Raw genomic sequence first — 57,671 nt, 5'->3', positions numbered from 1 at the left:
TTGCAGCTGCAGACGACCCACAAATTTTAGCTGTTAAATCATTGTTACTGAATCCCAAAAACTCCGGTCGGGGTATGCAGAGTATTTACGCGTTGGTGACGCTGCTTGACAGTGATACCGGCATGCCTTTGTCTGTATTAAATGGTGGCTGGGTTACTGCAGTTCGAACAGCCGGGTTAAGTGCGGTAGCTGCGAAACGTCTGGCGAGGATTGATTCATCGGTAGCAGCCTTTATTGGTTGCGGTGTTCAGGCACACAGTCATTTGGAAACATTTGCTGAATTGTTTCCGCTCACCGAAATACGTGTGTATGGCCGTGGCGCTGAAAGCCGAAACAGATTTTGTTTGCATGCAGAGAAACTGGGATTAAAAGTGATTGCATGCGATACAGCTCGGGAAGCGGTGTCGGTAGCTGACATCATTGTAACATCGGTCACTATTTCACCTGAGTTGAAGCCGTTTATTGAGGCACATTGGTTAAAGACAGGTGCTTTTGTTACCATGACTGATTTGGCAGCGCCTTGGCATGCCGAGAGCATGTCTGCTTTCGATTGTATTGTTATTGATGACCTTGAACAGGAAGCAAATATGCCGAATCCTTTGGTGAATCCGGCGCTGGTTGCGGGAGATCTGACAGCTCTGGTCAATGGAAAAATAACCGGTCGGGCGTGTAGCAAGTCACGGACTGCGTTCGTTTTTCGTGGTCTGGCATTGGGCGATTTGGCAGTTTCAGCACTGGCTTACCAATGTGCGTGCGACAATTCAAAAGGACTGCTGGTTGAAATTTGATATTTGGTTTATTTTCGGAAGTTGTTGTAAATGTGTGTCAATTTTTTAATTTAATCCAGTAATCTATTACGTGAAGAGTAAATTCATTTATAATCCCGTGTTCAGTTTCAAAAAAGTAAAGAAAAAATTTCCAAAAGTATTGTTCAAAAAAGTTAAATAAATAAATTCGAAGAAAGTTAAAAAATTTTGCTGACATGCTGGCAAAATTAGGGAGATAGGGGAGATCGGCAATGCATATAGGCATACCCGCAGAGATTCGCGGGGAAGAGACGCGTGTAGCAGCTACACCGGAAACCATTAAAAAATATACCGCAAAAGGAGTTCATGTCGTGTCTGTTCAAACAGGTGCAGGTGCGCGTGCGAGTATACCTGATTCAGAGTTTGAGGCGGCAGGCGCGAAAATTGTGGCAGATGCTGCAACCTTGTACAGTCAGTCGGACATAGTACTCAAGGTACGTGGTCCAGAAGCAGAAGAACTGGCAATGATGCGCAAGGATGCTGTGCTGATTGGTTTGCTGGCGCCAAGTAAATCCGAAAACATAGATATACTCGCCCGGCATGGCATTACAGCATTTGCAATGGAAAAACTGCCGCGAATTACACGCGCACAGAATATGGACGTATTGTCCTCCCAAGCAAATATTGCTGGTTACAAGGCGGTATTAATGGCCGCCAATGTTTATCAGCGTTTTTTTCCGATGTTGATGACAGCTGCTGGAACGGTAAAGGCAGCCCGCGTGCTGATTCTGGGTGCAGGAGTGGCAGGGTTGCAGGCAATTGCCACCGCAAAAAGGCTTGGTGCAGTAGTGGAGGCCTTTGATGTAAGGCCGGCAGCGAAAGAACAAGTTGAGAGCCTCGGCGCCAAATTTATTGAAGTCCCACTCAATGAAGAAGAAAAGGCAAATGCTGAAACTGCCGGTGGTTATGCGACTGAAATGTCAGAGGATTACAAACGCCGTCAGAGTGAATTGGTTCATGAAAGAGCCGTTGCCGCTGATATAGTGATTACTACGGCCTTGATTCCAGGTCGACCGGCCCCGGTTTTAATAAAAGAGGAAACAGTAAGAGCAATGAAACCAGGTTCAGTCATCGTTGATATGGCAGTCGAAGCAGGTGGAAATTGTGTTTTGTCCGAGTTGGACCAAACCGTTGTTAAACATGACGTACACCTGATAGGCATCGCAAATATACCTGGACTGGTTGCAGCCGATTCAAGCACATTGTATGCGCGGAATCTGATGAACTTTTTGAATCTGATAGTAGATGCTGAAAGCGGCCAGCTTCGCATTGATCGTGATGATGAGATTGTCGCAGGAACCCTGGTTTGCAGTGATGGCAATGTTGTTCAGGCATCTTAATAAAACAGCATAGGCATACAATTAACGATTTTAAAAGGAGTGAATATGATAGGTGATATTGATCCACTTATTATTAATTTAACAATCTTTGTGCTGGCGATATTTGTTGGCTATCATGTGGTATGGAATGTTACGCCGGCCTTACACACACCGTTGATGTCTGTAACCAATGCAATTTCAAGTATTATCATAGTCGGTGCCATGCTTGCGGCAGGACCTGCTGATACAGACTGGGGGGTATGGCTTGGTGCGGTTGCCGTGACACTTGCAGCCGTGAATGTATTTGGCGGGTTTCTGGTCAGCCAGCGCATGCTGGAAATGTTCAAGAAAAAAGATAAAAAAGGAAGCGCATAAATGTCAGCAAATATGGTAGCACTCGCATACCTGGTAGCTTCGGTATTTTTTATACTGGCGCTGAAAGGCCTAAGCTCACCGGAATCTGCGCGTCGTGGGAACGTATTCGGTATGCTCGGCATGCTTATTGCCGTTGCAACGACGATGACATTGACAGAAAACTGGTTGTTAATCATCGGTTGTATCGCTATCGGTGCCGTTATCGGTACTATTATAGCAAAACGTGTACAAATGACAGCAATGCCTGAGCTGGTTGCATTCATGCATTCACTCGTGGGCCTTGCGGCTGTTTTTATTGCGATTGCAGCAGTCAACAACCCTGTTTCTTTTGGACTTCCGGCAGTGTTGCCCGCTGGTAGTAAGCTGGAACTGTTTCTTGGTACATTTATCGGCGCGATGACGTGGTCTGGTTCGGTTATTGCTTTTTTGAAGTTATCAGGCCGTATGAGTGGAACGCCTGTGGTTTTTACCGGTCAGCATCTGTTGAATTTACTGCTGGCGATCGTAATGATTGGTTTTGGTTTGTGGTTCTTTTTCAGTGACACAACCAATTGGACGGCGTTTATCGCAATGACGGCAATTGCCTTCCTGCTGGGTTTCCTGATCATCATTCCGATTGGTGGCGCCGACATGCCCGTTGTTATATCAATGCTCAATTCATATTCCGGTTGGGCTGCTGCAGGTATCGGTTTTTCTCTCGGGAATCCGATGCTCATTATAGCTGGTTCGCTGGTTGGCAGTTCCGGTGCGATTCTGTCGTATATTATGTGTAAAGCAATGAACCGGCCATTTTTGTCGGTAATTTTAGGCGGATTTGGTAGTGACGGCGGTGCTTCGATTGCTGATGATGGAACGCAGAAAACCTACCGCAGCGGTAGTGCTGAAGATGCGGCATTCCTGATGGGAAATGCGGATAGCGTTGTTATTATTCCAGGCTACGGATTGGCTGTCGCGAGAGCGCAACATGCTGTTAAGGAATTGGCCGAAATGCTGCACGAGAAAGGTGTTAATGTGCGTTTTGCCATTCATCCTGTTGCCGGGCGTATGCCAGGTCATATGAATGTGCTTTTGGCGGAAGCGGAAATACCCTATGAGCAGGTTCTTGAAATGGAAGAAATCAACAGCGATTTCTCTAATACAGACGTGGTGCTGGTGCTTGGTGCAAACGATGTGGTAAATCCAGCGGCTAATGTGCCCGGAAGTCCGATTTATGGTATGCCCATTCTGGAGGCGCACAAAGCGCGTACAGTCATGGTAGTTAAACGGAGTATGGGGGTCGGTTATGCGGGGTTAGATAATGACCTGTTCTATATGGATAAAACAATGATGATTTTTGGGGATGCGAAGAAGGTTGTAGAACATATGGTCAAAGCTATCTGATTTGCACGCAGTGCATCGCGTCAATTGATTCAAGCGACAGTAATTCGGTAATTTCTGAATACTGTCGCTTTTGTTTCTTTAAGTTTATTTGTTTCGAGTTAAGGGAGTTGTGGCAACGGTTTTTTGTTTTACCGTTATCAGGTTATTCAACGGACAAGGTTTCTCGATCCCCAGTCCTTGAGCATAATGTATGCCGATGTCTCGCAATCTGGATATCGTTTCCTCGTTCTCCACCAGCTCTGCGATCGTTCTTATGTTGAATTGATGCGCGATTTGTTTGATGTTTTTCACCTGTATCAGGTCATCGTGTTCGTAAATCATATTGCAAACAATGATACCGTCAATTTTCAGGAAGTCTATCTTTATTTTTTTCAATAAATCCACAGATTGAGTGTCTTGACTAAACCCGCACAGGGTAATCAGGCAACCTAGTTCGCGAATTTTCTCCGTAAAGAGCATGGCGTCAATCAAATTAGCCTGTGCGTCTGTTTCCTCGATTTCAAAACACAATAGATTCGCCGGTATTTTCGATTTTTGTATTTTGTCTTGTATGAACTCGATAAACGTTTTGTCGCATAGCGTGTCTCTGGCAACATTCAGACTGAATATTGATTTAAATTCTTTTGCATTTGTTGATAACCATTTGACAACATAATTTGCAACCCATCGATCTAGCTGGGGCATCAGTTTTAGCTGATCAACAAGTGGTAAAAAAGAGCCTGGCGGCATCAGATTATTTTCCTCTTCGGCCATGCGAATCAGGATTTCATATTGTGCTGGAGACAGAGAGGCTGAATCGAGAGGTATGATTTTCTGACAATAAAGATAAAACTCTCCGCTTTTTATTGCTTGAATAATACGTTCTGCTGAAATTTCGGCTCGTTTTGGATTTTTGTCTGCATGTTGTTCAGTTTTTTTATTGCTGATTTCTGTCGTTGATTTTTCGGTCTGATCATTCTTTCTGACAGATGTGCGTTTTTTATCTTGAGCGCATGGTGTGTGCAGGGTGTAAAAACCAATCGTATTGCCTTTGCTGTCCATATGAGGAACGTATTGTTCTGTAAAAATATACGGAAATCCTTTTATTGATTTTAAAACGCGTTCTTCATGGATTGTCTTGCCGGACAGAATAGTATTGAAATGTCTCTTGATAGAGGAGGAAAAATCTTCATCAGCAAATTCTTCAAGTAATTTGCCATCGATTTGATCAGCTTTCAACCCGAACCATTTACGAAAAATACGATTATGGTATTTGCAGCGTTGATCAATATTGAAGTAAGCGAGGAGTACAGGAATATTTTCATCAACAATTTGCGATTTTATCTTTGCCTCTGCAGTTGTTTTTTCTGCCCATAGCCGATGTTTGATTTCATTGGCCAGTCTTTCTTTATTGGCAGATAACTGAAAAGAGTAGTTATGAATTTCTTTTTCCGCATGAATGAATTGGCCGAGCATGATTAAAATAGCAGAAAACAGCAGAATCCATAAAATTGCAAACCAGGTTATTCCGATATCATCGAAATACAGATCGCAGATGACCAGTAGTGTCGCTATAAATAAAGCGATACCGGCTGATGCAAATGATTTGAATGTATTTAGCATAGAGTTTAGTAATTATCGTGTTATATACAAAATGCGGTTTAACCGAGCACATCATCATGATTGTTTAACGGCATAAAACGACAATGGTTTTATAGTTATCCAGAATTTCCAAAGATTATTGCGAGTAACCACAAAATCAAAGGAAGTGTTTTCATTTGTCGTTGAAATCGTTAGTGTACTGATCTGATTATTTTTGAGTGCTGTATATAACGGCGTGAACCAGATTTTCTCCAGCTTTTTTAAGTTTTCGCGCCAGGCCAGGGCATTGTTGTACTTGTCGTGATTTAACAAGGAATTCAGGATAATAATTGGTTGATTTTCTGATTTATTTTGTTGCAGCCAGTGTGGAACATTTTCGGGTAATCGCGCAAAAGGTGTATCACAGAATTCAGCAAGGGCGTGCGAGAATGGGTCATTACTCCATACACCTGAGTAAGGGGAACAAACAGACTGCGGCACGTGACCTCCACCCCAAAACCAGATACTGTTAATCGCAACTTGATTGCGTGCTGTACGTTTTTGATTTAAGGGATGATCATGTAACAGCATTTGTATTTCGTTAAATATCCTGTGCCATTTAACACTGTCTTTTCCTGTTGGTAAAAGGTTGTTTATATTGCGACAGGTAACTTCGTCCAGTGTGCGTGTCTGCATTTCAGGCTTATCAGCTAGCCGGACGTACCACCGGTGCGGGTGAACCGGTATTAGAGAAAATGTTTCATCATTCAGATTCTGATTGATAAAAGATGTGTATTGTTTGGCCTCATCAGGAGAAAGCTCAAAAATATGACTGTTGGCCAGCATAATATGATTTTGTTCGATACGTAAATGAACCGGATCGGCACGTAACCAATAATTGTTATTAGTATAGGGCTGATTCGGGTAATCGGCTCTGAGTGTGATGGGTGCAACAGGCCAGTCAAGTTGTTTTTTTACATTGAATGATTGACACAGCCATGCACAAAAATCCGTCTCCTGTGCTTGAACAATGCTGCTTTTTGATAAAAGTTTTTCAAGTGAGGGAAGTTGAAGATCCTGGTAGATTTCGGGAGTGTTCATATCTGACCAGAACAGCGATGGAATATAAAGGTGTAAATTCATAACATATTCAAAAAGGAAATGAAAAGATTGTCGCTACAGTAATGTTTTATAATTGTATAAGATGCGATGATTTATAAGACCATCAAATATTTTATGAGTGTTTTAAAATACTTCAAAAAAAGTAATGATCTTTGTATATGGTGAAAGGATTTATCAGTGTACTGGTAATTTGGATAATTATTTTCTCGGCGGCTTATCTGTACTTTGATACAAGACTCGAGCCCAGAGTTTCAGCGGCTAGGGAATATCTGGAAAATGGATCGGTTATTATTCCCAGATCATGGGATGGTCATTATTATGTGCAGGGTTCAGTTAATGGTTTCCCAGTTAAATTCATGATTGATACCGGTGCGAGTGTTGTTTCTGTCGGTAAACAGTTTGCCCGATCGGCTAACCTGCCAGCTGGCAGACCGGCCAGTTTTGCGACGGCAGGTGGTGTGGTGCAGGGTGAGATGGTGTTTAATCAAACTATTGAAGCTGGTGGTATAGTAATGAGCGGGCTGCAGGTTTCTGTTGGGTTGCACGGTGACGTGGCTTTGCTTGGGCAAAATTTTTTGCGCAATATAGATGTGATTCAGTCTAACGACACTATGATATTGAAGTTCAGGACACGGTAAATGCAGGATATGTGTCGTATCAAAAAATAAAGATATATATTGAAGTGTGTTTTTGTTCCAAGAGGATAAAGCAGGAAAGCGAGCATAAGATATTGATAACAATTGTGAAAAAAACTGTTAGAGATAACTGTATGATTGTTTGAGAAAATTGGTTGATAATTATTAATAAATGGCTATATCGGAGATAGGATGTATCAGCATATCAAAATGCCTGAAAAAGGCGATAAAATTCAAGTAAATAATGATCTTACCCTGAGTGTTCCCGATAATCCCATTATCCCCTTCATTGAGGGCGATGGAATTGGAGCGGACATAACACCTGTGATGCAAAAGGTGGTCGATGCAGCCGTCGCAAAAGCATACAACAATCGGCGCAAAATAGCCTGGATGGAAATTTACGCTGGAGAAAAATCAACGCGGATATATGGTCAGGATGTCTGGTTACCGGATGAAACACTGACTGCTGCTAAAGAATTTGTCGTCTCAATCAAGGGTCCGTTAACTACACCGGTCGGAGGCGGTATTCGTTCAATAAATGTTGCATTGCGGCAGGAACTGGACTTGTATATCTGTTTAAGGCCTGTCAGATATTTTAAGGGTGTTCCCAGTCCGCTTAAAAATCCCGAAAAAACGGATATGATAATTTTCAGGGAGAATTCGGAAGACATTTATGCAGGTGTCGAGTGGGAGGCCGAGACTGTTGAAGCCAAAAAAGTCATCAATTTTCTGACCCGGGAAATGGGAGTAGAAAAGATACGTTTTCCGAACACATCGGGAATTGGTATTAAACCGGTCTCAAGGGAAGGTACGGAACGGTTTGTAAGAAAGGCTATCCAATATGCTGTCGACAATCAAAAAAAATCTGTGACCCTGGTGCATAAAGGCAATATCATGAAGTTCACCGAAGGAGCATTCAAAAACTGGGGTTACGCACTTGCCAGCAGGGAATTCGGGGCGGAGTTATTGGATGGTGGACCTTGGATGAAATTGCCTCAGGATAAAGGTGGTATTATCATAAAAGATGTCATTGCAGATGCTTTCTTACAGCAGATTTTGTTGCGTCCTGAGGAGTATGATGTCGTAACGACTATGAATCTGAACGGTGATTATATTTCCGATGCGCTGGCAGCTCAAGTCGGCGGTATTGGAATTGCGCCCGGGGCCAATTTAAGTGATTCCGTTGCTATTTTTGAAGCGACACATGGCACGGCCCCTAAATATGCAGGCAAGGATCAGGTTAATCCCGGTTCCATTATTTTGTCAGCAGAGATGATGTTAAGGCATTTGGGCTGGACGGAAGCGGCTGAAATGATTATTCGGGGTATGGAAATCACAATCCAGGATGAAATTGTGACCTATGATTTTGCAAGGTTGATGCCTGGCGCACGCAAAGTATCCTGTTCGCAATTTGGTGAAGCGTTGATAGAACGTCTGCGCTAAAACAGAGTAACGATGAAGGAAACGGACAATACCAAGAATTAAAGCATCAAAAGTATCAAAAACCCCTTGCTGCATGAATCAGTCAAGGGGTAATCATGTTGCATTAATTTTGTATTTTAATTTTGATTATGGTCTGGCCACTGACGCTGCACCAGAAACTTATACAAAAGAACAGTTATAGTTTATGTGGATTGAATATTTGCAGCCTGTTTTCCTTTAGGCCCCTGAGTAACGTCAAAACTTACTTTTTGACCTTCCTTAAGGGTTTTGAATCCAGACATGTTTATGGCTGAAAAGTGGGCGAACAAATCTTCACTGCCATCGTCGGGTGTAATAAAACCAAAACCTTTAGAGTCATTAAACCATTTTACTGTACCTGTTGCCATTTCTACTTCCTATAATACGTTTAAGAAACCGGGCCGGAAACCCTAATACTATTTGAATTTCAAGGCCGCAAACGGCTATTCTAGGTACCGCAGTGAACTTGAAGCCAAACACCACATAGAGTTTTACGCAAAACGGATACTAAAGTCAAGCGGTTAAACAATTTTTATAAATTAATGCAGGATTAATGGTCTTAGCCACTTGAAAAAAATGTCGTAATCGTCAACCATTATGTGAGTCAGATTTTGTTGCGGTTTTTACTGTTTCACGATTACTGATTAAAATTGTTAGGAAGTTTGTCATGACGGAAAAAGATTTGGAAACCGTTATAAATACAAAGGAAAAGAATGAAATTAAAGTTCCTCCGATGTATAAGATTTTGTTGTTGAATGATGACTTTACACCAATGGATTTTGTAGTTGAGGTATTAAGATTGTTTTTTTCGATGGATCGAGAGCAGGCAACACAGGTTATGTTAAAGGTTCATACAGAAGGTGCTGCTGTATGTGGAGTCTACCCAAGTGACATTGCCAGCACTAAGGTTAACCAGGTTATTGAATTTGCACGCAGTAATCAACATCCGCTGAGATGTGTGATGGAGGAAAATTAAGATGATTGCTCCGGATTTGGAAGTGAGCTTACATATGGCTTTTGTCGAATCAAGGCAGAAGCGACATGAATTTATTACAGTGGAGCATTTATTGCTGGCGATGCTGGACAACGCCAGTGCAGCAGAAGTTTTAAATGCCTGTTTGATTGATCTTGAAGATTTGCGAGCGATTCTGTTAGACCACATTGCGCGGCATACTCCAATTATCAGCAGTGATTCTGAGGTGGATACCCAGCCGACTCTGGGTTTTCAGCGAGTTATACAGCGAGCTATTCTGCATGTTCAATCGTCAGGCAAGAAGGAAGTGACGGGTGCGAACGTTCTTGTCGCAATTTTTGGCGAAAAGGATTCGCATGCGGTTTATTATCTGCAACAGCGGGGGGTTACCCGACTTGATGTGGTAAATTACATTTCTCACAATATACGTAAAACACCGCAGGAAAATGAAAACAAGTCGGCGGGTGAAAATGAACAGGAGCAGGTACAGCAGGATCAGGGGCCAATCAGCAGTAACATGCTGGAAAACTATACAGTGAATCTCAATGTGCTGGCCTTGACCAATAAAATCGACCCCCTGATAGGCCGCGATCAGGAAATCGAGCGCGTCATACAGACATTGTGTCGCAGGCGCAAAAACAACCCGTTGCTGGTTGGTGAAGCAGGGGTCGGTAAAACAGCTATTGCAGAAGGGCTGGCCAAACGGATTGTTGACGGTGATGTACCTGAACTCCTGATCAATCATCAAATTTATGCACTGGATATGGGTTCATTACTGGCGGGCACAAAATATCGCGGTGATTTCGAACAGCGATTAAAGGCTGTACTCAAACAGTTAACAGACAATAACGATACAATTCTTTTTGTCGATGAAATTCACACCCTGATTGGCGCTGGCGCTGCATCCGGCGGTGTTCTGGATGCATCAAATCTGTTGAAGCCTGTGTTAAGTTCCGGGCAGTTGCGCTGCATCGGAGCAACGACATATACTGAATTTCGCGGTATCTTTGAGAAAGACCATGCTTTGTCGCGTCGTTTTCAGCCAATTGATGTCAATGAACCAAGTGTCAATGAAACTGTTGCCATTTTGCGCGGCCTGAAATCCAGATACGAATTGCACCATGATGTCAAATATACCAACAATGCACTAAGCCTGGCTGCCGAGTTGTCGGAACGCTATATTAATGATAGGCATCTGCCGGACAAGGCAATTGATGTAATTGATGAGGCCGGCGCTGTTCAGCGGATTATGCCAAAATCGAAAAAAAGAAAGATTATCGGCAAGACCGAGATTGAAAATGTTGTTGCCAAAATTGCACGCATTCCACCTCAAAACATTTCCGCTAATGACCGTAACCGTTTAAAAACACTGGAGCGTGATATGAAAGCGGTAGTATTCGGTCAGGATAAGGCGATCAATTCTTTGTGCGCTGCAATCAAGATGTCCAGAAGCGGTTTGGGCAATCCTCGCAAGCCCGTTGGTTCGTTCCTGTTTTCAGGCCCGACCGGTGTTGGCAAAACTGAAGTTGCGCGACAGCTCGCCTATACACTCGGTATTCAATTGCACCGTTTTGACATGTCAGAATACATGGAACGACATGCTGTATCCCGTCTGATAGGCGCACCTCCGGGTTATGTGGGCTTTGATCAGGGCGGTCTTTTGACCGAGACAGTGGTCAAGCATCCTTATTCCGTTTTGTTACTCGATGAAATTGAAAAGGCGCATTCGGACATATTCAATATTCTGTTGCAGGTTCTAGATTATGGTACTTTGACCGACAACAATGGCCGCAAGGCGGATTTCCGCAATGTCATCATAATCATGACAACAAATGCAGGCGCTGAATCACTCACCAAATCGACGATTGGATTTACCAAGCCGAAGCAGGCCGGTGATGAAATGGTTGAAATCAAACGTTTGTTCACCCCGGAATTCAGAAATCGCATTGACGCCATCATTTCATTTTCGGCACTGAATGAAGACGTGATATTGCAGGTTACCGATAAATTCCTGATGCAACTAGAAGAACAGTTGCAGGAGAAAAAAGTGGAAGCAACATTCACTGAACGCTTGCGGCGCTTCCTTGCGAAAAATGGCTTTGATCCACTGATGGGCGCACGACCAATGGAACGTCTTATTCAGGACACTATACGCAGGGCACTGGCTGATGAACTTTTGTTTGGGCGACTGGTAAATGGTGGTAAAGTAACTGTCGATATCGAACGTGACGATAAAGTGCAACTGATTTTCGAGGAAGAAATTGTAGAAGCATAAAATTGTTTTCACGAATTACGTGCATGCAAAATATCTGGTTCCACGTTTAGGCTGACATGGATCTTCATCATTGGATCTGTTAATGTGAATCCGGCAGATCATCATACAATCATTCAAAAATCTGTGATCATGTGGCGGGTTTTGCTTTTCGGCATTTTAATTGTGCTGTGTTTTAGCACAGGTCCGCAACCTGCCCATGCGCAATCAGGAACTTATCAATGGCGTTTGGCGATGTCGTGGCCGGAAGGGACGCCAATGCTGCATCATGCTGCAGCACGTTTTGCCAGAAATGTTGAAGTCATGTCCGGTGGCCGTTTCAGCATTACTGTAGATGCGCCTGGCAAACATAAGGCACCCCTTGAAATTCTGAGCATGGTACGTTCAGGCGCATATGAAATGGGGCACAGCGCATCGTATTACTACAAAGGAAAAGATCCGGCAACGACCTTTTTTACCACCACACCATTTGGTATGACGCCAACTGAAATGAATGCCTGGTATTACTATGGTGGCGGGCTGGAATTACTGAAGAAAGTGTATGCGCGGCATAATGTCGTTGCGTTTCCGGCTGGCAATACGCATATCCAGATGGGCGGCTGGTTCAGAAAGGAAATCAAGTCAGTACAGGACTTGAAAGGTTTAAAAATCCGTATGCCGGGTCATGCCGGTGAAGTTGTCGGAAGGGTTGGTATGAAGCCGGTCAGCGTGCCTCCCGGTGAACTCTATACCGCGCTGGAACGCGGTACTATCGATGCAGTCGAGTGGGCGGGTCCGGCCAACGACATCAAAATGGGTTTTCATAAAATTGCACCCTTTTATTATACGGGCTGGCATGAGCCGGGCGCTGAGCTGCATGTGTTTGTCAACAAGCAGAAATTCGATGCATTGCCGGATGATTTGAAAGCGATCATTGCAGTTGCAGCCAAAGAAGTATCGATCGATATACTTTCGGAATCGTTTTATCGCAATGTGCTGGCCTGGGAGGAAATGAAGCAACACAGCAACATTGTGATTCGAACGCTGCCGGATGACGTGCTGGAATTGTTCAAACAGGCAAATGACGATCTGCTTGATGAAATCGCAAGAAAATCGCAGTTGGCTAAAGAAGTCATTACCAGTCAGCGTGAATTTCTCAACAAAGCAAAAAACTGGACCATGATAACCGACGCCGATTATTTGCGTCTGAGATAACCTTTCTGTTATCTCAATTACAGTTTTTCAACCGTTTATATCACCAGAATAATCGCTAATGCAGACATCGCTGCGGCCTGAAATCTTATATTCTGCGTGCGACATTAATAATGGTAATATATGCGGTTTAACGGTTTTTATAATTTAAAAGGTCTGATAACACCATGTTTTCGCAGAATCATACGATAGCACACGCTGATCCAGAATTATGGCAAGCCATGCAAGGCGAGGTGCAGCGGCAGGAAGAATACATTGAATTAATTGCATCAGAAAATTATGCCAGCCCAGCGGTCATGCAGGCGCAGGGGTCGGTGCTGACAAACAAATATGCTGAAGGCTATCCCGGCAAGCGCTATTACGGCGGTTGTAATTATGTAGATGTTGTTGAGCAATTGGCGATAGACCGGGTAAAAGCACTGTTCGGCGCCGAGTATGTCAACGTACAGCCACATTCCGGTTCCCAGGCAAATGCGGCGGTATATCTGTGTGCACTTAAACCGGGTGATACACTGCTGGGTATGTCACTTGCGCATGGTGGCCATCTGACGCATGGTGCGACGGTCAACATGAGCGGTAAAATTTTCAATTCCGTTTCCTATGGTTTGCACCCCGAGACCGAGGAACTCGATTACGAACAGGTTGAAAAGCTGGCACAAGAACATAAACCCAAGATGATTGTGGCCGGCGCGTCTTCGTATGCGCGGGTTATCGACTGGAAACGCTTTCGTAAAATAGCCGATTCCATTGATGCTTACCTGTTTGTGGATATGGCTCATTACGCCGGTCTGGTAGCCGCCGGTTTTTATCCGAATCCGGTTGGTATTGCCGATTTTGTGACCAGCACGACGCATAAAACCCTGCGCGGTCCGCGCGGCGGAATTATCATGGCCAAGCCCGAGCACGAGAAAGCGCTTAACTCTGCGATTTTTCCACAAACGCAAGGTGGACCGCTGATGCATGTCATCGCAGCCAAGGCTGTTGCTTTTAAAGAAGCGGCGAGTAAAGAGTTCAAAAAATATCAGGAACAGGTTATAGAAAATGCACGTGTCATGGCGAAAGTGTTGAAGCAGCGTGGTTTGCGCATAGTATCCGGTAAAACCGATTGTCATATGTTTCTTGTTGATTTGCAGGCGATTCAGCTCACTGGTAAAGAGGCGGAAGCGGCGCTCGAACATGCGCATATCACCGTGAACAAAAATGCAATTCCCAATGATCCGCAAAAACCCTTTGTTACCAGCGGTATCCGTATTGGCACACCGGCAATGACCACCCGCGGATTCAGGGAAATCGAATCGGAGCAACTTGCAAACATGATTGCCGACGTGCTTGAAGCACCTAAAGATTCGGAGGTCATCACACGCGTTGCCAAAGATGCAAAAGCGCTGTGTGCAAAATTTCCGGTGTATGGAAAATAACGGAGTGTTTCCTGACTGAATATCGTTGAAAATTTTCGATTGTTCGTCTGGTAGCATGCATAGCCGGTTATGAAATGTCCTTTTTGTAATGCGGAAGATACCAGTGTTATCGATTCGCGGGTGAGTGAGGAAGGCAGCCGTATCCGTCGCAGACGGCGCTGCCCTGCTTGTGATAAACGTTTTACCACGTATGAAACAGTCGAGCTGCGTTTGCCCCAGGTCGTCAAACACGATGGTACACGGGCAGAATTCGATCGCAACAAACTGCTTACAGGGTTCAAGCGCGCTCTGCACAAGCGTCCGGTACCCACTAGCTATGTCGATGCGGCGATCGACCGCATCGTGCAGAAATACCTGAGCCTGGGCGATCGGGAAGTCTCTTCACGAAGCATCGGTGAAAGCGTCATGCAGGAACTGTACAAGCTCGATAAGGTGGCTTATATCCGGTTTGCGTCGGTATATAAAAGCTTTCAGGATGTTGACGATTTCCGCGACGCGATCCGCGAGGTCAATAAGGTGGGTACAATCAAAGCAGACACGCGTGTCAAAAACACCGGACAGGACCAACAGACTTCTTCATCAGCTGAAGATGAATAGCAAAATACAGTAATTCGAAGTACAGCCGAACCAAAAAACGTCATGTTTTCTTCCGAAGATTATATGCATATGGCGCATGCTTTACAGTTTGCGGAAAAGGGATTGGATACGACAACGCCGAATCCGCGCGTTGGATGTGTAATCACCCGTTACAATCAGGTTGTCGGCAGCGGCTGGCATGAACAGGCCGGCGCGGCGCATGCGGAAATCAACGCTCTGGCAGTGGCCGGAGAAAAAGCACGCGGCGCAACAGTTTATGTGACGCTTGAGCCTTGTTGCCATCAAGGAAGGACACCGCCATGCGTCGAAGCGTTAATCCGGGCTGCAGTCGCCCGTGTGGTGATAGCCATGGAAGACCCCAATCCGCTCATGTCGGGTAGCGGTATTGAGACATTGAAGCAGGTTGGCATTGCGGTTCAGTCAGGGTTGTTGCAGGAGCAGGCACGGGCGTTGAATCCCGGTTTTGTGAAACGCATGCAGCATGGCAAGCCGTGGGTACGGCTGAAGACCGCTGTCAGTCTTGATGGTAAAACCGCGCTGAACAACGGGCAGAGTCAGTGGATAAGCTGTGAGGCGGCACGTATCGACGGTCATCGCTGGCGAGCGCGTTCCTGCGCCATTCTGACTGGCATCGGCACCATTCTCGCTGACGATGCGCAACTGACTGTGCGGCACATTTCCGCATCGCGTCAACCCAAAAAAATCATTGTCGATAACCGCCTCGACATACCGCTGAATGCGAGCGTACTGCAGGGTGAAGATGTTTTTATATTTACCGCATCGACGGAAGAAACCAGTAAGACAAACATTCTGGAAAAAATGGGCACTACCCAGGTCATCGTTTTCGAAGGGTCGGGTGCCCGGGTTAATCTGGACCGAATGATGACAACCCTCGCAAAACTGGGTATGAACGAGATTCTGGTCGAGGCCGGCAGCAGGCTCGGCGGCGCTTTGATACAGGATGGCCTCGTCGATGAACTGATTATCTATATGGCACCCAGTTTACTCGGCAGCAATGCAAAAGGTATGTTTCAATTGCCAGAACTGGCCAGCCTGCAGCATAAAACTGCGTTAAACATTGAAGACGTGCGCATGATTGGAAGCGATGTCAGGATAATAGCGCGACTGTAATGTACTTTCATGAGACGGCTTCTTGCTTTTAAGCATGGGCCGGCTCATGCATAATACAGCCTGGCAAAATGAAAAGGGCTGTCATGAGCTGGAAGCAGCAATTAATCGATGTCGTATTTTTCAGCGGTCTGGGAACCGTGCTGGCAAAAGCTCTGCCGCAGCACTGGCAACGCCGTGCCAATGAGCGGCTGGGCGATTTTAATCCCTATTCTGTTATCGCAGGCAATCATGATTTGTTGCGTGCGGCGCGGCTGGCGTGGGTCATGGCAGCGCTGGAAGTGCTGGATACGGCCAAAGATAACGCACAGTCCAGTGGCAGAGAATTTGACCAAAAGAATGTAATCCTGCGTTTTGAGTCGGTAGCACGCCAAAGCCTGATTAAAATTAGATCCGATGCACTTGACCGGCGTACACATCCCGGTGACAGTCCGATTGACCATCACCTGGAAACAACCATCAATGGCACATCCGAATTCATATCACCGGGTGAGAGCCGTTCATTGGTTCAACCGTTAACCCTGGGCTTTGATCAAACAATTGCAGCGATAACCGGTTGGCCGGTAAATGAAATACCCGTCATGTTCAGACAGATTGCGCGAGACGGCCTTCCTACGGTGGATCAAGGTGCGAAGCGACCATTTGGCGAACTGGTGTTTGCCGCATTTGCGGAAATATTGAAAAGCCCGGATCAATACCCGGAAGCCTACCCTGCGTTTACTATCGCCACGCTGGATGCCACCCGCAAGCTTTCAGAGGAAATACTGATAGCTACACGGGGTATAGACGAGAAAGTGGATCAACTGATTGTACAGACCGACGCGTTGACTGTTTTTCAAACCGGCGCACAAACGTATCTCGAAGTGCTGCCACGGTTGCTGACCGGACAGGACCGGCTCGAAGCGCTGGCATTGTCAACGCAGCATGATGTTCAGGCGATCAAAGCAGATGCGGAAGAAATCAAGGATGTTTTATATCGTATCGAGCAAACCGCAAAATCGAATCCTGCCTCCAGCGAGGAAGTATTGCTGGCCGAATATTCAAAGCTGCTCGGCCGGCTTGATCGACGTGAATTCAGTCAAATACTTGATGAAGTCCCCAAAAGCCTGGAAGTTTATCGTGCACAGTGTATTGCCCGCTGGGCGCAACCCCGTTTCGCCTTGGACAAACAGTTTACACCGCTGACGCTGCTGCTTGACCGGGGTGACGGACAAGAAAACGAACGTTACCGGAGAAGTCAGTCATACCATGACCTGCGCGATATTCTGAGCGTATTGGATGCACGCAATGAGCCGGTAGTTGTCGTGACCGGCGGGCCGGGCAGTGGCAAAAGCACATTGCTGCGCCGTCTGGAGCTCGATCTGGCAAGCCAGGCGCTGCGTTTGGTGGATGGTGCTGCAGAAGCAGCACCATTGACACTTTTTCTGTCGTTGAATACTTATGGTCAACGCGGACGTGAAATTCCTGATCCTGCCGGCTGGGTTGCGGCGTACTGGTCGAAGAAGACAGGCGGCCTGCTCGATTTTGATATGTTGTTGCGTCGGCCGCTGGTTTTGCTGCTCGATGGCCTGAACGAGATGCCGCATGCGGATCGGGCGGATTATGATGCGCGGCTGGCGGCCTGGAAGGGTTTCTTGAACGATATGGCGCTCAGTCATCCAAGTGTGCGCGTCATTTTCAGTTGCCGCACGCTCGATTACGGCAGTAAATTGACCACCAAAGACCTGCCACGGGTGCCGCAGGTGGAAATCATGCCGTTAGACGATTCGCGGGTTGATAAGTTTCTGAAAAAATACGCGCCGGGCACTGCTGCTCACATATGGGAACAACTCAGGAATTCGGCACAGCTCGATTTGTACCGATCGCCTTACTATCTCAGACTGCTGATCGACCAGACGGATGACGGTCAAATACCCGAAGGCCGGGCCGCCTTGTTTACCGGATTTGTGCGCGCCATGCTCAAGCGTGAAATGGATACCGACAATGTCCGTTTGCGCAGCGGTGAATGGCTGCTGACGGCGCGCGATCTGAGACGCGTCGGACAATGGCGCAGCGCCTATGAGCTGCCCGATCGTGGCATCCTGTTTAGAGCGCTGGCAGACCTGGCGTTTCGATTGCAGACGCGGCGCAACGATGGCGACACGGGCAATACCGGTAACAAAATGCAGGTGCGCGTCGATATTGACGATGCGCTCGACTGCTTATCGACTTTGATAGCCGATGAGCGGCAGCAGGAACATCTGCTCACCGCCGCGGTTGATCTGCAGATCCTCGATATGCCCAATGACGATGTGCTGTTTGTTCACCAGTTGCTGCAGGAATATTTTGCAGCACGGCATCTGGCTGTGGCAGTGAATCAGGCAGGACATGCTGCAGCGCTGGCCGCATTCACCGATCTCGCCAGGATCGCATGGCGTGAGACCGATATTTCGCCGACTGTGCGTGAACAACTCGCAACCCTGCCGCGCTCGGGTAAATTGCCCGATCTGCCGACGACCGGCTGGGAGGAGACTTTTATGCTCGCGGCGGCAATGGTGGACGCGCCCGATGGTTTTCTGCAAGCGCTGGCCGCAGTCAATCTGCCACTCGCAGGGCGGTGCGCGGCGCAGCCGGATGTGACAGTTTCTGACGATGTATGCGGCGATTTGCAGCAACGGCTGGTTGCTCGCAGCCGTGATCCGGTTGCCGATTTGCGCGCGCGTATTCATGCCGGTGATGCGCTCGGACGGCTGGGCGATCCGCGTTTTGAGTCGGGGCAAGATGCGTATGGCCGATATTTGCTGCCGCCGATGGTTGAGGTCAAAGGCGGAATTTATAGCATCGGCAGCGATGAAGGAATCAAAACCGACGAAGCGCCGCGGCATGAAGTCGAGCTGGCGGCATTTGCATTGGGACAGTTTCCGGTCACCAACGCGGAGTTCAAATGTTTTATCGACGCCGGGGGTTATGACGATGAACGCTGGTGGGACACGCCGCAGGCGCAGCGCTGGCAGCGCGGCGACGGCACTGGTGAGGGAAATCGAGAAAACTGGCGTACATGGCGTGACCGGTTTAAAAACGATACGACATTTTTTACACAGGTTACTAATGAACAGGCCTGGACTGAAGAACAGGTTCGGCAATGGAAGGGTTATATAGAGATGACCGACGAAGCGTTTGAAGCTGTGATAAAGAATAATTTGCCGGACCAGCGGTATACGCTGCCTGCGTATTGGAACAATTCCGGACTTAATGCGCCCGGTCAACCGGTTGTGGGTATATGCTGGTTTGAAGCGCGCGCGTATTGCGCGTGGTTGCGCGCGCAAACGGGACAAAACTATCGGCTGCCGACCGAAGCGCACTGGGAAGCCGCTGCAAGCGGTATGGCGGGCAGGCGTTATCCGTGGGGTGAAACGTTCGAGGCAACACTCTGCAATACGGTTGAAACCCGGTTGCGACGTGTGACACCGGTCGGCGTATTTCCATGCGGCGACACGCCGCCGTCAGCTTCAGGAAGCGGTATTGCGGATTTGTCGGGCAATGTGTGGGAATGGACTGACAGTGGTTATCAGGCTTATCCGTACCGCACTGATGACGGACGCGAAGCGGCCGATAGCGGTGCGGCGCGTGTTATTCGCGGTGGTTCGTGGCTCAACGGCGGCAGGGTCGTCCGTTCTGCTAGCCGCCTCAGGAGCCACCCTGCCGAGCGTAACCCCGATCTTGGCTTCCGTCTTGCCCTGGGTCATTGAGCCGGGCAGGACAGGCAGGACCTGCCGTCAGCCACCATTTGGCAGTCGCGCGACGGCGTGCGCGAGGGACAAATGGAGGATGGTGGCGTGGCGCGGTGCAATAAGCGGGTTCGTTGCCGGTTTGACGTTGGTGTTCCGCTTGTTTTTTTATGCAGCCTGTTTTTTCTCGTACACGAACCGGCCTTCGCCCTTGACGATGTTGCGTACAAACGATTCGAACATCAGCAGCGTCCACAGCGGCGCGCTGTAGTCGCGTCTGCCGGACTGGTGGTGCTCGACCAGTTCTTCAAGATAGGTCCGGTTGAAGATGCCGGTTTCTGCAAGTACCGGGCCCAGAACGGCGTCGCGTACACGCTGGCGCAAAGGGCCGCGGAACCAGTCGGCGAGCGGTACCGAAAATCCCATTTTGTTGCGGTAAAGAATATTGTCGGACAGGTACGGCTCCAGCGCTTTTTTGAAAATATACTTGCCTTCGCCGTCCTTGAGCTTGATCGAAGCGGGCAGGGTGGAGATCCACTCGACCAGTTCATGGTCGAGTAGCGGCACCCGGACTTCGAGTGCGTGTGCCATGCTTGCGCGGTCGACTTTGGTGAGGATATCGCCGACCAGATAGGTTTTCATGTCGAGATACTGCACGCGCGACAGCGCATCGTCGGTCGGGCATTGTTCGGCATAAGACCGCAAGACATTGACCGCCTGATACGCTTGCAGGTCGTTTCTGAACGCGGGTGCGAACAAGCGTTGGCGCATGGCGTCGCTCATGATTGAAACGCTGTGGAAATAGCCCTCGACGGCATCGCGTGCGAGTGCTTCAAATGTGGCCTTGGCGCGAAACATGCGCGGCGCCCAGTCGGCCTTGGGATAGACATGGCCAAGAAAACCGAACAGCGGCTTGCGGATTGACAGCGGCAGTGTGGCACGCATTTTTTCTTCGAGCATATGCCAGCGGTAACGGCGGTAGCCGGCAAAATTTTCATCGCCGCCGTCGCCGGACAATACCACGGTGACGCGTTCACGGGCCAGTTCGCAGACGCGGTAAGTGGGCAGCGCGGAACTGTCGGCATACGGCTCGTCATACAGCAGCGCCAGCTTGTCGATCAGGTCGAAATCGTCATGTTCGACCTGTTTAACATGATGATTGGTACGGTAGCGGTCGGCGACTTCCTGCGCGTAGCGCGATTCGTTGAATGCGGGATCACCAAACGATATCGAACAGGTGTTGACAGGCTCGTTCATGATACCGCTCATCATTGCCACTACCGCGCTTGAATCGACACCGCCGGACAAAAATGCGCCAAGCGGCACTTCCGTCATCAGGTGAATGTCGACCGATTCGCGCAGTTTGGCAATCAGTGACTCCTGAACCTCGGATTCGTCGATGGTGTCCTGCCGGTTAAACGGCACGTCCCAGTATTGCTTCGGCTGCAGCTGTGTTTGTCCGCGCTGTACGGTGAGCATGAATCCCGGCGACAGTTTTCGCGCCTGCCTGAAGATGGTTTTCGGTTCCGGAATATAACCATAGGCGAAATAGTCTTCAACCGCGCAGGGATCCATTTCCCGGCTCAGTGCCGGGTGTGCGACCAGCGCCTTGAGTTCGGACGAGAAAATGAGTTGTCCGTTATCCAGCAGCGCGTAATAAAGCGGTTTGATGCCGAGACGGTCGCGTGCCAGAAACAGGGTCTGGCGATTTCTGTCCCAAAGCCCGAAAGCGAACATGCCACGGAAATGGTTGACGCACTGTTCACCCCATTCCTCCCAGGCATGCACGATCACTTCAGTGTCGCAATGGGTCTTGAACTGATGCCCGGCTTCGGTCAGCTGTTTGGCAAGCATCCGGTAGTTGTAGATTTCACCGTTGAAGACGACAACCACGCTGTCGTCTTCATTAAACAGCGGTTGCTGCCCGCTGGCGACATCCATGATAGACAGGCGGCGATGCCCCAGTCCGAGTCCGGGCTCGATATACACCTCGCCTTCGTCCGGACCGCGGTGTACCTGGGTCTGGTTCATTTGAACCAGTTGTTGCCGGTCGATTGTGCCGTTGCCGTGCGTATCAAACAGACCTACTATTCCACACATGTCGTTAACTCGCTTAAAATCATTTTTGTAAAGGGTATCAGTCGCAATTCCCGAATAGCCATGTGTTAATCCCGGAATTGTTGCAAGCCGCGTATTCTACGCAAGATTTTATCTGTCCTCCAGATCATTTTTGTCCGGCGGCAGCTGAAATGATAGCCGCTGACAGATAACTTTAAGAACCAAATAATGATGGTTTTTGTGGCTATATCCCTGTTTCGGATGGTTTTTTCTGCCTCGCGGTGCACTGTAAACGGCGTATCATTTATTGTGATTGTCATGCAAGGAGAAAGAACCGTGAATATTCATGTGATTGGCCAACGTATTGCAAAAATACTCAATTAGGCTTTGCTGCTATTCCAAAGCAGTTTGCTTGACGTCCGTTAAGCGCCAGTTTCAATGTTGTTTCCCGGCAGGAACTGATTTTTAGATCAGAGTATTATTGTAGTTTAGTCAATGGTGCGGATTCTGTGTCTTAAATGGTTGGAACAATCGGATATATAATAATATCGATAATAATTATTATTTGTAATCAATAAGTTAATTTTGTATTTATTGTAATAGGTGATTATAATGTGGCTTGTTTCCGGTTTTAACCTGTTTATTTTGTGATGTTGCAGTTCTTGTTTTCGTGTCTGCCGTGCGGCTTTTGCAACAATGTAGAACCGAGAGTGAACGGCTAGCAGCTGTGCCGCCGTGAACCGTAAATGGAAAGCGTTATTTGCAGTTAATTTGTTTTTTTGAAGGAGAATTGCATGAAAGGAAATGCCAGAATCATCGATACGCTAAATACGTTGCTGGCAGCTGAGTTGACAGCCATGGATCAATATTTTACGCATTCGCGCATGTATGAAGACTGGGGATTCAGCAAGCTTTATGAACGTATCGATCATGAAATGGACGATGAGAAACAGCATGCGGACCAGTTGATTAAACGAATTCTTTTTCTTGAGGGAGTGCCTGCGGTAGGCAACCGCAGTGCGTTAAGAATAGGGAACGACGTGCCGGCAATGCTGAAAAACGACCTGGAACTTGAGCGCGAGGTTATTGTTGCGCTGCGCGATGCTATCGCTGCCTGCGAGCAGGAACAGGATTACCAGACCAGGGAAATCCTGGAAACGCTACTGGCCGAGACTGAAGAGGATCATGCCTATTGGCTGGAGAAACAACTCGGTCTGATTGAAAAAATCGGATTGCACAATTATTTACAATCGCAAATGTAGTCGCCCGTACGTGAACTGACAATGGGTGTGACCGGATTTTGCGCAGCGTAGGCGCATTGAGTATGGTTACAGTATACCGTTTTCTTCAGTGTTCGGTTTGGCGCATGAAAAAAAGAATGGGAACCAACCCTGCCAGTACCAGTGTCAGTGCGGGTAAGGCGGCCTGTTCCCATTCTCCCTCGGAAGTCATTTCAAAGATTCGTACAGCCAGCGTATCCCACCCAAAAGGGCGAGTCATCAGCGTTATTGGCATTTCCTTCATAACGTCAACGAATACCAGCGCCGCGCCGGTGAAAATACCAGATTTGAGCATGGGTATATGAATTTTTCGAATCATGGCCCAGCCATGCAGACCCATGCACATGGCGGCTTCTTCTATACTGGGTGTGATCCGCTGCATGGCGCCGTTAATCGGATAGTGACTGACGGCCATAAAGCGGATCAGATACGCCAGCAGCATGATGATGAATGTACCCTGAATCAAGAGGCCCGTTTCCACCTCGAACAATGCAGAAGCCAGATCACTGAGACGGGCATCGAGCCAGCTCAGCGGTATGAAAATTCCAATGGCAAGTACCGCGCCGGGTAACGCATAGCCGATGGTAGCGGTACGTACGGCCAGTTGCATGGTGTGTCCGGGAAAACGGCGCGCAGCGTAAACAATCATGATAACGGTGCAACAGGTAATCAGGGCTGCCATGCTGGAAAGTGATACCGAATGCCAGAGAAACTCTAGATAGCGATTCAGGTCAAAGTCCGTTGCGAACGATTGTATTGTCCAGTGTAACAGCTGCCCGACTGGCAGCACGAAAGCAAGAAACCAGACCGCCGCAATTACACCGGTAATGCACCAGCGGTAGCGTTTGGCTGGATAAATGCGGTTCGCCCGTTCGCTTTTTCTGGTTTCTGCATAACGCATGCGTGAACGGAACTGCTGCTCGAGAACGACAATGACAAAAACGATTAATATCAGCAAAGATGCCAGTTGGGAGGCCGCCGTCAATGAAAACAGGCTGAACCACGCTTTATAGATAGCAGTGGTGAACGTATCGTAATTGAACACCGCAACGGTGCCGAAATCGGCCAGCGTTTCCATTAGGACCAGCATCAGCCCGCCGGCAATCCACGGACGTGCCATAGGCAGCGCGACTTTATAAAAACCGGCGCGCTGTGTATGGCCCAATGACTGCGCTACTTCCAGCGACCGCTTTCCCTGACTGATGAATGCATTGCGCGCTAGCAGATACACATAGGGATAAAACGCAAGCGACATGACTATTATAACGCCGCCGGTGCTGCGAATGTCCGGAAACCATCTCAGATCGGAATCCAGCCAGCTGCGCAGCAAGGTCTGAACGGGACCGGTAAAATCAAACAATCCCAGCGCAACAAAGGCGGTGACATAGGCCGGAATTGCCAGCGGCAGCAGCAGTGCCCAGGTGAAAAAACTACGACCGGGAAATTCATAAACCGCTGTAAACCAGGCCAGGCTGACGCCCAGTAAGCCCGTACCAGTCAGAACACCCAGTGCCAGCCAGAAGGTATTTGTCAACAGTAGCGGTAGAGTATTTTCTACCAGATGTTCCCAGATATCACCCGTTGGTGTGAGCAGGGACGACATGACCACGCCAACTGGAATGATGACCAGCACTGCGGCCAGAAACGGAATCAGTCGCCAGCCAGCAATCACATGTTCATCAGATTAAACATTTTAAAATGATAGGCTACGCTTATCGGTAACCTGCACGATCCATCAGTTTGACTGCCGCGGCTTGCAGTTCACCGGCCTTGACCAGATTAATGCTGCTTTGTACAAAGCGTCCCCAGGATGCGACAATGGGGTCGGGTGCAATATTTGGGTTGACCGGATATTCCATGTTAACTTCGGCAAACAGTTTTTGTGCTTGAATGGACGATAAAAACTCAAGCAACTGTTCCGCTGCTTGCGGATTTTTACCGTAACGCGTCAGACCTGCACCTGAAATATTTACGTGAACACCGCCACTATGTTCACTCTTCTGGTTGGGCCAGAAAATAGCCAGTGGCAAATCCGGATTTTTTTGAAGCAGGCGTCCGAGGTAATACGAATTGACAATCGTCAAGTCGCACCGGCCTCCCGCGACAAATTCCATGGCGCGCGTATCGTCGGATAGCGGGTCTGTTGCCAGATTGGATACCCAGCCTTTCACAATTTTCTCGGCTTCAGCTTCACCATGTTCGGCGATCATCATCGCAACCAGGGATTGATTATAGACTTTTTTGGATGTGCGCAGGCAAAGGCGGTTTTTCCATTTGGGATCGGCAAGGTTCTCATAAGTGGACAATTCGTCGGGATCGACTTTATCGGTATTGTAAACAATCGTACGTGCTCGTATGGATAACCCGAACCACTCGTTATCTGGATCGCGCAAATGCAGAGGTATGTTGGATTTGAGTATTTGCGAATCAAACGGCCTGAGGACACCAGCCTGTGCCGCAGCCCACAAGTTTCCGGCATCTGCCGTGATCAACATGTCAGCGGGTGTATTCTTGCCTTCCGCTTGAAGACGGGCGAGTAAGGCGCCTTCTTTGTCTGTGGTAAATTTGACCTTGATCCCGGTTTTTTCGGTAAACACGTCAAACATGGGTTTGATAAGTTGCTCTATTCTGGCCGAGTAAACGACGACTTGCTCGGCGTGGACCGGGTTGGTTATAAACAAAGAGAGCGCGGCGAATACAGTCAGTAAAATATATTGAAATTTAAGATTTGGAATTTGCATAAGGTTTCCAAAATGAACAAAATGAAGTTGCATAGCTTGTTATCAATGGGTGTAACTATATTACGGATAGGAGCAATTATCAATCAGCCTTGTTTAAAGCTGTCTCTGGGAGTGAAGAGGGGTTTGAATTTCGCCGAAAGATAACGTCCCAGACCGCGTGTCCCAGTTTAATACCACGTTTCTCGAATTTGGTTACAGGCCTGTACGCCGGCCGGTTTGCATATTGGCTGGCAGTATTATACAGCAGACGTTCGTTATTCAGTACTGCGATCATATGCTGGGCGTATTCTTCCCAGTCAGTTGCCAGATGCACGTACGCCCCTTGCTTAAGAAGTTTGCAAAGATGGTTGACAAATGACGGTTGAATTAATCGACGTTTGTGATGTTTTGCCTTGGGCCATGGATCGGGGAAAAAAATATGCACGCCGTCAAGAGACATGGGTGACAGCATATGTTGCATGACTTCTACGGCATCGTGTTGAATAATGCGCAGATTGGTAAGTCCGCGTGTTTCGATCTGGTTTAGCAGGCTGCCAACGCCGGGTGTATGTACCTCAACCGCCAGATAATCCCGGTCGGGGTGGGTATAGGCAATGTCAGCCGTTGTTTCACCCATACCGAAGCCGATTTCGAGTATTTTGGGTGCTTGTCTGCCGAACACACTTTCCAGTTTGATTTGTTCACGTTTGAAAGGAATGCCGTACTTGGGCAGCAGTGTTTCACAGGCGCGGCGCTGTGCGTTAGAAATTCTACCCTGGCGCAGAACAAAACTGCGAATGGTGTGAATCATAATCAGATGCGATTGTTCTGAGGCTACTGTGATGGTGCGCTGGCAATCACGCCTTCAACCGGTGAACTCGGGCTGGCGGTATACATTTTTTTTGCCATGCGACCGGCAAGATAGGCCTCGCGACCGGCTTCGACGGCTTTGCGCATTGCTGACGCCATCAATACCGGATTATGTGCAGCGGCAATGGCTGTATTCATCAGCACGCCGTCGCAACCAAGTTCCAGCGCTATGGCTGCATCGGATGCTGTGCCGACACCAGCATCTACGAGCACCGGGACTCTGGCGTTATCGATTATGATTTGCAGATTCCACGGATTCAGTATTCCCATACCGGATCCGATTAATGAAGCCAGTGGCATAATGGCAACGCAGCCGATTTCTTCCAGCTGTCTGGCTGCAATCGGGTCGTCGGATGTATAAACCATTACATCAAAGCCTTCCTTGACCAGTATTTCCGCTGCTTTGATCGTCTCCACGATATTTGGATATAGCGTCCTAGGGTCTCCTAGCACTTCCAGTTTGACCAGTGCGTGGCCGTCGAGCAATTCTCTGGCCAGACGTAATGTGCGGACTGCGTCATCGACCGTGTAGCAACCTGCCGTGTTGGGCAGCAGTGTATATTTAGACGGGGGGACGCTGTCCAGCAGGTTGGGTTCGTCGGCATGTTGGCCGATATTGGTGCGGCGGATCGCAACGGTGATGATTTCCGCGCCGCTGGCTTCAATGGCGGCACGTGTTTCTGAAAAATCTTTATATTTGCCTGTGCCGACCAGGAGTCTTGAAGAATAGGTTTTTCCGGCAATGATTAGGTTATCCATGAAATACTGTATTGAGCTGAATCATAATTGAGTGGACTAACAGTTATTCGCGCGATACGAAAACTTTCAGGTTTTGAATGGTCACCCGGTACGGGAAAAGGTACATACAGACAGGTAACACGGTGAGTTATACAGTGTTAGCCGCCACCGACAGCAACGACAACTTCAAGACGGTCACCGTCAGTCAGAAACTGTTCGGCAAACTGGCTGCGTGGCACGATTTCGCCGTTTCGCTCAATGGCGATGCGCTTGCCTTTTAAGTTGTTTTCGTCAACAAACTGCTCAATATTTATCGGCTGGTTGAACTGGCGGGTTTCGCCATTGATTGTGATATGTATCATTTCGAAAAAATTTCAGAATCAATCGACTGAATGTAGAATTCACGTAACGCGATGTATTTTATCATGAGGGATAAAAGTGGTGAAAGTTCAGTGCATGGTTTGTCGTTTATGTTGCTGCTGGGACGGGCGCCAGTCTTAAAATCTGTGGAAATAAACAATGATTATGTCATGATTTGTTGTAATTGCGGATAAATCCAGTCAATTTCCTGGCTGGACCGTCTGGGACCGGCAGGCTGAAAGCTACTGTAGCCGGACAGTTCTTTCGGAGGAATGTAACCCGCAACCGTTTCAAGTTCTGCAAGACGGATGCCCTGTCTGGCCAGATAAACCAGGTAAGTATGCCGCAATGCACCGGCGCTGATTTCGCCGTTTTCAGACAAATCTGCATCAGCAATCGCACAAGTAAGCAAAGCAGTCAGGTCTTCTACAGACAACGGATCTCCGGATGAGTGAGTCAATTTACAGGCGGTGTTTTCAAAAAGCGATTTTAAGGCAGGGCTCAATGGTAGCGTTCTGGGCGTTATGCCGCGGATTGTCAGTCTTTTCTTGTCAAAATCGATATCCTCCTGTTTAATTGCTGCAATTTCCTCCAAAGTTGCGCCGCTGAGCAGCAGTGCAATCAACAGTTTTTCCCTGTGACCGGCACTGTGAAGTAACATGCTGATTTGCTGCGTGGAAATTTCCTGTGGCAGCGGTCTGTTCAGGGCAGGGTTCTGCTGCGGTAGGGCATCAAAAGGTTGTCGCTGCATTTCCAGGGAATCCGGATTGATACGACGGTCGTACAAATGTACGCCTGACAGATTGACGATCGGTTTCGGCTCGGTTTTCCGAGTAAGAAATTCGGCAATCCAGACGCAAAACAGACCAAAAATAATCGACGCGATTACGGCGATTCCCGTATCGCGCAAATAATCAGGACGTATGGGTGTACCGGGTAAAAAAGCGCGTTCGATGACATCGACCTGGGGATATTTGCCTGCGTATTTGGTTTCAATCTGAACCAGTCGTTCCTGCGTTTCACGATAAAGTGCTTCCAGCGCTTCAAGATCTCCTTTTAACGCTTCATGTTCTGTGAAACGGGTCGAAAAAACGGTCGCCTTTTTTTTATGTACATTGAGTTGCTGACGTATTTCATCGGCAGTCTGCTTGGCCGCTGTATATTCCTGCTGCGCGTCGGATTGAACGACCGTCTGGCCGTGCTGACGCATGCGCTTGATTTCTGCTTCAAGCGCACCGAGTTGCTCGGGAATGACTTTGAGCGCAGGCGATAAGTTTAGATATTCCTGTGTGTAGCGGAGATTCAACTCTGCCAGTTGCTGCCGCAATTCCTGTGCCCGGTCTTCAAGCAGGCTCAGAGTGCGCGTGTCTTCCTGCGGTACCACGGCTTGTCCGCGTTCAATCGCTTTATTGATTGCATCCAGCTTTGCTTTGGCCTTGACTTCATCTTCGCTGGCATCGTTTAACGCCTCGTTCAGTCCTTTCAATCGTGCCAGTGCTTCGTTTTCTTCACGCTCAATGGAAGCAATATCATGCTCATGTCTGAATTGGTCAAGTTCGACGCGTTTTACCTGGATTTTTTTGGCCAACCCGTCAAGCTCGTCCTGAATAATTTGAGTGGTGTCACCCAACAAACGGGAGACCTCTGCTGCTCTGGCATCCAGATATACGTCTATCCATGTGTTAATCAGTAGGGGTAATGTCTTCGCGTCGGCACCCTCGGCCACCATTTCTATCAGATTGGTTTCGGCGACTGGCCTGACATCAAGCATCTGCCGAATATCACCTGTATTTAGATTGATCTGATTGCCAGTATTATTGACAGTCTTCAAACGTCTTGACGTTTCAGCCAGCAATTCGGAGCCCAGCAGTATCTGTTTTTGGATGGCAACATGTTGAATATCGGCATCGCTGCTTGGTGAATCTATTGCAGTTTTGGCAACCGTCAAGAGTGTCGCATAACTTTGATAAACAGGTGAGCGTAAAAATACATAACCTAGCGATAAACCGATACTGATCAAAAAGGCAATGGTAAAAATAATAAATCGACGGGATTTATGCCACGGTTTTGTGTCATGCCGGGGTGATTGCCAGTATTCGCTGGCTTCATTGGCGGAAAATACTGTTTCCTGAGGTAAGCGGTTAGACATGTTCTGCAAGGCAATACGCTTTTTCTGGATTATTTATATTCTAACAGGGTTTAACAGTTTCACGTTTGCTTGGTAAGCGAAAGCTTTTCATTGTTTACTGGAACAAAATAGTAAAACGAACACCGCTCGCTGTTTGTTCCGACCAAAAGTCAAAGGGTTGATCATTCACTCCGGTAAATCAAAATCAACGAAATTCGGCTTTTTCGCACGTGCATATTTAATCCAGTCAGCCTTCACAGTGTAAATATTATGACTTGTATCATGAAGTATAACAGACTAAACTTGTTAGCAGTGAAGCGCATCTGGATTGCTTTGCACCAATCACAATAGGGTTTCATGCATGGAAGCGAAACTTTTAAAAAAACAACGCCCCAAGCATCTCAATCTGTTCAAAATCAGTCAACCATTACCGGCCATCGTTTCGATCATGCATCGTATCAGTGGTGTATTGCTTTTTTTTCCGGGTATACCGCTGTTGCTCTATGGTCTGCAGATGTTGCTTGAGTCAACAGATAGTTTTGAGGCATTACACGCGTTTATACAGAACCCGCTTGTAAAAGGCCTGATTCTTATGTTTGTCTGGTTTGGCTTGCATCATCTGTGTGCGGGTATACGCTATCTTGCGTTGGATTTGCATTATGGCATCGCACTTACCCATGCGCGAGCAAGCAGCAAATGGGTGCTGGCTGTAAGTGTTACGCTGACGCTGGCTGTAGGAATTTCCTTATGGTAAAACGGAATGACCGTATTGTTACGGGTGCGCACTACGGCATAAAAGATTGGCTGGTGCAGCGTGTGACAGCCGTACTGATGACAGCCTATATAATTTTGTTTGCTGTGGTTGTCTGGATTTCATCACCGCTGGATCAGGCAAAGTGGGTGGCTATTTTCGGTCATCAATGGATGCGTATCGCTTCTTTTCTCTTTCTGGTCTCGTTAATGTGGCATGCCTGGGTGGGTGTTCGCAATGTGCTGATGGATTATATCAAGCCAGTGTCAGTCCGTCTGACACTGCAGATTCTGGTAATTGTCTCCCTGCTGGTATACCTAGTGTGGGCTGTTGAAATTTTATGGAGCTGATGTGGCGGTTGTAACAAGAAAATTCGATGTTGTAATTGTTGGCGCAGGCGGAGCGGGTATGCGTGCAGCATTGCAATTATCCGAGGCCGGACTTAAGGTTGCCGTGTTATCCAAGGTTTTCCCAACCCGGTCGCATACCGTATCAGCGCAGGGTGGTATAGCGGCTTCACTGGGTAATGTGACAGACGATCACTGGCATTGGCATATGTATGATACCGTTAAGGGCTCTGATTATCTCGGAGATCAGGATGCGATTGAATTCATGTGTCGTCAGGCCAGTGAAGTAGTGTACGAGCTGGAGCATTTTGGCATGCCGTTTGATCGCCTGGAGAACGGAAAAATTTACCAACGCCCATTTGGAGGTCAATCCCAGCATTTTGGTGGTGCGCAGGCCACGCGCTCCTGCGCAGCTGCGGATCGTACCGGTCATGCGCTTCTCCATACACTTTATCAGCGCAATGTCAGTGCCAATACCCAGTTTTTTGTCGAATGGATGTGTCTTGATCTGGTTCGTGACCTTATTGGAGATGTGCTGGGCGTTGTGGCGATGGAAATGGAAACCGGCGAGGTCATGGTTTTGCAGGCAAAAGCCACTTTATTCGCCACCGGTGGTGGCGGGCGCATTTTTCAGGCCAATACCAATGCGCTGACGAATACCGGTGACGGGTTGGGTATCGCGGCTCGTGCAGGCATTCCGCTCGAAGATATGGAATTCTGGCAGTTTCATCCAACCGGTATTCATGGTGTTGGAGTATTGATCAGCGAAGCGGTAAGAGGGGAAGGCGGTTACCTGATCAACCGGAATGGTGAGCGTTTTATGGAACGTTACGCTCCCAATGCCAAGGATCTTGCCAGTCGTGATGTAGTTGCACGGGCAATGACGATTGAGATCAAGGAAGGACACGGCTGCGGCGACGAAAACGATCATTTGCTGCTGAAGCTTGATCATTTGGGTGCAGATATCATCAAGACTCGATTGCCTGGAATTCGAGAACTCGCAATGAAATTCGCACACGCCGACCCGATTCATGATCCCATCCCCGTGGTGCCGACAGCACATTATATGATGGGTGGCATTCCGACAAATTTTTTTGGGCAGGTAGTTGCCCCTTACAAAACAGGACCGGAAGAAATCGTGACAGGTTTCTATGCAGTAGGTGAGTGTGCTTGTGTCTCGGTCCACGGGGCCAATCGACTCGGCACGAATTCCCTGCTGGATATTATCGTTTTTGGGCGCGCAGCAGCCAATCAGATTATTGAGGACCTGAAAAGAAATACGCACCACAAGCCTCTGCCTGCCGATGCTGCCGAAATGACGATGGCCAGACTTGAACGCCTGGAAACCCAAACGGATGGTGAAAATGTTGCGCAGGTAACTGATGCATTATGCAAGACAATGCAAACTTATTGTGGCGTATTTCGTTTTGAGGATACATTGAAACAGGGCGTACAAAAAATCAGGGAAGTGGCGGACCGTGTGAATTGTACAGAGATCAAAGATAAGAGCAAAATATTCAATACAGCCCGTATCGAGGCATTGGAACTCGATAATATGAAAGAGGTTGCAATGGCGACAATGGTATCCGCCGAAGCGCGGTGTGAAAGCCGAGGTGCGCATGCACGCAACGATTATCCGGATCGTGATGATGACAACTGGCTGAAACACTCGCTGTTCTTTAGTGAAGGTAGTCGCCTAGATTACAAACCTGTTCGTCTCAAGCCGCTGACAGTGGATTCGTTTCCTCCCAAAAAAAGAACTTACTAGCGCTGTATAATCGCTGATATCCATCCCCTGACTCTTCGGGTCTGAAAATCAACTCTTCAATGCTTTATATCAATCAACGATGAAAATAAGTTATCTCGCCATACTGTTTGTTTTTTTTACTGGTAGCGTAATTTTTTCTGTGCCGGTTGCAGCCGAGCAGCGTTATGTTACTGATCGTTTTGAAATTACGCTGCGTAGTGGCCCGAGCGGCAAACACGCTATTCAACGCATGGTGAAAAGTGGCACATCACTTGAACTGCTGGAACAGGACATGGAAAACGGATACTCAAAAGTCAGGACGCATGGCGGTGCAGAAGGCTGGGTGTTGAGCCGCTATCTCATGCGCGAACCGGCAGCCAGGATACAACTGGAGAAACTGGTCAAGTACATATCCAATACGGAATCTCAAAACGGCAGTATTCGTAGCCAGGCGAATCTGATTAAAACTGAGTATGAGAAGATTAATAAGCGGGTTACTCATCTGGAAGAAGAAAAACAGCAGCTGGAAGAGCAGTTGCACGATATCAAAAATACTGCGGCAAATGTGTTGGCGATTGACGCGGAGAACAAGCAACTGCATCAGAAATTTGTTGAAACGAAATCACGGCTGGAAACACTGCAGGCGGAATACAGTGCGCTTAGCAGTAATAACGATAAAGACTGGTTTATCACCGGAGCGCTGGTGATGCTGGGCGGTTTGCTACTGGGGATGATTATTCCCAAAATCAGTTGGGGCAGACGCTCACGTTACGGCAGTTTCTGACTGCCAGCTAACAGATGCAGCAGGATTTTAAAGTCGTATCAGTGCACTCGGGTGGCGAATTTGTATTGAATATTTTTTACTTCTCCTGGAAACCCAGCCGCGGACCTCCACCGTTTTTCCCAGATAATCTGTTAAATCATGAAAATGATCAATATGATTATTGTCTATACGAATACTGAACTCGTCGGTAAAAACCAGATAAGTAAATTTTTTTTTCTGTTGAATGGTTCGAGGTACTCCAGTGTAGCGCCGCCAGCCGCGGTTGTCAGTTGCAATTGTTGACAGTGCCCGGGCGCGATACCGCGCCATACCCCAAATTCCCAGATTATGTTGTTCTGCGAGATTCTGGGCGCGCTCAAATTGCGCGGCATGCCTTAAATTCGGGGGTATAATATTCACAAAAGCTAGGCCATTTTTGATCAATTCAAGGTTGATATGCGTACCGTCGGACATAAACAAATGGGCAAGCAGCCGTTTGTATTTGTCCTGTTTCTCCAGGTCGTATTCCAAATATACTTTCCGTCCCTGTAGACGTTCCTGCAGCCATACTTTGGCCATTTTTCCACCAGGCTCGCCTGCGCGATAACGACTTTCAATTTCGGGCGTATTGATGCCTAATAACCTGACACGTTTACCGTTCTCAAGAATGATAGTGTCGCCGTCATAGACTTTTTTTACCTGGTGAAGGTGGCGGTAAGTACGGTCTGGCAGCTGAACTGGCCTTGCGCCATCCGTTGCTTTGTCAGAATAGGTGACTTTCCCGGAGGCATCTTCACTGCGAAAGATTTCCGCGCCAAGGGCAGTCGGGATTTTCAGGCAGAGTATGACCAGCAGTGCGCATGAAAAAAGCAGAGCGCGTTTAAAGTTCATCATAAGCTTGAATCATTCTTTTGTAGTTTATTGTAGTTGATTGCCAACTGATAATTACAGTGTCAAAGATTTATGTGTAACTGTTGGCAGCAAATATGCTTAAACTTAAAAATATGGCACAATAGCAAAATTTTATATCGACTGAATGCATGCGTTTTGGTATGCCTGGTGGCTACTATAGCAATTGATTTCATCGAGTCCGGGCCGTTACCAGTATGAAGCATTTTAGCTGCTGGATCTAAACAACAATTACCCGGTAAGTGTTATAAACGGTTTTCTGTTTTACTTTTTAATGATCACAAAAATAATAATGTTTGAGAATGCGAATCGATTGATGCACTGCAGCCACCGTGGGTCGCTCGGCAATATATCTCTATCAGCAGCACACAGGGCAGCGTGATCGGCGCCAGGCCACAGGAGTAAAATCTACATGGAAATCGATAAAATCATCGATACGGCTGTTGAACCGATTTCAAATTCCGTTGCTGCGGTTATTTTCTATAGCATTCCTTTTCTTGATTCTGAAATCAAACTGGTTCTGGTGTGGCTGGTCGCAGCAGCACTTTTTTTTACAGTGTATTTTGGTTTTATTAATATTCGCTGTTTTCGTCACGGTATCGATGTGCTGCGTGGCAAATACGATCGGGACGATGTGGATGGTCAAATCAATCGATTCCAGGCCTTGATGACTTCGCTTTCAGGAACGGTTGGTTTGGGCAATATTGCCGGTGTGGCCGTAGCTATTTCTGTGGGTGGCCCAGGTGCGGCATTATGGATGGCGATCATGGGCATATTCGCTATGTCTACCAAGTTCATAGAAGTCACACTGGGTGTCAAATACCGGCAGCACGGGTCTAAGCGACATCCGGAGGCGATCTCGGGCGGTCCCATGTATTACCTCAGAGCAGCCTTTGATCAGTTTCACAAACCCAGATTGGGCAGATTTATGGCTGGTTTTTTTGCGCTGTGTTGTGTTGGCGGCACGATTGGAGCCGGTGGGTTGTTTCAGGCAAATCAGGCATACCAGCAGGCCTTGGTTGTCAGCGGCGGTGAATCCGGTTTTCTGGCCGAACGCGGCTGGTTGTTTGGAATTTTTATGGCGTTACTGGTCGGCCTGGTGATTCTGGGCGGTATTAAATGGATTGCGGCGGTGGCAAGCAATGTCGTGCCGGTAATGGCGATGATCTACATTGTAGCGGGTCTGGTGGTGATTGGAGTGCATTATGAAGCGATACCGGATGCGTTGCAGACTATCGTAGAAATGGCATTATATCCTGAGGCAGGGATTGGAGCATTGATGGGTGCCTTGCTGATGGGCGTGCAACGCGCCACTTTTTCTAATGAGGCAGGCCTGGGGTCGTCCGCAATTGCGCACAGTGCTGTGAAGACGGATGTGCCAGTCAGTCAGGGTATGGTGGGTATGCTGGGGCCCTTTATAGATACAGTGGTTATCTGTATGATCACGGCGCTTGTTATCGTAATTTCTGGGGCTTATATCGAAGGCAGCGGCATCGAAGGCGTAGAGCTGACATCCCGCGCTTTTGCAGCAGGGATTTCGTGGTTTCCCTACGTGTTGTCGGTGACGGTTTTCCTGTTTGCTTACTCTACAATGATCTCATGGTCTTATTATGGCTTGAAGTGTACGACCTATCTGTTCGGTGAATATGACATTGTCGAAAATATTTATAAGGTTTTATATTGCGTGTTCATCGTGATTGGATCAGCAACACAGTTGTCAAACATCATTTTATTTACCGATTCCATGGTTTTTGCTATGGCGGTACCGAACATTATCGGTTTGTACCTGTTGGCGCCAGAGATCAAGAAAGACCTGCAGACATATCTGAAAAATGTACGAATGCAGTAGACAGGTTGATGAAATCTGCAGCGAATGATCCTGGTGCAACAGCTCCCATCGCCTGCTAAAATCACGCCGATACAATAATCATCTCAATACGTATCTTAGCCACTTTAATGATGACAGCCGAAACACTCGTAGAAATCAGCGATTTGAACTTTTCATACGATACGCGCGCCATTTTGAATGGTGTTAACATGACTATGAAACGCGGTCAGGTGATTGCTATTATGGGTGGTAGTGGGTCAGGAAAAACAACGCTGCTGAAATTAATCGGTGGAGAGGTGACCCCATCATCCGGTTACGTTAAGGTTTCGGGGCAGATCATACATGAGCTCAATCGGGATGCCCTGTTTGCCATGCGTCGTAAAATGGGTATGCTGTTTCAGTTTGGCGCGTTGTTTACCGATTTATCCGTATTTGACAATGTGGCATTTCAAATGCGCGAGCATAGTGACTTGCCAGAATCCATGATACGTGATCTGGTCCTGATGAAACTGCATGCAGTCGGTTTGCGTGGGGCGCATCGTCTAATGCCGGCTCAATTATCGGGTGGTATGTCACGACGTGTTGCTTTGGCACGGTCGATTGCACTTGATCCTATGCTGATGATGTTTGACGAGCCTTTTACCGGTCTGGACCCGATTTCATTGAGCGTGATCGGAAGTCTGATTCGTCGTTTGACAGATGCTTTGGAAATGACGTCGGTTATTGTTACGCATGATGTACAGGAATCTTTGAGTATCGTTGATTATGTGTACTTTATTGCGGACGGTGTGATTGCTGCACATGGCACACCGGAAGAAGTGAAAGTTTCCAAAGCGCCCTTTGTACACCAGTTCGTTCATGGCGAGACTGACGGGCCTGTGCCTTTTCACTATCCGGCGCAAACATACCTGAAAGATTTGCAACTGGAGAAAACTGTTGCCTAAACGTATCATTGCTGGCATTCAAAAGATCGGCCACCGTACCATAGAAGGTATCCGCAGACTCGGACATGCCACACTTTTTTTTCTGCTGGTGTTGTTAAAATCGGGTACCAGTTTGCAGCGCTTCAATCTGGTAGTGCGGGAATTATATTACGTCGGTGTTCTGTCGCTGATCATTATTGTTGTTTCCGGCCTATTCGTGGGTATGGTACTTGGTCTGCAGGGATATGAGACGCTACAGAAGTATGGTTCGGAATCGGCAGTCGGCACGTTGGTGGCATTATCACTGGTACGCGAGCTTGGGCCGGTGGTGGCTGCATTGCTGTTTGCCAGTAGAGCCGGTTCGGCAATCACTGCCGAGATCGGCTTGATGAAAGCGACTGAACAGCTGTCCGCAATGGGCATGATGGCAGTCGATCCTGTCGCCAGGGTTGTAGCACCGCGTTTCTGGGCGGGTGTGATATCCATGCCACTGCTGGCAGCCATATTTTCGGTTATGGGTGTATTTGGCGGGTATCTGGTTGCAGTTGTGTTTATCGGCGTTGATGCGGGCTCGTTCTGGTCACAAATGCAGAGTAACGTTGATTTTCGCATCGATATCTTGAATGGATTTATTAAAAGCTGTTTTTTTGGCGTCGCGGTAACGGCGATTGCGGTGTTTGAAGGTTATGATTCCCCTCCTACGGCCGAAGGTGTTTCAGGCGCGACAACGCGTACAGTTGTGACTTCATCACTGGCCATACTGGGGCTTGATTTTATATTGACAGCTTTCATGTTTAGAGGACTGTAAGTAAATGCAACGAGCAACGCTGGATTTATGGGTTGGGCTGTTTGTTTTGGCCGGAATTGGTGCACTCATGATTTTGAGCCTTAAAGTGGGAAATCTGGATACCTATAACGGATCGGGCACTTACGTTATTAAAGGAAATTTTGAAAATATCGGGGGATTGAAGATCAGGGCCCCCGTTAAAAGCTCCGGTGTTGTGGTTGGGCGTGTCGCAGATATTCGGTTCAGCACGAAAACATACGATGCAATTGTAACAATGAATATCGAGCAGCGTTATCAGTTTCCCAAGGATACATTTGCAAGTATTCTGACATCCGGTTTGCTGGGTGAACAGTATATCGGGCTGGATGCGGGTGGTGATGAAGCGATGCTCAAGGAAGGTGATACAATCATGAAAACAAATTCAGCCATGGTCCTCGAGGAAATGATCGGACGTTTTTTGTTTGATAAGGCTTCTGAAGATGATGCATTTTAAACAGATAGTATAGAATTTTTGTTACATGAGTTTTGTATGATTAATCGAATATTGAATCAATTTGTGAGGGAACAATGAAAAAACTGCTTGGCGTAATGATATTTTTGCTTTCATATCTGTTCGTGTTCCCAGCGTGGTCAATGATGGAACCGGACCGGCTTGTTGATAAGACCGTTCAAGAAGTTCTCGATATTATCGGTAAAGACGATAAAATTGGTGAAGACAAGGAGAGAATGCTGGATTTGATTGAAAATAAAATCCTGCCGCATTTTAATTTCATGCGCATGACAAGCCTGGCGATGGGTAAACACTGGTCATCTGCAGCGCCAGAACAGAAAAATGTGTTGGTGGAGGAATTCAAAACGTTGCTGGTCAGAACCTATTCCAATGCATTGACGACCTATCGCGACGAAACGGTAAAAGTCAATCCTATCAGGGATCTGGGCAATAAGGCCGATGCCACGGTCAGAACAATCGTCCACCAGGGCGGCGGCAAGCAGCCTGTTCCGATCGATTACAGCATGGAAAAAGGGTCAGACGGCTGGAAAGTCTATGATGTGACAGTTGCAGGCGTCAGTTTGGTCACCAACTACCGAGGGTCGTTTAACAGTCAGATTCGTAAAGGTGGAATTGATGGACTGATCAAAGCCTTGTCCGACAAGAATCGATCGCTGGAAGGCAAATAATAACCGATGACTGATTAATTTAGTCGAAGAAAGCCATTTTGTAATGGTATATCGTGAAGGCAATACAATTGTAGTCAAAGGTGCCGTCACCATTCGCAATGTCGTTGAATTGATGCGGCAAGGTGTCGCATACATTGAAGATAATGATGCCGGGAGTCATCTTCAGATTGATTTGCATCAGATTTCTGAAGTGGATTCAACTGCGATCAGTATGCTGTTTGAGTGGTTTCGGGCAGCAAATAACAAAGGCTGCGAACTCGAAGTAACGCATATGCCAGCAAGTCTTGAGAGCCTGGTGCAACTGTATGATGTGACCGATATTGTTACACCGGGCGCCGGTAGATAGTAACCGGCATTTCTTCTAGATTCAGATTTTCGATTTAGTATTTACATAACGATTCAGCCGAAAGATCAAATCAATGACTGCAGCGATAGTCGTACAAAACGTATGTAAGTATTTTGGTGCGTTTTGTGCGCTTGATCACGTGCATTTGGAAATTCAGGCAGGTGAATTTTTTGCTTTACTTGGGCCCAATGGTGCCGGTAAAACTACTTTGATTCATACCATAGCCGGACTGTCCGTTGCAGATAGTGGCTCGATTCATGTGATGGGTAATCATGTGACCAAGCAATATCGGCAAGCCCGCATGAGATTGGGAATAGTACCGCAGGAGCTTGTGTTCGATCCTTTTTTTACCGTACGCGAAACACTGAAAATTCAGTCGGGTTATTATGGTATTTCAGATAATGGTGCGTGGATCGATGAGATTATTGCCCGGCTAGGTCTTGCTGATAAAGCGGATACCAATATGCGTGCGCTTTCCGGCGGCATGAAGAGACGAGTCATGGTAGCGCAGGCGCTGGTGCACAAACCGCCGGTCATCATTCTGGACGAGCCGACTGCTGGTGTGGATGTCGAATTGCGCCAGTCACTCTGGGATTTTATTCGTGAGCTTAATGTTGCAGGACATACCATTGTTCTGACAACACATTATCTTGAAGAGGCAGAGGCATTATGTAACCGGATTGCCATGTTGAAACAGGGTAAGGTCATTGCTTTGAACAGCATGCAAAACTTCATCAGTACGATGTCTGTAGGTTATACCTTGCGTTTGAGACTGTTGCCGGACACATTGCCTTCGATGCTGCAGGAAATACAGACTGGTTATCGGAATGGATACATTGAATTGAAACTGGATAATTATACGCAGATTGAACCGGTACTTGCCCAGTTGAGGCTGTCTGATATCCAGATACTGGAAATGCAGTTGCTGCAACCTGATCTGGAAGACGTGTTTGTCAGTTTAATGAACAATCCATTGACGCAAACTCAATGACAGGATTTTTTACATTATTATACAAAGAGTTGCTTAGATTCTGGAAGGTGGGGTTTCAGACCATACTGGCACCCATTGTGTCGACGCTGCTGTATCTGTTGATTTTCCTTCACGTGCTGGAAGCGCATGTTGAAGTGTATCAGGGTGTTTCATACACGGTCTTTTTGATACCGGGCCTGGTGATGATGGCAGTAATGCAGAATGCGTTTGCCAATGCATCGTCAAGTATGATCCAGTCCAAAATCAGCGGCAATATTGTTTTTGTGTTACTGTCGCCATTAACTTATCGCGACATTTTCTTTGCTTATATACTGGCTTCGGTTGTACGTGGGTTATTGGTAGGGGCGGGGGTGTTTCTGGTAACCGCATTGTTTTTTAATACGCCCATGTACTGGCCACTGTGGATAGGGGTTTTTGCAATACTGGGCAGTGGATTGCTTGGGGCACTTGGTGTTATCGCCGGAATCTGGGCGGACAAGTTCGACCAGTTGGCTGCTTTTCAAAATTTTATCATTATTCCATTGACTTTTCTTTCCGGGGTGTTTTATTCAATTCACTCGCTGCCGCCTGTCTGGCAGTTCTTGTCACACCTCAATCCCTTTTTTTATATGATAGATGGGTTTCGGTACGGATTTTTTGGCGCTTCGGATTTTTCTCCATATTTAAGTCTTTGTATCGTCATTGCGTGTTTTGCAGCCATTTCCCTGCTGGCGATACAAATGCTCAGAAGCGGTTATAAATTACGGCATTAATTGAAATTTGGTTATGTTATGTCCGGCATCTTTGCAAATGAGCAAAGAAATATTATTTTCAATATTCGTATATTTTTATTCTATTTCAGGATAGGGGTACAGCATATTCATGGCAATGCTCTTGCCGGCCGTTTCCACGATGCGAACATGCTCCCGTCTGAATTCACGCGCGTGTCGCAGACCGCAAGAGTGAGCAATCATAGCGACTTCTTTATTGTAATTTCTGGCGTAATTGGCAACGCGGACACATTTTTCTTCAACGACCAGACCGCTTTGCAGTCGCGGGTTGTGCGTCGTGACGCCAGTCGGGCAGGTGTTCTTGTGACAGCGCATTGCCTGAATACAACCGAGTGAGAACATAAATCCACGTGCGGTATTGACGAAATCTGCACCAGCGCACAGCGCCCAGGCACCTTGAGTTGAAGTGACGAGCTTTCCTGCTGCAACAACGCGTATACGGTCTTTTAGCCGGGATTCGATTAATGAATCGACGACGCGTGGCAGTGCTTCCATAATGGGAAGGCTAACGCTGTCCATGAGTGTCTGCGGCGCAGCACCGCTGCCGCCTTCCCCGCCGTCGATGGTGATAAAGTCGGGCGCATAGTGCAGGCCTTTGCGGACAATACAGTCGCACAGTTCATTAATAAAATGCCAGCCCCCAATGGCGGTTTTTATGCCGACGGGACGACCTGTAACTTCCCGTATATAATTGATTTTTTCGAGTAGTTCGTCAATATTGTTAATGTCCTTGTGCCGGTTTGGGCTGATTGAGTCCCTGAATGCGGGTATACCTCTTATAATTGAGATTTCTTCCGTGATTTTACCGCCGGGAAGCAACCCGCCTTTGCCAGGTTTTGCGCCTTGAGAAAGCTTGATCTCGAATGCTTTGACAAGTTCACCCAGTTCCTCGGCGCGTTGCGCTGAAAAATTACCGTGTTCATCGCGAATACCGTATTTGGCGGTGCCTATCTGCATGATTACGTCACATTTACCTTCAAGGTGATATGGTGCGAGACCGCCTTCGCCGGTGTTAAGCCAGCATCCGGCCTGAACAGCACCCAGAGACAGTGCGCGTACAGCAGGTTTGGAAATTGCACCGTAACTCATGCCGCTGATGTTGATAATGGACTTGGCTACGAACGGATGTTTGGCATATCCTTCACCGATCAGCAATGGCGGAGTTGGTAACTGGTTTTCTTCAAGAATCGGGAAAGCGGCATTGACAAAAATGATCGCTCCCGGGTCCCGCAGATCAATGGTTGAACCAAAGCCGATCAGGCCTCCTTTGTCTTTGGAATGACGGTATACCCAGTTGCGGGTAGCCCGGTTAAAGGGCATTTCCTCCCTGTCGTTGGAAAAAAAATATTGCCGAAAATATTTTCCCTGCTCTTCAAAGAAAAAGCGTAACCGCCCGATAATCGGGTAGTTGCGCAGTATAGAGTGTTTTTTCTGGGTAATGTCTTGAATGAACCAGAATACGATCAGACCGATCACGACAAGACCGAACATCGTTGAAAAGATATAAGTGAGCAGATCCATCGCGTTTGACATAAATTCTCCTGTTACTCAATGGTTATATCTTATCTGTTTAAACAGAGTTTTTCATGTAGATGATGCATATTGTTCGGCAACGCTGAGTTTGCAATCGTGCTGATGAAAATCGGTATACTACGGTTTTAACCAACGTATAAACAAATCGCAGGAATGCCGTACAATTTGATCGAAGAAGTAACAAACAATGTTACCCGTGCACTGACTGAAGATATCGGAGCAGGGGACTTGTCAGCGCAGCTGGTTTCCGAACACCAGCAGTCTGCTGCTGTTGTAGTGAGCAGGGAACCGGCCGTGTTGTGCGGTACGCAATGGTTTGACCTTTGTTTCAACAGGTTGACATCGGACGTTCGTATACGGTGGTTTGCAGAGGACGGTGATGCCATAGCAGCACAGCAGAAACTATGTGAAATTGCCGGCAATTCCCGCGCATTATTGTCAGCAGAACGCACAGCACTGAATTTTTTGCAGATGCTGTCGGCCGTGGCTACACAGACCAGACGTTACGTCGATGCAATTGCCGGTACAAATACGATCATCGTCGATACGCGCAAGACGCTGCCCGGTTTGCGGCTGGCACAGAAATATGCCGTTACTTGCGGTGGTGGCGTCAATCACCGTACCGGTCTGTATGACGGTATCCTTATCAAGGAGAATCATATTGCCGCTGCAGGCGGTATTTCGCACGCGCTGGAACAGGCCCGCTCGATTGCTGTAGACGGTGTATTTGTTCAGATTGAAGTCGAGTCCCTGGGGCAGTTGCAAGCCGCACTGAACGCCGGTGCCACCATGGTTCTGCTGGATAATTTCACTGTTGCTCAACTGAAAGAAGCTGTAGAGGTCAGCCGCAATCACAGCCGAAGTTCCGATCAAACGGTGCTGCTGGAAGCTTCCGGCAATGTTGGCTTGCACAACGTTCGGCGTATCGCCGAGACAGGTGTTGACAGAATTTCAATTGGTGGGCTGACCAAAAGCATTCAAGCTGTGGATTTGTCGATGCGTTTCGTGTGATATAAATGAGATTGAAAAAATGGTTTGCCTGATGTTCCAGGACGTTATAGCTTAACGACATAGTAGTATTGAAGCTACTTCACAGATACTCTAATAGACCTGTATCTAACGTATCGTGTTGCCAATACAAATATTAACCTCAAAAAATTAACAGGGACTAAAATGGGTTACTGGTATCTTGCAATTGCGATCGTCGCCGAAGTGATCGCAACAAACGCCTTGAAGGCTTCGGTTGAGTTTACGCGATTGGTGCCGAGCTTGATTGTTGTCGTCGGTTATGGCGTGGCCTTTTATTGCCTAACGCTTGCTCTCAGAACGATTTCCATTGGTGTTGCGTATGCGATCTGGGCGGGTGTCGGCATTGTTCTGGTAGCGCTGGTTGCTGCAGCAGTATTCAAACAAATACCCGATATGCCTGCGATTATCGGTATGACTCTAATTGTGTGTGGCGTCGTGGTGATTCATGTTTTTTCCAGAACAGCCGGCCATTGATTGGTTATTCCGGTTGATTTTGCTGCAATTGGACTCTTTGAAACTTTACATGCACATAAAGAATAATTTCTCTTTGTTTCAAATGATTTTTTCTATTAGTGGGATAAATACTGCTTTAATCTGTTTATGACAGATTCTGAGATTTTAGTACTCTGCAACCTGGAAAAATCAAAGAAAGCAGCGAATGATCAATCGAATAGATACCGGGTTTCTTATTATGGGCCTGTTAATGTTTGCATCAGCTTCGGCCAGCCCGGTTAGCTGGAATACAGATTCGGACTCAGCAGCATGCACCAGCGGAGTAGGCAACAGTTGTATTTTTACTGAAAGCGGTTATACGCTTACGGCACGCGCTTATTCTACAGCCAGAAACAGCCGTTCGGACGTTTTTGAAAAAGCCACGCTGATTTCGTGGGGCAGCGGTCTAGGTGTTCGGAACCCCGATCAGATCAATGAAATCCTGAGTCCGAATCATGCACTTGATGACAGTGGCAGGAGAGAATTAATAATATTTGAAAGTAATTATCCCGGTAATGCCTTTACCGGATTTGAGATCGGCTGGCGCCGAAATGATTCAGATATCAGCGCATGGGTCGGGTCACGTATTTCAGGTTATGATTTCACGGGAGTCAGATTCTCCGATTTGGCAGGTCTTGGATTTATCAAAAATAATTTCAGCAATGTACCTGTTGACACGCAGCGCTTATTGAGACCAGGAAGGTTCGATGGAAATTATCTGATTTTAGCTCCGAAACATGATTCAAACGCTGAATATATCAAAATCAGCCGCATTAATGGCGATATACCCAATCAGATTCCCCAGCCAGGCATACTGGCGTTGTTCGTTGCATCGGGGCTCGGCCTGTGGGTGAGCAGAAGGAGAAATATCTGCTAACAGCAATCTGGTCGTGCGTTGCTTACGATTTTCTTTGGGGAGCGTTCAATAATGCCGGTGTGGAAAGCCGGTTCCCCCAGTTTGCGTTCGCGCATATAGCGTTTTAACGGATCATGAATAACCCGGAATGCCATTTCATCCCAGGGTATTTCCGATTCTGACAACAATTTGACTTCGCTGCTTTCTATGCCTGGACTGTAATCCAGGTCAATCAGGCGTGCACGAAACAATACATAAACCTGACTGATATGCGGCAAGCTGTAGATTGCGTAAAGATCGCCGATTTCTACACGGGCATTGGCTTCTTCCAGTGTTTCCCGAGCCGCCGCTTCGGCAAGAGTTTCGTTATTTTCCATAAATCCTGCCGGCAGCGTCCACCAGCCACAGCGTGGCTCGATAGCTCGGCGGCAAAGTAGGATCTTATCTTCCCATTCGGGTATGCAGCCTACAACAACTTTGGGGTTCTGATAGTGAATTTCGTGGCATTGGGTACAGATATATCTGGGAAGTGTATCTCCTTCCGGTATTCGGAATTCAACAACCGCGCTACAACTGCTACAAAAATTCATAAAAAATCCATGGATTTACATGCTGTTACTAACAATAAAGTGCCTTTCCACAAGTTGCTCGCCAGCTTCGTCAGTCAACGTGACTCGCCAGGCTCCAATACTTTTTTTATTCAGTAGCTTGTTGGCATAGGTTCGCCAATTCTGGCCGTTTACATCAAGCGTCGTTTCCGCCATATGTTGCTCATTAAAATACCAGTTGACGGTAACCTGCTGCCCTGCCAGATCGTGCAACTCTACAAAAAAATAAATATTCCGGGGAATATTTTGTTCAAGCTGGATTTTATCGATTTCGTCGACAGGTTCACGTTTGTTGACAGCTCGTGTCAATTGGGCCCGGATAATCTGATCGTGGTCGATTGTGTCCAGTAAAGATGCCGAGCCTAGTGTGCTGGAATCGTGTTGTATCTGTGGCTGCTGGCGGTCTGCCAGCGCATAATCAGGTTTTGGGTTCGGTCTGAGTGAGGCCGTTTTTTTGTCGTGACCCGGTTTGGAGCCGGGTATAATAGTCAAGTCTGTACCAGATTCAGTACGAATGCTGTCGTCAGCCGCTACAAGTTGATCGGATAAATCGGGTAAATCTTTTTTATTTGTTTTTGTTTCTTCGTTTGCTGCTGTATTTTCCAATACTGTTGTGCCGGATAGGTTCTCAGGTGACGTATCTGCAATGTTGCTCGAAAAATTGTTATATAAAGCTGACGGGTCACTGAAATGAACTGCTTCTGAATCTGTATTGTCTGGTTGCGTATCGGTGATGTCCTGTTTGAACATCAGGTAAGCCAGATAACCGATAACTGCAACTACTATCATGAACAATACGACCGCCAAAGCGATTTTATTCCAATCGAGCGGCGGTTTGTCCAGAATGGACTGCGCATCAATATCCGGAGCGGTTGCTTCAAATGATTCAATTTCGTCCGATTGTTGTGAAGCTTTGGGCTGCTGGATGTGTATGCGAATTTTCAGTTTGTTATCAGACATATTAGGCTTAACCCCGGTTTTGCAAAATAAATCGTAGGGTAAAATTATACAGGAGAATGTATAGACTTACGGTTGTCATAAGTAACTATATCTACAGTACACGCTATATATTTTACAATATGGTAATCGTCACAAAAAACAGTTAGGCAGGAGATAACGGTAACGTCAGTCCGATGGGTCAGTCTTTAGAAAATATTCAGCAACAAGTCGATCAGTTGCGTCAGCAGATTGAAGAATATAATTATCAGTACTACGTGCTGGACGCACCGACAGTTCCTGATGCAGAATATGATCGTCTGTTTAGAAAATTACAGCACATTGAAGAGAATTATCCGACGTTGATAACAGAGGAATCTCCGACTCAGCGCGTTGGTGCAGCTCCTTTAAAATCATTTTCACAGGTAACGCACAATTCGCCAATGCTGTCGCTGGCAAATGCCTTTGAGCAGACTGAGGTAGAAGCGTTCGATCGGCGGGTTCGTGAAGGATTGAGCGTCTCGGAAGTCGATTACGCAGTGGAACCCAAATTTGATGGCCTGGCTGTCAGTCTGCGCTATGAAAAAGGGATACTCAAAACAGGATCGACACGTGGAGATGGATACACAGGTGAGGATATCACACTTAATTTACGCACGATTAAAACCATACCGTTAGCATTATCAGTAGGAAATGTGCCGGATTTGTTGGAGGTACGCGGTGAGGTGTTGATGCTCAGAGCTGATTTTATTCGACTTAACAAACATCACCTGGAAAAAGGCGAAAAAATCTTTGCCAATCCTCGTAATGCTGCGGCCGGATCGTTGCGTCAGTTGGATTCTGCCGTTACGGCTGCGCGAAACCTTGTGTTTTTTGCTTATGGTATTGTAGCGAATGAAGATCCGTGTGTGCCACAGGATACTCATAGTGCTATTATTCAATATCTCAGCGACCTTCATTTTCCGGTTGCGCGTGAATGTGCTGTGGTCAGAAGTTGCGCAGGTCTACTGTCATATTATCGAGAAATCAGTGCGCAGCGCGAGCAACTCCCATATGACATCGACGGCGTTGTATACAAGGTTAACTCATTGGCTCAACAGGCCAGGCTTGGTTACGTGGCCCGTGCACCCCGTTTTGCGCTTGCGCATAAATTTCCTGCACAGGAAACTGTTACCCGGCTGCTGGATATTCATGTTCAAGTCGGACGGACAGGCGCATTGACGCCGGTTGCCAGACTTGAGCCTGTTTTTGTTGGTGGCGTCACTGTGACCAATGCCACATTGCACAATATTGATGAAATTAATCGCAAGGATGTGCGCATTGGTGATACTGTAATTGTTCGCCGGGCCGGCGATGTTATTCCAGAGATCGTATCAGTTATTCTGGCGCAGAGACCTGAAAATACAAAACCTTTTGTCATGCCCAGACACTGTCCTGTGTGCGGTGCAAAAGCGATACGGGCAACGGGAGAAGCGGTTTCCCGGTGTACGGGCGGACTTTTTTGTCCGGCGCAGCGTAAGCAGGCCATTTTGCATTTTGCGTCACGCCGCGCAATGGATATTCAAGGTCTGGGGGAAAAGCTGGTTGATCAGTTAGTTGATAATGCCATAGTCAGAAACCCGGCCGATCTGTATCAATTGGGTATTCTCGCGCTTGCCAATCTGGACAGGATGGCAGAAAAATCGGCCGGTAATATTCTTGCAGCGATCGAAAAAAGCAAACAGACTACACTGGCGCGATTTATCTATGCACTGGGAATCCGCAATGTCGGTGAAGCGACTGCCAAGGATCTCGCACATCATTTTGGCAGTCTGGACAGTCTCATGGATACCGATATGGAAAACCTTGTGAACGTACCAGATGTTGGTCCTGTAGTCGCGCAAAGCATTCTGGATTTCTTTGCAGAAAAGCATAATCGGGAGGTTATTGAACGGCTGCGGGCCAGCGGTGTATCCTGGAAAGAAAATGTGGCATCATCGAAAAGTTCTGCTAAAGACCACGCCGTTAGTGGAAAGACTTTCGTGTTGACCGGGACACTGTCTGACATGTCGCGGGATGAGGCCAAGGAGAAAATTGAATTGCGAGGTGGTAAAGTGACCGGCAGTGTTTCCAAAAATACCGATTATGTTGTCGTTGGTGAAGACCCTGGCAGCAAATATCAGAAAGCGGTTAATCTGGGGATTGTGCTGCTCGATGAAAAACAGTTTAAAGCGCTTCTTTAGTTTGTCTGAAATTTATGTTGACCCGTGAAAAAACTGAGCAGATCCTTGAAAATGCCGAGTTGATCTATTCTGCAGAGGCGATTGCTGAAACAATACAGCGTCTGGCCGATGAAATTGCGGCACAATTATCTAATCAATACCCGCTGGTGCTGTGTGTTATGAAAGGCGCTGTAGTATTTGCCGGCCACTTGTTGCCGAAATTGGCGTTCCCATTGAATTTTGAGTATTTGCAGGTTACGCGCTACCATAACGCCACGCGCGGAGGAGCGCTGGATTGGCTGGTGTTTCCTCAAAACGCTATAAAAGACAGGGCCGTGTTGGTGATTGACGATATTTTGGATGAAGGTGTGACGTTGGCGGAAATACGAACAAAAATTCTTGATTGTGGTGCGCGCTCGTTTCATAGTGTGGTGCTTGCAGACAAGGATATCGGCAAGAACAAACCTTTTCATGCGGATTTTGTCGGATTTGTATTGCCGGACCGTTATGTGTTTGGCTTTGGCATGGATGTTCACAGCGCATGGCGGAATCTGCCGGCGATATACGCATTGCAGTCCGGGGCGGAACGGTAAATTATGCTGGCTATCATAGGCGGCAGTGGCATGACACAGCTCTCGTGCCTTAAAATATCGCACCGGCAGATCATACGAACGCCTTTTGGCGAACCGTCCGGTCCGTTTACGTTTGGTACAGTCAACGGACATGACATTGTTTTTCTGGCGCGCCACGGTCACGGGCACACGATACCGCCGCACCGTATTAATTATCGCGCTAATATCTGGGCCTTGCACTCGCTTAACCCGGTACATATCGTGGCGGTTGCCGCTGTCGGCGGTATTCGTGAGAACCTTACACCTGGTGCGCTGATAATTCCGGATCAGATCATCGATTATACCTATGAACGTGATTTCACTTATTTCGATAGTTCGGAAGAACCGGTAACCCATGTCGATTTTACTCACCCATACAGTTCCGTGACTCGAGCACAGCTTTTGAATGCGGCGCATCTGGCAGCCGAATCTGTATTTGACGGTGGCGTTTATGCTGCCGTCCAGGGGCCGCGTCTTGAGACAGCTGCAGAGATAAACCGTCTGGAGCGTGATGGTTGTGACATGGTTGGCATGACAGGTATGCCCGAGGCTGGACTGGCCAGGGAACTTGGAATGAATTATGCAACCCTGGCCGTAGTGGCGAATTATGCTGCCGGACGTGGGTCGAATATTACAGCTATTCCGCTAAAGGAAATCTATGCCGTTCTGGATAAGTCAATGGTTCGTGTACGAAAAATCATAGAACATTTGGTGCAGTGCAATGACAATTAAACAAGTGCTTAAAATGGGCGACCCGAAGTTGCTGGAGGTGGCGAATCCGGTGGAACAGTTCAGTACCTCGGCACTCGATAAACTGATTCAAGACATGAAGGACACTATGAATTCGCTTGATGGTGCAGGTCTCGCTGCGCCACAGATCGGCGTTGGATTGCAGGTGGTCATTTTCGGTTTTAAAGAAAACCAGCGATATCCCGATGCAGATGAAATCCCATTTACCGTATTAATCAATCCGCATCTTACGCCATTGTCAGATGAAATGGAGGAGGGATGGGAAGGATGCTTGAGCGTTCCTGGCCTGCGTGGCAAAGTACCGCGCTACACGCACTTGCGTTATCAGGGATTTGATCAGTATGGCCAGGTGATTGATAGACAGGTAGAAAGTTTTCATGCGCGCGTGGTACAGCATGAGTGTGATCATTTACAAGGCATACTTTACCCCATGCGCATCAGGGATTTTCGTACGTTTGGTTTTACAGAGGTTCTGTTTCCCGAGCTGGTGGCTGCGGACAGAGCTTCAGGTGGTAATATGGGGTAATATCGTTTTACAGGTAACAGCGGAACCTGGATCAACGGCAACGAAACCGGCATTAGCCAATGGGAACAGTTTTAAACATGCTGTTCTGCATACTGACTACATTAACCATGCTGCTTCAATTCATGCAAATGCAATGCGCGAACGTTATCATGGTTAGCTTGTCATTGGCTCTACAACATTACAATATTGGTACACATCTTAGGTTTTATTACACAATCACCTGCAAACTATAAATTACCCATATTAGCAACGTATTTATTGATAATTATTATCGTTTGTTTTATTATTTGTCGCTTGATCAGAATTATCTTTTTGGATGTGTGCCGGATCTGGTACTCGTCAATGAATAGAGTGTGTCACTGTCCAGTTTCGGTACAGAAAACGATGCAGAGCTCAAATGTGCAAGTGTGTTAAGGGTGATGATTATCCCAAGTCTTCACATAGAGCACATTATCAGATCAATAGTTATCTTTTTTACTCTGTTATAACAATCGAAAGAAAGGTTAATAATATCGCTATAGTTTATCCTGCAATGCAGTCACTGACACGGAAAAATGCTGATTACCTCGGATCGAAGCAAAATTTTATTTCGTTGCCGGGTTTGTTGTTTGTACTTGTTGCACATGGGGCGTTGGCATATATTTTATGGAATCAACGCCTTGTTCCACAGCCAGAACAAATGGTGACTCTGTTTGCCGAGATCATTTCACAGCCTGCACCTGAATCTGCTCCGGAACCTAAACAGCAGGAGCCAGTACCTGTAAAATTAAAGCCCGTCAAAAAACCCGAGATCAAACCGAAAATCAAACGTCTGGCAACCAAGGCGCCTGAACTGCCAGAACCAGTACCCGTTGTGCAACCGGATCCTGAGCCAGAGCCCGTCATAGAACAGGAAGTTTTTTCGGAGCCGGTTACCAAGGTGCCGCCGCGCCAAATGGAAACAGGACCGGTCACGTTGTCTTCCGAATTGTCAGTTTCGTGCCCGAAACTGACGGCGCCGACGTATCCTGCAATTTCGCGCCGAATGGGCGAAGAGGGCAAGCTGGTGTTGCGGGTCGAGTTGGATGAGAGTGGTCATATTGACGAAGCGCAGGTTGTCGACAGCAGTGGATATACACGCCTTGATAATGCTGCGCTGGAGGCGGTTAGAAACTGGCAATGCAGGCCATCAATGCGTAATGGTCAACCGGTTCGCGCGATTGCGCTGCAACCTTTCAATTTTGTACTGCAAGGAAATTAATTTAAATGGAACAAGGACTTGGTTTTTCTCATTTTCTAGCCCAGATCGATGGTGTTGGTATCAGCGTATTGGTATTGCTGGTTTCGCTTTCGATTGCCAGCTGGTATCTGATTATTACAAAAAGTATTGCCAATTTTATAGCAAAAAAGCGCGCTACAGTTTTCTTGAATCATTTCTGGAACGTTGAATCACTGGATGAAGTAAAAAATTCCTTTAATAGCTCAAATCCAAACAATGCGTTTGCTGAATTGGCCAAATTGGGTATTGAAGCTGCTGCTGATTCCAAATTGCACGACTCACACAAACTGGTTGCAGCCGGTGGTACCAGTGAGTTTCTGACGCGTGCTTTACGTAATGGAATTGATCAGGAAGCAGCACGAGTAGAAAACGGTTTGACATTGATTGCATCGGCGGGATCGGCTGCACCGTACATTGGTTTGCTGGGAACAGTCTGGGGTATCTACCATGCTCTGATCCAAATCGGTTTGTCCGGACAGGGAACACTCGATAAGGTTGCGGGTCCGGTCGGTGAGGCATTGATTATGACGGCGCTGGGACTGGCAGTTGCGATTCCGGCAGTATTGGCCTATAACGCATTTGTACGACGTAACCGGATTTGGCTAGCCCGGTTGGATGCATTTGCGCACGATCTTTTCGTTTTAATTACGATAGGTAATGGTACTGCCAATGGGAATAATGCTGCCATACAGCATTCTCAACCACCTGTACCACAAACTATTGCACCAGCAACCACGTACTCCAATCTTGAAGAAAGAGGTCAGTGATGGGATTTGGCAGCATGAACAGTGGAAAGCAGCAAGCACCTATGTCTGAGATCAATGTGGTGCCATTGGTTGATGTCATGCTGGTATTGTTGATTATTTTTATTATTACTGCGCCATTATTGACACATTCCGTCAAAATTGATTTGCCCAAGGCCGAAAGCACCCCCAATTTTACGCAACCTGAACATGTCGAGCTGGCGATTCGGGCTGATGGCGATTTTTTCTGGAATGGAGAACCGGTACAGTTCGATCAGTTGTCTGAACGATTTGCATCGGCAGTGTTACAGGATCCCAAGACAGAGCTGCATATTCGCGCAGATAAAACCACACAATATGAGCACGTTGCACGAGCCATGAGTGTCGCCGCAAATGCAGGGATGGCAAGAATCGGTTTTATCACTGATCCGACACTGGCGCAGCAATAGTCATTTTTGCGCAGTATCATGATGAGGAAGGTGCACTGTTTCAAGCATGCCCGCTGAGGGGTCGTTGAAAACGATCATTGAGAGGCTGTTTTCACTGCGCGCCACAATCATGGTGACAACGGCATCCCCTGTTACATTGACAGCTGTTCGAACCATATCGAGCAGACGATCGACGCCCATAATCAGGGCAATACCTTCAACGGGAAGCCCGACTTGATTAAACACCATGGCAAGCATGATCAGGCCTACACCCGGCACACCCGCAGTGCCGATAGATGCCAGAACAGACATTCCGATAACGGTTAGGTAGCCGACAATGCCGATTTCTATACCATAAACATTGGCAATGAACACTGTCGCGACACCTTGCATAATGGCGGTGCCGTCCATATTGATTGTGGCGCCAAATGGCACGATAAATGCTGCGGTTGAGTTATCAACGCCCATTCGCTTCTCGACCGTTCTGAGCGTTACAGGAATGGTTGCGTTTGAACTGGCAGTGCTAAAGGCGAAAATCTGGGCCGTTCGCATTTTTCTCATAAACTTAGCCGGGCTGATTTTCCCAAGAAATTTAAGTAACAGCATCAGCGTACCCGTCGCGTGGCAGACTAGCACGCCTACAACCACGCCAAAATAGCCAATCATTGGCATAATCAGGCCGATTCCCTGTTGTGCAAAGGTTTTCGCCATTAATGCAAATACACCATATGGTGCGATGGACATCACGACATTTACTACCTGCATCATGACATCATTAATGCGTTCCGCAGTCTGTATCAGTGGTCGCCCGCGTTCGCCGATCATGAGCAGTGAAATTGCAAACAGTATCGTAAAAAAGATAATCTGCAGCATGTTACCTTCTGCCAGTGCGTTGACCGGGTTGTCTGGCACCAGATTGATGAAGACCTGGGTAATTGGCGGCGCTTCCGGTACGGTAAACGTATCTGGCAAACCTTCCGCTAAGTTAAAGCTTTTACCGGGTGCAACGTTCTTTGCCACCAGGATCGCTAATGAAATAGCCAGTGCCGTAGACAGCAAAAATAAAGCAAACGCTTTTATGCCGACACGTCCCAGTTTGTTAATATCGCCAATACCGCAAACGCCGCAGATCAGTGAAAATGTGACCAGTGGAACCACCAGCATTTTCAATAAATTGATGAATATGGCACCTGCAACATGGAACAGTCCGTCGACAAAATAGACCTGGATAATAGAATTGTCTGTAGCAAAATAGTTGATCAGGCTGCCAGTGACCAATCCAGCAGCCATCCAGATAAGAATTTTGGTTGTTATGTTCATGATGCCTGATCAGCCGTCCCGCGGTCGGCATTCTGTTATGAATGGATGATGGGGCGTTATTTATTCACCCGGCTGTAACGTAACAGGTATATCCATCTCCTGCTCATTACGTATTATTCTGACTTGTATGGTATCACCAACGCGGTATCCATCAATAATTGACAGCAGCTTCTCAACCGAGTCGACCTGTTCGCCATTGATGGCGATTATGATATCCCTTGGTGTGATTTCACCATCAGGCGAAATCACGGCACCTTTGAGTCCTGCGGCCTCTGCAGCCGAGCCTCGACCGACGCCAAGTATCACAATTCCATTAATATTGATAGTGCTGGTTAAACGTTCATTAAACTTGCCATCGACAGTTATGCCCAATGCCGGCCGAATATATTTGCCACGGCTGATGAGTTGCGGTACAACTCGATTAACGGTGTTGACTGGCACGGCAAATCCGATACCTGCGCTTGCGCCGCTGGGACTGTAAATCGCTGTATTAATGCCGATTAGCCGGCCTGCAGAATCCAGCAAAGGGCCGCCAGAATTGCCAGGATTAATGGCGGCGTCTGTCTGAATCAGATTACTGATTATACGTCCGTTTTCGCCTGGAAGTGAACGGTCGAGAGCGGACACGATACCGGTTGTTAATGTCCAGTCCAGACCGAAAGGGTTGCCGATGGCAAACACTTTTTGTCCTACCTTAAGATCATCACTGGTACCGAGTGGAACAGGCGCGGGACGTTGAAAGCCGATACCGATGCGTAGAACAGCAATATCATGTGCAGGACTTGCGCCAACCAGCGCCGCTTTATAGTCCCGTCCGTCAACCAAGCGTACCATGGCTTCGCTGGCACCTTTGATGACATGAAAATTGGTTATAATATGGCCGTGATCATCCCAGATAAAACCGGAACCTGTTCCACTGGGTACGGAGAAGATATTTCGCGTCCAGGCGTCCATGACGCGCTGGCGGGTCGTAATAAAAACTACCGAGTCGCGTGAGTTCTCAAACAATTCAATTGTGCTGAGTTCGTCTTCGGCAAGATTTCCACGCGCTTCGACAATACGCGGTTCGGCGTATTCGCGTTTGTCTCCGAATATAAAGAAATCGGACATATCGCGAAACAGAAGAATAAGCAGCATGACCGCGAGTGTGATCCAGATCAAACGGGACAGAAAACGGCCGTTATCGGGCATATGGAATAACTCCTTAATAAGATTTGGGTATCTTTAATAATTTCGGTGCTGTCAAAAAGGCCCGGTTATTTCAAAAGTCATGCCGTTTTCTGATTTGCCCGTCGTGCCACGTTGCGAACTGAAATACAAACGCGTCCCGTCCGGACTGAAGGAGGGACCGGTTATTTCCGACCGGTCATGGCTAACAACTTGAAGCAACGGCATGACGGTGTCCGAAGAGACGATAACTATCTGCATATCGCCGCCGTCTTCGGCCACCAGTAATTCGCCAGACGCATTGACCGTAATATTGTCTACACCGGTCAATACAGGATTTTGATAGCTTTTAGCATTATAAATGATGGAGAGCCGTTTGCTCAGCGTGTCGTATGCCCAAACCCGATCGTTCCCCTTGGTGGTGAAGTAAACAATGCCTGCATGGAACCAGATACCTTCACCACCGTCAAATGGCGTACATTGCTTTATTTGATAGCGCGTCGGTGTGTGTTTAGCAAGTGGATCGTGAATTAAATGCCAGCGTACCGCGCCTACGTGGTCGTCGACAACCTCGGCCACTTCCAGAAAACCGTTATCAAGATCGGGTCGGCCTGTAGCATCAATTGTTCTGGCAGTGTAGCGGTATAAACATCCATCGGGTTTATCTTCAGTCAAGTACAATTGTTTACTTTGCACATCGACTGCTACAGCTTCGTGGCTGAAAGTACCCAGTGCAGGCCTCAAACGCGCGGATTCTATACCGAAAGGGTCGCATTCCCATACTTGGCCATTGTCATATTCCTCGCAGGAGAACCAGGTCTGCCATGGTGTATGGCCACCCGCGCAATTTCGCGTGGTATTGTTCAGTATGGAGTAGGCGTCAATTGCTTCACCAAGGCGGTCAAAACGAATGGCGCCGACACCACCCTTTTGGGAATCAAGCTCGCTGTTGGATACATATATCCATCCGCCGTCCGGTGAGGCAAATGTTGCACCACCATCTGGCGCTGCATGCCAGTCATAACCGAAGATTGTCTGCCCTGAGTGCGCTATGATGCGTGAACGGAATCCTTCAGGCAAACGTATGCCATTAGCATCCGGCGGCAGCAGGCCATTTTGCGCAACCCTGGCTAACGATGCGGCCTGACTCGACGCAGAGAGCCAATGGTTTGAAATAAATACACCCACACCACCAAGCAGGCCGAACTTAAGTAATTTTCTGCGCTGTTGCTCAAATATTTTCATAGTGATTGAAGTGCAAATTCAGCTGAAAAAGCTAAAAACGCGGTAATATTTTGAATCGAATATCGTATTCTTTTCAGTAGTAGTTAGTAATGACATATTTTATTTATTGTATGTCCTACAAATTTTTCGATTCAAGGAAAAAAATATCGCTTGGAAGACAGTTTGATTATACACAGCCTGAGATATGATTTTCTTTGTTTCCAATCAAGCTGGCATGCCTGGAACAATTTTTTTGCTGGTATCCAGAAAAACAGCAGATTTCTGGGAAAACGTTATTCACAATTTCTGTGGATAAAACTGTGAATTTCAGCCTTAAATAGACGATTCATATACCGGCAGGTCCACTGCCCGAAGATTAAGCACATTTGTTTTATTGACACTAGAGTTTAGAGCGAGCTTACTCCTCCAGGCTAATATTTTTTAGCCTGTTTTAGTTCTACTTTGTCAGATTAGAAGGCCTTCTCTGCGGCAATGATTTATTGTATAGTAACACTTTGTTTAATAACTATTAATCACGATCATGTCGTGA

53 protein-coding genes (1 of these 53 running past the window's edge) are annotated in these 57,671 nt (G+C 47.3%); 36 read left to right on the top strand and 17 right to left on the bottom strand.

The features are described 5' to 3' along the window. The 4 genes from BMY62_RS10445 to BMY62_RS10430 form a co-directional block, all read left to right on the top strand. Window positions 1–788, top strand: the 3' portion of a protein-coding gene (locus BMY62_RS10445) for an ornithine cyclodeaminase family protein (protein ID WP_090659362.1). Its footprint begins 175 nt before the window's first position; 788 of the gene's 963 nt are visible here — the last part of the coding sequence; the start codon falls outside the window, past its left edge; it ends in the stop codon at window positions 786–788. A 230-nt stretch (window positions 789–1,018) separates the two neighbouring features. Further along, a complete protein-coding gene (locus BMY62_RS10440; RefSeq protein ID WP_090659359.1) occupies window positions 1,019–2,146 on the top strand; it encodes a Re/Si-specific NAD(P)(+) transhydrogenase subunit alpha in 1,128 nt (375 codons plus the stop codon). 45 nt (window positions 2,147–2,191) lie between these two features. Further along, window positions 2,192–2,500 carry an NAD(P) transhydrogenase subunit alpha part 2 gene (locus BMY62_RS10435; RefSeq protein ID WP_090627502.1) on the top strand — a complete coding sequence of 103 codons (309 nt, stop codon included), beginning with the start codon at window positions 2,192–2,194 and terminating at the stop codon, window positions 2,498–2,500. Beyond that, on the top strand, window positions 2,501–3,880 hold the full coding sequence (locus tag BMY62_RS10430) for an NAD(P)(+) transhydrogenase (Re/Si-specific) subunit beta (protein WP_090659356.1): 1,380 nt from the start codon (window positions 2,501–2,503) through the stop codon (window positions 3,878–3,880). It begins immediately after the preceding gene. Window positions 3,881–3,964: 84 nt separating this feature from the next. On the opposite strand, the gene BMY62_RS10425 is transcribed toward BMY62_RS10430, so the two are convergent. After that, on the bottom strand, window positions 3,965–5,482 hold the full coding sequence (locus tag BMY62_RS10425; RefSeq protein ID WP_090659353.1) for a sensor domain-containing phosphodiesterase: 1,518 nt from the start codon (window positions 5,480–5,482) through the stop codon (window positions 3,965–3,967). Window positions 5,483–5,536: 54 nt separating this feature from the next. Then, entirely contained in the window at window positions 5,537–6,583 is a 1,047-nt protein-coding gene (locus BMY62_RS10420; protein ID WP_090659350.1) for a phosphoglycerate mutase, read from the bottom strand. A gap of 137 nt (window positions 6,584–6,720) precedes the next feature. Here BMY62_RS10420 and BMY62_RS10415 point away from each other — a divergent pair, with 137 nt between their 5' ends. Further along, window positions 6,721–7,200 carry a retropepsin-like aspartic protease family protein gene (locus BMY62_RS10415; RefSeq protein WP_090659347.1) on the top strand — a complete coding sequence of 160 codons (480 nt, stop codon included), beginning with the start codon at window positions 6,721–6,723 and terminating at the stop codon, window positions 7,198–7,200. 189 nt (window positions 7,201–7,389) lie between these two features. Continuing rightward, a complete protein-coding gene (gene icd / locus BMY62_RS10410) occupies window positions 7,390–8,640 on the top strand; it encodes an NADP-dependent isocitrate dehydrogenase (RefSeq protein ID WP_090659343.1) in 1,251 nt (416 codons plus the stop codon). A 182-nt stretch (window positions 8,641–8,822) separates the two neighbouring features. Here the strand turns inward: icd and BMY62_RS10405 are convergent, their stop codons facing one another. Beyond that, a complete protein-coding gene (locus tag BMY62_RS10405; RefSeq protein ID WP_090330630.1) occupies window positions 8,823–9,026 on the bottom strand; it encodes a cold-shock protein in 204 nt (67 codons plus the stop codon). 299 nt (window positions 9,027–9,325) lie between these two features. Here BMY62_RS10405 and clpS point away from each other — a divergent pair, with 299 nt between their 5' ends. The 7 genes from clpS to BMY62_RS10370 all read left to right on the top strand — a co-directional run bounded on the left by clpS (window position 9,326) and on the right by BMY62_RS10370 (window position 19,965). Beyond that, entirely contained in the window at window positions 9,326–9,634 is a 309-nt protein-coding gene (clpS, locus tag BMY62_RS10400; RefSeq protein WP_090659340.1) for an ATP-dependent Clp protease adapter ClpS, read from the top strand. Between the two features lies 1 nt (window position 9,635). Beyond that, a complete protein-coding gene (gene clpA / locus BMY62_RS10395; protein ID WP_090659337.1) occupies window positions 9,636–11,906 on the top strand; it encodes an ATP-dependent Clp protease ATP-binding subunit ClpA in 2,271 nt (756 codons plus the stop codon). Window positions 11,907–12,068: 162 nt separating this feature from the next. Continuing rightward, the gene (locus tag BMY62_RS10390; protein ID WP_256207557.1) at window positions 12,069–13,097 is read left to right on the top strand and encodes a TRAP transporter substrate-binding protein; all 1,029 of its coding nucleotides are present in this window, start codon (window positions 12,069–12,071) and stop codon (window positions 13,095–13,097) included. Between the two features lie 164 nt (window positions 13,098–13,261). Beyond that, window positions 13,262–14,512: a serine hydroxymethyltransferase gene (glyA, locus tag BMY62_RS10385; protein WP_090659334.1), complete on the top strand. Its 1,251-nt coding sequence runs from the start codon at window positions 13,262–13,264 to the stop codon at window positions 14,510–14,512. 69 nt (window positions 14,513–14,581) lie between these two features. Then, window positions 14,582–15,109, top strand: a complete 528-nt coding sequence (gene nrdR, locus BMY62_RS10380; RefSeq protein ID WP_256207556.1) for a transcriptional regulator NrdR — start codon at window positions 14,582–14,584, stop codon at window positions 15,107–15,109. Window positions 15,110–15,151: 42 nt separating this feature from the next. Further along, on the top strand, window positions 15,152–16,240 hold the full coding sequence (gene ribD, locus BMY62_RS10375; RefSeq protein WP_090659330.1) for a bifunctional diaminohydroxyphosphoribosylaminopyrimidine deaminase/5-amino-6-(5-phosphoribosylamino)uracil reductase RibD: 1,089 nt from the start codon (window positions 15,152–15,154) through the stop codon (window positions 16,238–16,240). A gap of 83 nt (window positions 16,241–16,323) precedes the next feature. Further along, complete coding sequence (locus BMY62_RS10370) at window positions 16,324–19,965, top strand: SUMF1/EgtB/PvdO family nonheme iron enzyme (protein ID WP_177170356.1); 3,642 nt, start codon at window positions 16,324–16,326, stop codon at window positions 19,963–19,965. A gap of 147 nt (window positions 19,966–20,112) precedes the next feature. On the opposite strand, the gene BMY62_RS10365 is transcribed toward BMY62_RS10370, so the two are convergent. Beyond that, on the bottom strand, window positions 20,113–22,044 hold the full coding sequence (locus tag BMY62_RS10365) for an XrtA/PEP-CTERM system amidotransferase (protein WP_090659324.1): 1,932 nt from the start codon (window positions 22,042–22,044) through the stop codon (window positions 20,113–20,115). Between the two features lie 752 nt (window positions 22,045–22,796). Here BMY62_RS10365 and bfr point away from each other — a divergent pair. Further along, the gene (bfr, locus tag BMY62_RS10355; RefSeq protein WP_090659318.1) at window positions 22,797–23,264 is read left to right on the top strand and encodes a bacterioferritin; all 468 of its coding nucleotides are present in this window, start codon (window positions 22,797–22,799) and stop codon (window positions 23,262–23,264) included. A gap of 85 nt (window positions 23,265–23,349) precedes the next feature. Here the strand turns inward: bfr and BMY62_RS10350 are convergent, their stop codons facing one another. The 6 genes from BMY62_RS10350 to BMY62_RS10325 all read right to left on the bottom strand — a co-directional run bounded on the left by BMY62_RS10350 (window position 23,350) and on the right by BMY62_RS10325 (window position 30,119). Next, on the bottom strand, window positions 23,350–24,951 hold the full coding sequence (locus BMY62_RS10350) for an ABC transporter permease (RefSeq protein ID WP_256207558.1): 1,602 nt from the start codon (window positions 24,949–24,951) through the stop codon (window positions 23,350–23,352). A 43-nt stretch (window positions 24,952–24,994) separates the two neighbouring features. Continuing rightward, complete coding sequence (locus BMY62_RS10345; RefSeq protein WP_090659378.1) at window positions 24,995–26,023, bottom strand: extracellular solute-binding protein; 1,029 nt, start codon at window positions 26,021–26,023, stop codon at window positions 24,995–24,997. Window positions 26,024–26,102: 79 nt separating this feature from the next. Beyond that, the gene (gene trmB, locus BMY62_RS10340) at window positions 26,103–26,813 is read right to left on the bottom strand and encodes a tRNA (guanosine(46)-N7)-methyltransferase TrmB (RefSeq protein ID WP_090659315.1); all 711 of its coding nucleotides are present in this window, start codon (window positions 26,811–26,813) and stop codon (window positions 26,103–26,105) included. A 23-nt stretch (window positions 26,814–26,836) separates the two neighbouring features. Next, window positions 26,837–27,631 carry a thiazole synthase gene (locus BMY62_RS10335; RefSeq protein ID WP_090659312.1) on the bottom strand — a complete coding sequence of 265 codons (795 nt, stop codon included), beginning with the start codon at window positions 27,629–27,631 and terminating at the stop codon, window positions 26,837–26,839. A gap of 137 nt (window positions 27,632–27,768) precedes the next feature. Further along, complete coding sequence (gene thiS / locus BMY62_RS10330) at window positions 27,769–27,972, bottom strand: sulfur carrier protein ThiS (RefSeq protein ID WP_090659309.1); 204 nt, start codon at window positions 27,970–27,972, stop codon at window positions 27,769–27,771. A gap of 161 nt (window positions 27,973–28,133) precedes the next feature. Next, window positions 28,134–30,119 (bottom strand): tyrosine-type recombinase/integrase, encoded by a 1,986-nt coding sequence (locus BMY62_RS10325; protein WP_090659307.1) that lies wholly within the window; start codon window positions 30,117–30,119, stop codon window positions 28,134–28,136. Window positions 30,120–30,459: 340 nt separating this feature from the next. Between BMY62_RS10325 and sdhC the strand changes: the two genes are divergently transcribed. The 4 genes from sdhC (at window position 30,460) to BMY62_RS10305 (ending at window position 33,727) form a co-directional block, all read left to right on the top strand. Then, window positions 30,460–30,852 carry a succinate dehydrogenase, cytochrome b556 subunit gene (gene sdhC / locus BMY62_RS10320; RefSeq protein ID WP_090659304.1) on the top strand — a complete coding sequence of 131 codons (393 nt, stop codon included), beginning with the start codon at window positions 30,460–30,462 and terminating at the stop codon, window positions 30,850–30,852. After that, entirely contained in the window at window positions 30,846–31,199 is a 354-nt protein-coding gene (sdhD, locus tag BMY62_RS10315; RefSeq protein WP_090659301.1) for a succinate dehydrogenase, hydrophobic membrane anchor protein, read from the top strand. The genes sdhC and sdhD overlap by 7 nt, the downstream gene beginning before the upstream one ends. Window position 31,200: 1 nt before the next feature. Beyond that, entirely contained in the window at window positions 31,201–32,964 is a 1,764-nt protein-coding gene (gene sdhA, locus BMY62_RS10310) for a succinate dehydrogenase flavoprotein subunit (protein WP_090659298.1), read from the top strand. Window positions 32,965–33,043: 79 nt separating this feature from the next. Next, complete coding sequence (locus tag BMY62_RS10305; RefSeq protein WP_090659295.1) at window positions 33,044–33,727, top strand: TIGR04211 family SH3 domain-containing protein; 684 nt, start codon at window positions 33,044–33,046, stop codon at window positions 33,725–33,727. Window positions 33,728–33,754: 27 nt separating this feature from the next. Here the strand turns inward: BMY62_RS10305 and BMY62_RS10300 are convergent, their stop codons facing one another. After that, entirely contained in the window at window positions 33,755–34,600 is an 846-nt protein-coding gene (locus BMY62_RS10300) for a thermonuclease family protein (RefSeq protein WP_256207554.1), read from the bottom strand. A 427-nt stretch (window positions 34,601–35,027) separates the two neighbouring features. Between BMY62_RS10300 and BMY62_RS10295 the strand changes: the two genes are divergently transcribed. The 8 genes from BMY62_RS10295 (at window position 35,028) to BMY62_RS10260 (ending at window position 41,421) form a co-directional block, all read left to right on the top strand. Then, a complete protein-coding gene (locus tag BMY62_RS10295) occupies window positions 35,028–36,464 on the top strand; it encodes an alanine/glycine:cation symporter family protein (RefSeq protein WP_090659292.1) in 1,437 nt (478 codons plus the stop codon). Between the two features lie 110 nt (window positions 36,465–36,574). Next, complete coding sequence (locus tag BMY62_RS10290; protein WP_090659374.1) at window positions 36,575–37,387, top strand: ABC transporter ATP-binding protein; 813 nt, start codon at window positions 36,575–36,577, stop codon at window positions 37,385–37,387. Then, on the top strand, window positions 37,380–38,174 hold the full coding sequence (gene mlaE, locus BMY62_RS10285) for a lipid asymmetry maintenance ABC transporter permease subunit MlaE (RefSeq protein ID WP_090659290.1): 795 nt from the start codon (window positions 37,380–37,382) through the stop codon (window positions 38,172–38,174). Before BMY62_RS10290 ends, mlaE begins: the two co-directional genes overlap by 8 nt. A gap of 4 nt (window positions 38,175–38,178) precedes the next feature. Continuing rightward, window positions 38,179–38,646 (top strand): outer membrane lipid asymmetry maintenance protein MlaD, encoded by a 468-nt coding sequence (mlaD, locus tag BMY62_RS10280; protein ID WP_090659287.1) that lies wholly within the window; start codon window positions 38,179–38,181, stop codon window positions 38,644–38,646. Between the two features lie 74 nt (window positions 38,647–38,720). Then, entirely contained in the window at window positions 38,721–39,332 is a 612-nt protein-coding gene (locus tag BMY62_RS10275; protein ID WP_090659284.1) for an MlaC/ttg2D family ABC transporter substrate-binding protein, read from the top strand. A 43-nt stretch (window positions 39,333–39,375) separates the two neighbouring features. Beyond that, complete coding sequence (locus BMY62_RS10270) at window positions 39,376–39,678, top strand: STAS domain-containing protein (protein ID WP_090659281.1); 303 nt, start codon at window positions 39,376–39,378, stop codon at window positions 39,676–39,678. A gap of 73 nt (window positions 39,679–39,751) precedes the next feature. Then, window positions 39,752–40,669 carry an ABC transporter ATP-binding protein gene (locus BMY62_RS10265; protein WP_090659278.1) on the top strand — a complete coding sequence of 306 codons (918 nt, stop codon included), beginning with the start codon at window positions 39,752–39,754 and terminating at the stop codon, window positions 40,667–40,669. Then, the gene (locus BMY62_RS10260; RefSeq protein ID WP_090659274.1) at window positions 40,666–41,421 is read left to right on the top strand and encodes an ABC transporter permease; all 756 of its coding nucleotides are present in this window, start codon (window positions 40,666–40,668) and stop codon (window positions 41,419–41,421) included. Before BMY62_RS10265 ends, BMY62_RS10260 begins: the two co-directional genes overlap by 4 nt. Window positions 41,422–41,496: 75 nt before the next feature. Here the strand turns inward: BMY62_RS10260 and BMY62_RS10255 are convergent, their stop codons facing one another. Next, entirely contained in the window at window positions 41,497–42,972 is a 1,476-nt protein-coding gene (locus BMY62_RS10255; RefSeq protein WP_090659272.1) for an FMN-binding glutamate synthase family protein, read from the bottom strand. 153 nt (window positions 42,973–43,125) lie between these two features. On the opposite strand from BMY62_RS10255, the gene nadC reads away from it, so the two are divergent. The 3 genes from nadC (at window position 43,126) to BMY62_RS10240 (ending at window position 45,370) form a co-directional block, all read left to right on the top strand. Next, the gene (gene nadC, locus BMY62_RS10250; protein WP_090659270.1) at window positions 43,126–43,983 is read left to right on the top strand and encodes a carboxylating nicotinate-nucleotide diphosphorylase; all 858 of its coding nucleotides are present in this window, start codon (window positions 43,126–43,128) and stop codon (window positions 43,981–43,983) included. A gap of 162 nt (window positions 43,984–44,145) precedes the next feature. Next, window positions 44,146–44,475, top strand: a complete 330-nt coding sequence (locus BMY62_RS10245; RefSeq protein WP_090659268.1) for a DMT family transporter — start codon at window positions 44,146–44,148, stop codon at window positions 44,473–44,475. A gap of 184 nt (window positions 44,476–44,659) precedes the next feature. After that, on the top strand, window positions 44,660–45,370 hold the full coding sequence (locus BMY62_RS10240; protein ID WP_090659266.1) for a hypothetical protein: 711 nt from the start codon (window positions 44,660–44,662) through the stop codon (window positions 45,368–45,370). Here BMY62_RS10240 and BMY62_RS10235 read toward each other — a convergent pair. Both BMY62_RS10235 and BMY62_RS10230 read right to left on the bottom strand, forming a co-directional pair. Further along, window positions 45,367–45,939, bottom strand: coding sequence for an NUDIX hydrolase (locus BMY62_RS10235; RefSeq protein ID WP_090659264.1), 573 nt, complete (start codon window positions 45,937–45,939; stop codon window positions 45,367–45,369). The genes BMY62_RS10240 and BMY62_RS10235 overlap by 4 nt on opposite strands. Window positions 45,940–45,954: 15 nt before the next feature. Continuing rightward, complete coding sequence (locus BMY62_RS10230) at window positions 45,955–46,917, bottom strand: DUF2914 domain-containing protein (protein ID WP_090659262.1); 963 nt, start codon at window positions 46,915–46,917, stop codon at window positions 45,955–45,957. A gap of 173 nt (window positions 46,918–47,090) precedes the next feature. On the opposite strand from BMY62_RS10230, the gene ligA reads away from it, so the two are divergent. From ligA to BMY62_RS10195, 7 genes are all read left to right on the top strand, one after another. After that, on the top strand, window positions 47,091–49,115 hold the full coding sequence (gene ligA / locus BMY62_RS10225; RefSeq protein ID WP_090659260.1) for an NAD-dependent DNA ligase LigA: 2,025 nt from the start codon (window positions 47,091–47,093) through the stop codon (window positions 49,113–49,115). A gap of 14 nt (window positions 49,116–49,129) precedes the next feature. After that, complete coding sequence (locus BMY62_RS10220) at window positions 49,130–49,687, top strand: hypoxanthine-guanine phosphoribosyltransferase (protein WP_090659259.1); 558 nt, start codon at window positions 49,130–49,132, stop codon at window positions 49,685–49,687. A 3-nt stretch (window positions 49,688–49,690) separates the two neighbouring features. Next, window positions 49,691–50,437, top strand: coding sequence for an S-methyl-5'-thioinosine phosphorylase (locus tag BMY62_RS10215; RefSeq protein ID WP_090659257.1), 747 nt, complete (start codon window positions 49,691–49,693; stop codon window positions 50,435–50,437). Further along, window positions 50,427–50,981 (top strand): peptide deformylase, encoded by a 555-nt coding sequence (gene def / locus BMY62_RS10210; RefSeq protein ID WP_090659253.1) that lies wholly within the window; start codon window positions 50,427–50,429, stop codon window positions 50,979–50,981. Before BMY62_RS10215 ends, def begins: the two co-directional genes overlap by 11 nt. A 532-nt stretch (window positions 50,982–51,513) precedes the next feature. After that, on the top strand, window positions 51,514–52,221 hold the full coding sequence (locus BMY62_RS10205) for an energy transducer TonB (RefSeq protein WP_090659371.1): 708 nt from the start codon (window positions 51,514–51,516) through the stop codon (window positions 52,219–52,221). Between the two features lie 5 nt (window positions 52,222–52,226). Next, a complete protein-coding gene (locus BMY62_RS10200) occupies window positions 52,227–53,006 on the top strand; it encodes a MotA/TolQ/ExbB proton channel family protein (protein WP_090659251.1) in 780 nt (259 codons plus the stop codon). After that, window positions 53,006–53,431 carry an ExbD/TolR family protein gene (locus tag BMY62_RS10195; RefSeq protein WP_090659249.1) on the top strand — a complete coding sequence of 142 codons (426 nt, stop codon included), beginning with the start codon at window positions 53,006–53,008 and terminating at the stop codon, window positions 53,429–53,431. Before BMY62_RS10200 ends, BMY62_RS10195 begins: the two co-directional genes overlap by 1 nt. Here BMY62_RS10195 and BMY62_RS10190 read toward each other — a convergent pair whose 3' ends face one another. The 3 genes from BMY62_RS10190 to BMY62_RS10180 are packed head-to-tail and all read right to left on the bottom strand — an operon-like array spanning window position 53,432 to window position 57,142. Next, the gene (locus BMY62_RS10190) at window positions 53,432–54,730 is read right to left on the bottom strand and encodes a dicarboxylate/amino acid:cation symporter (protein WP_090659247.1); all 1,299 of its coding nucleotides are present in this window, start codon (window positions 54,728–54,730) and stop codon (window positions 53,432–53,434) included. 60 nt (window positions 54,731–54,790) lie between these two features. Beyond that, window positions 54,791–55,921 (bottom strand): S1C family serine protease, encoded by a 1,131-nt coding sequence (locus BMY62_RS10185; RefSeq protein ID WP_090659245.1) that lies wholly within the window; start codon window positions 55,919–55,921, stop codon window positions 54,791–54,793. Window positions 55,922–55,972: 51 nt separating this feature from the next. Continuing rightward, on the bottom strand, window positions 55,973–57,142 hold the full coding sequence (locus BMY62_RS10180; RefSeq protein WP_090659244.1) for an alkaline phosphatase PhoX: 1,170 nt from the start codon (window positions 57,140–57,142) through the stop codon (window positions 55,973–55,975). Window positions 57,143–57,671: the final 529 nt, after the last annotated feature.

The organism is Nitrosomonas marina (assembly GCF_900111605.1).
GTDB lineage: Bacteria > Pseudomonadota > Gammaproteobacteria > Burkholderiales > Nitrosomonadaceae > Nitrosomonas > Nitrosomonas marina_A.
Note: the sequence above shows the minus strand (reverse complement) of the source record. Positions and strands in the feature narration are given on the sequence as shown.

Excerpts from the sequence above, each read along its gene's own strand:
- BMY62_RS10440 (WP_090659359.1), top strand. The coding sequence starts at position 1,019 with ATGCATATAGGCATACCCGCAGAGATTCGCGGGGAAGAGACGCGTGTA.
- BMY62_RS10435 (WP_090627502.1), top strand. The coding sequence starts at position 2,192 with ATGATAGGTGATATTGATCCACTTATTATTAATTTAACAATCTTTGTG.
- BMY62_RS10430 (WP_090659356.1), top strand. The coding sequence starts at position 2,501 with ATGTCAGCAAATATGGTAGCACTCGCATACCTGGTAGCTTCGGTATTT.
- BMY62_RS10425 (WP_090659353.1), bottom strand. The coding sequence starts at position 5,482 with ATGCTAAATACATTCAAATCATTTGCATCAGCCGGTATCGCTTTATTT.
- BMY62_RS10420 (WP_090659350.1), bottom strand. The coding sequence starts at position 6,583 with ATGAATTTACACCTTTATATTCCATCGCTGTTCTGGTCAGATATGAAC.
- BMY62_RS10415 (WP_090659347.1), top strand. The coding sequence starts at position 6,721 with ATGGTGAAAGGATTTATCAGTGTACTGGTAATTTGGATAATTATTTTC.
- icd (WP_090659343.1), top strand. The coding sequence starts at position 7,390 with ATGTATCAGCATATCAAAATGCCTGAAAAAGGCGATAAAATTCAAGTA.
- BMY62_RS10405 (WP_090330630.1), bottom strand. The coding sequence starts at position 9,026 with ATGGCAACAGGTACAGTAAAATGGTTTAATGACTCTAAAGGTTTTGGT.
- clpS (WP_090659340.1), top strand. The coding sequence starts at position 9,326 with ATGACGGAAAAAGATTTGGAAACCGTTATAAATACAAAGGAAAAGAAT.
- clpA (WP_090659337.1), top strand. The coding sequence starts at position 9,636 with ATGATTGCTCCGGATTTGGAAGTGAGCTTACATATGGCTTTTGTCGAA.
- glyA (WP_090659334.1), top strand. The coding sequence starts at position 13,262 with ATGTTTTCGCAGAATCATACGATAGCACACGCTGATCCAGAATTATGG.
- nrdR (WP_256207556.1), top strand. The coding sequence starts at position 14,582 with ATGAAATGTCCTTTTTGTAATGCGGAAGATACCAGTGTTATCGATTCG.
- ribD (WP_090659330.1), top strand. The coding sequence starts at position 15,152 with ATGTTTTCTTCCGAAGATTATATGCATATGGCGCATGCTTTACAGTTT.
- BMY62_RS10370 (WP_177170356.1), top strand. The coding sequence starts at position 16,324 with ATGAGCTGGAAGCAGCAATTAATCGATGTCGTATTTTTCAGCGGTCTG.
- BMY62_RS10365 (WP_090659324.1), bottom strand. The coding sequence starts at position 22,044 with ATGTGTGGAATAGTAGGTCTGTTTGATACGCACGGCAACGGCACAATC.
- bfr (WP_090659318.1), top strand. The coding sequence starts at position 22,797 with ATGAAAGGAAATGCCAGAATCATCGATACGCTAAATACGTTGCTGGCA.
- BMY62_RS10345 (WP_090659378.1), bottom strand. The coding sequence starts at position 26,023 with ATGCAAATTCCAAATCTTAAATTTCAATATATTTTACTGACTGTATTC.
- trmB (WP_090659315.1), bottom strand. The coding sequence starts at position 26,813 with ATGATTCACACCATTCGCAGTTTTGTTCTGCGCCAGGGTAGAATTTCT.
- BMY62_RS10335 (WP_090659312.1), bottom strand. The coding sequence starts at position 27,631 with ATGGATAACCTAATCATTGCCGGAAAAACCTATTCTTCAAGACTCCTG.
- thiS (WP_090659309.1), bottom strand. The coding sequence starts at position 27,972 with ATGATACATATCACAATCAATGGCGAAACCCGCCAGTTCAACCAGCCG.
- BMY62_RS10325 (WP_090659307.1), bottom strand. The coding sequence starts at position 30,119 with ATGTCTAACCGCTTACCTCAGGAAACAGTATTTTCCGCCAATGAAGCC.
- sdhC (WP_090659304.1), top strand. The coding sequence starts at position 30,460 with ATGGAAGCGAAACTTTTAAAAAAACAACGCCCCAAGCATCTCAATCTG.
- sdhD (WP_090659301.1), top strand. The coding sequence starts at position 30,846 with ATGGTAAAACGGAATGACCGTATTGTTACGGGTGCGCACTACGGCATA.
- BMY62_RS10305 (WP_090659295.1), top strand. The coding sequence starts at position 33,044 with ATGAAAATAAGTTATCTCGCCATACTGTTTGTTTTTTTTACTGGTAGC.
- BMY62_RS10300 (WP_256207554.1), bottom strand. The coding sequence starts at position 34,600 with ATGATGAACTTTAAACGCGCTCTGCTTTTTTCATGCGCACTGCTGGTC.
- BMY62_RS10295 (WP_090659292.1), top strand. The coding sequence starts at position 35,028 with ATGGAAATCGATAAAATCATCGATACGGCTGTTGAACCGATTTCAAAT.
- BMY62_RS10290 (WP_090659374.1), top strand. The coding sequence starts at position 36,575 with ATGACAGCCGAAACACTCGTAGAAATCAGCGATTTGAACTTTTCATAC.
- mlaD (WP_090659287.1), top strand. The coding sequence starts at position 38,179 with ATGCAACGAGCAACGCTGGATTTATGGGTTGGGCTGTTTGTTTTGGCC.
- BMY62_RS10275 (WP_090659284.1), top strand. The coding sequence starts at position 38,721 with ATGAAAAAACTGCTTGGCGTAATGATATTTTTGCTTTCATATCTGTTC.
- BMY62_RS10270 (WP_090659281.1), top strand. The coding sequence starts at position 39,376 with ATGGTATATCGTGAAGGCAATACAATTGTAGTCAAAGGTGCCGTCACC.
- BMY62_RS10265 (WP_090659278.1), top strand. The coding sequence starts at position 39,752 with ATGACTGCAGCGATAGTCGTACAAAACGTATGTAAGTATTTTGGTGCG.
- BMY62_RS10260 (WP_090659274.1), top strand. The coding sequence starts at position 40,666 with ATGACAGGATTTTTTACATTATTATACAAAGAGTTGCTTAGATTCTGG.
- BMY62_RS10255 (WP_090659272.1), bottom strand. The coding sequence starts at position 42,972 with ATGTCAAACGCGATGGATCTGCTCACTTATATCTTTTCAACGATGTTC.
- nadC (WP_090659270.1), top strand. The coding sequence starts at position 43,126 with ATGCCGTACAATTTGATCGAAGAAGTAACAAACAATGTTACCCGTGCA.
- BMY62_RS10245 (WP_090659268.1), top strand. The coding sequence starts at position 44,146 with ATGGGTTACTGGTATCTTGCAATTGCGATCGTCGCCGAAGTGATCGCA.
- BMY62_RS10240 (WP_090659266.1), top strand. The coding sequence starts at position 44,660 with ATGATCAATCGAATAGATACCGGGTTTCTTATTATGGGCCTGTTAATG.
- BMY62_RS10235 (WP_090659264.1), bottom strand. The coding sequence starts at position 45,939 with ATGAATTTTTGTAGCAGTTGTAGCGCGGTTGTTGAATTCCGAATACCG.
- BMY62_RS10230 (WP_090659262.1), bottom strand. The coding sequence starts at position 46,917 with ATGTCTGATAACAAACTGAAAATTCGCATACACATCCAGCAGCCCAAA.
- ligA (WP_090659260.1), top strand. The coding sequence starts at position 47,091 with ATGGGTCAGTCTTTAGAAAATATTCAGCAACAAGTCGATCAGTTGCGT.
- BMY62_RS10220 (WP_090659259.1), top strand. The coding sequence starts at position 49,130 with ATGTTGACCCGTGAAAAAACTGAGCAGATCCTTGAAAATGCCGAGTTG.
- BMY62_RS10215 (WP_090659257.1), top strand. The coding sequence starts at position 49,691 with ATGCTGGCTATCATAGGCGGCAGTGGCATGACACAGCTCTCGTGCCTT.
- def (WP_090659253.1), top strand. The coding sequence starts at position 50,427 with ATGACAATTAAACAAGTGCTTAAAATGGGCGACCCGAAGTTGCTGGAG.
- BMY62_RS10205 (WP_090659371.1), top strand. The coding sequence starts at position 51,514 with ATGCAGTCACTGACACGGAAAAATGCTGATTACCTCGGATCGAAGCAA.
- BMY62_RS10200 (WP_090659251.1), top strand. The coding sequence starts at position 52,227 with ATGGAACAAGGACTTGGTTTTTCTCATTTTCTAGCCCAGATCGATGGT.
- BMY62_RS10195 (WP_090659249.1), top strand. The coding sequence starts at position 53,006 with ATGGGATTTGGCAGCATGAACAGTGGAAAGCAGCAAGCACCTATGTCT.
- BMY62_RS10190 (WP_090659247.1), bottom strand. The coding sequence starts at position 54,730 with ATGAACATAACAACCAAAATTCTTATCTGGATGGCTGCTGGATTGGTC.
- BMY62_RS10185 (WP_090659245.1), bottom strand. The coding sequence starts at position 55,921 with ATGCCCGATAACGGCCGTTTTCTGTCCCGTTTGATCTGGATCACACTC.
- BMY62_RS10180 (WP_090659244.1), bottom strand. The coding sequence starts at position 57,142 with ATGAAAATATTTGAGCAACAGCGCAGAAAATTACTTAAGTTCGGCCTG.